This is a genomic window from Paraburkholderia sp. GAS82 (assembly GCF_050436285.1).
Taxonomy (GTDB): domain Bacteria; phylum Pseudomonadota; class Gammaproteobacteria; order Burkholderiales; family Burkholderiaceae; genus Paraburkholderia; species Paraburkholderia phenazinium_B.
This window is the reverse complement of the sequence record NZ_JBNDLX010000015.1, coordinates 55,223-109,935: the sequence shown is the minus strand read 5'-3', so window position 1 is coordinate 109,935 and position 54,713 is coordinate 55,223. Positions and strand designations below refer to the sequence as shown.

Here is a 54,713-nt window from a genome sequence, read left to right as displayed (position 1 = left end):
AGGTTGTAGCAAAAGCCCTGACCCGAGCCACGAATCTCATTCGGATACAGCTCGGACAGATACGCGCCCACGCCGGCAAAAATCCCTTGCACCACCACGCCGAGCGGAAAGCCGAGCAGCAGCATCGTGCTATTGGTGATGGGCAACATGGTGTAGACCATGCCGAGCACGAACGAGCCGATCGCAAACAGGATGAACGACGCGCGCCGGCCGATCCTGTCGCACAGGATCGCCCCGACGATATATCCGGTGAACGAGCCGACGATCAGCACGATCAGATAGCCGCTGGTATTGAACACGGACAGATGCCGCACGGTCTTCAGATAGGTCGGCAGCCAGGTGGTGATCGCGTAGTAGCCGCCCAGCATGCCGCTGCATAGCGCGCTGCCGAGCAGCGTGGTCTTCAGATGCGGAAAGTAAAAGATCTGCAGGAAGTGAGACGTGTCGACACCGGTGTCGCGGGCACGGCGGGTAGCGAGAAAGATCTCCGGGTCGCTCACGTTACGGCGCACGTAGACGATCCACAGCGCCGGCAGGATGCCAACCCAGAAGCAGGCGCGCCAGGCCGTTTGCTCGGGCAACACGGCGAACGATACCCAGTAGACGATTGCCGCTGCGGCCCAGCCGAACGACCAGCTGCTCTGCACGGTGCCGACCGCCTTCGCACGATGCTGCGGCGAGCGGATCGTCTCGGCCATCATGACGGTCACCACCGACCATTCCCCGCCGAAGCCGATGCCCTGCAGCGTGCGCGTGGTCAGCAGTTGCCAGAACGAATGGGTGAAACCCGACAGGCAGGTGAAGAGCGCGAATGTGGCGATGGTCCATTGCAGCACACGTACGCGTCCGTAGCGATCGGAGAGAATGCCGGCGAGCCAGCCGCCGATCGCCGAGGAGATGAGCGAGCTGGTCGCGATCATCCCCGCTTCGCTCTTGGTCATACCCCAGGTAACGATCAGCGTCGGGATCAGGAACGAGTAGATCATGAAGTCAAACGCATCGACGGCATAACCGCCGAAGCCCGCGTAGAGCGTGCGGCGCTCGCGCGTCGTCAACTCCGTGAACCACTGAAATGACGCCATCCCGTCTCCTGAGCCCCTGATTCTGTTGCCTGCGGTTCGCGGTTGCACGCTGGTGCGCCCGTATTTTACGGTGCACAAAGGCGTGCGGACCAGTCCGGACAAAAAACCCGCACGGCGGGCGCAGGCATCTGGGCTGACTTTGTTTCGACTGGTCAGGAGTGAATTTCAGATCCTTACTGGTTCCTACTTTGTAACCCACCGGGTATTTCCCCCCGGTACACTGCGCCCCGGCGCTGTTGGTTTTACGCCGCCCATCCGTCCAACGGCGAAAGCGCCCCTTACCAATACACTCAATGGATTTCACTGCGAAAGTTCGCTTACGTGCGACCGGCCCGAGCAAGCCTCGTCCGCCCCAATGTGTACCGAATGGTGAGTTCTCGACGCGCCGTGGCTTCCTGAAAGGCTCGGCGAGCGTGCTGCTAATGTCAGGATTCGGGAGCGCATTGCTGTCGGCGTGCGGTGGCGGCGGTCTGTCGTCGGATGCGGCGGATGCGCCGCGTCTGGCGTCGGCGGACAACTTTCGCGATGTCGGCGGTGCAGCCGGCGGCTATCAAACGGTGGACGGTCGCCAGGTGCGCCTTGGGGTGTTTTACCGCTCGAACACGTTGACCCTGAGCACGGCGGACAAGGCCGTGATCGACACGCTCAGGATTGCGAACGTCTACGATCTGCGCACGCCCGGCGAGGTTGCCCGGGCTCAGGACGTGATGCCTGCCGGCGCGGCTTATCAGAACATCAATGTGACGGGCGAGGCCGATGCGGTCGTCCCACCGGCAGACCTGTCGGGCGGCGCCATCGCCGTGATGCAGAGCGCAGAGCGTGCGTATGTCACCGGCACGGCTCAGCGGGCCGCGTATGGCGCACTGCTCACGCAACTGGCGAATAATCCGGGCGCACAACTGTTCCATTCCACAGCGGGTAAGGACCGCGCCGGTTGGGTTGCAGCGCTTCTGCTGAGCATTGCGAATGTGCCGCTCGACGTGATCGTGCAGGATTATCTTCTGACGAATACTTACTCGGCCGTCTCGATCAACGCGCAAATCGCTGCGGTTCAGGCGCAAAGCGGCGCGGCGACGGCCGCGCTCGACGCGCCACTGTTCAGCGTGCAGGAGAGCTTTTTACAGGCGGGCTTCGATCAGGTGCAGGCGAGCTACGGCACGATGTCGAGCTATCTGACCGTCGGACTCGGACTGTCTCAGGCGACCATCGAGACGTTGCACGACCGGCTGGTCATCTGAACCGAAGGCACAAAAAAAGCGGCCCGCCCGGGCAACAGCTGGGCGGACCGAACAGGGGGCTATCGAGGAAGCCCGCGCTGACTATACGTGCGCGGCTTACCGTCGGGACCACCTGGTAAGTTCGTGTAAGTACGGCCGCCGCAGATGCGGCCGTTATCGCCCCGACCGTGCTAATGACAGCGGTGACATTGGCCTCAGACTTCGCCCTGGCTAATCGGCAACGCGATCCGCACGCACAAGCCGCCTTGCGGATGGTTATAGACATCGCAGCGTCCACCGCGATCGTGTGCGAGCCGCGCGACGATCGCCAGCCCCAGGCCACAGTGTCCTTCGCCTCCGCGCGCGGCATCGAGCCGCACAAACGGCTTCATTGCAGCGGCGATCCGGTCGTCGGGAATCCCCTCCCCGTGATCGCGCACACTCACCATCCAGTGCCCGTTATCGCGTGCCGTCGAAATATCGACAGGGGGCGCGCCGTGTTCGAGTGCGTTGTCGACGAGGTTCGTCACGAGCCGGTCGAGCAGGGTGCGCGGCAGCGTGAACTGCGGGCCGGCGCGCAAGTCGAGATTGAACAGCGGGGCTTCGGCGGGGTAGGCGTCGGCGTCTTCCGTTGGATCTCCGTGGCTTGCATGGTCCCCGTGGCCTGTGACGCCGCTCATCTCGGCGGCGCTGACGGTGTCCGCGATATCCACGCTCGAAAACTGCTCGCGCAGGAAGGCTTCGACTTCGACGGGCTGACCGGCATCCGCAGACTGGCCGGCGAATTCGAGAAACTGCTGGACGATATTGGTCAGCGAGTCGACATCGCGGATCAACCCAGCCCGTTCGCTTTCCGCGACGAGCACGCTCGCCCGCAGCTTGAGCCGCGTTAGCGGCGCCTTCAGGTCGTGCGCGACACCGGCCAGCATCACCGCCTGATCGTCGCCGGCCTCGTTGAGGCGCCGCATCATGTCGTTGAATGAACCGATCAGGTCGCGCAGTTCGCGTGGCCCCTGCACATTCACCGGCTCGGGGCGCCCGCCTGCACCGAACGCACGCGCGGCGAGCGCGACCCGCGATAGCGGCCGCTGCATCTGCCACACGGCGAGCAGCGACAGAATCAGCGCGGCAACCAGCATCGACACCGTTTCGACGATAAAGCGCGGACGCGCCGGAATGTCGACTGGCACGACCACCCACATCGACTTGCCAGGATAGCGAATCCACAGACGCTGTGGCGTCGCATCGTCGACCTCGATCTGCGTGCCGACCGGCAAGCGGGCTCGCAAATGCTGGCTGAGTTCGACGAACTGCCGCGCGGTCGGCGGCTGCAAATGGATCGTGGAAGGCATGTTCCACGTCGGCACCAGATGCACGCGCATCGCCGGTGCGAGATCGGCGCCCTGCACGGGCTCGCCGTTGGCCGCCTGCAGCATCAAGAGAATGCCGCGTGCGAATCCGTCCACCTCGTGGTGAGGCGGCTGCATTACGATCAGTACGAACCAGCTGGCCTGAATTGCCAACAATACCGCCGTCGAGAGCAACGCCATTCTGCCGAATAGCGTGTTCAACGGGTTTTTCATGAAGCCGCCGCACCCTCGATCGAGAAGGGGGTTCCGTCCGCATCCGGCACGAACACATAACCCTTGCCGCGCACCGTCTGGACATAGCACGGGCTCGACGGGTCGTCTTCGATCACGCGGCGCAAGCGCCAGATCGGCACGTCGAGGCTGCGATCGCGAAACGCGAGGTTGTCGCGGTGGACCAGATCGTGGATCAGCACCCGCGAGAGCACCTTGTACGGATTGTTGACGAAGATCTTCAGCAGCGCGAACTCACTGTCGCGCAGCGCGAGCCGTGTGCCCTCGCGCGACAGGGTACGGGTCGCGAAGTCGAGTTCGAACGGCCCGAAGTGATACGGCTTGCGGGCTTCGGGCGCGCTGGTGGTCGAAGGTCCGCGCCGGCGCAACACCGTCTGGATGCGGGCCAGCAGTTCACGCGGATCGAACGGCTTCGTCAGATAGTCGTCCGCACCGAGCGACAGACCCACGATGCGGTCCGCCACGGTGCCGCGCGCTGTGACGAAGATCACCGGAATGTCGTCGCCGGCTGCGCGCAACGCAGTGAGCGCGCGCAGACCGTCGGTGTTCGGCATCATGATGTCGAGCACAACGACCGATGGCCGCTCTCTTTCGAGGCGGCGTTGCAAATGCGTGCCGTCGTGGAGCACGGAAGCGTCGAACCCGTTCGATTGCAGAAAGCGGCAAAGCAGATCGCGTACGACCGGGTCGTCGTCGACGATAAGGACCTGTGGATTCATTTCGAAATTTTAGACCGACGCGTGTGGCAAACGGATCACTGTTTTCTTACCAACACTTACCTGCCGGCGCGCGGCGCTAGAGAAGTCCTTCCGGCCCCCTTGGAAAGCCTTGTCCTGCAAGGCAAGACGGTCGAAATACAGCGCTGGCACCGGCAATATTAATGGCGGATCGAGGGACGCATCAAGCCGGTTTTGCTTACCGTATTTCCTGAGTGGAAAGAATTGGCGTGCATTCGGAACCCCTCGTAAGAACCGTGGAAAAGCGCGCGTTCCTTCGTGCATCGTGAGTTCCTTCGCAGCGTGATGATTCGCTCTGTAGTCCATCGCCGCCGTGCTTCGTTGGCCTGAAGGTCAGTTCTCCCCTCAGTGTCCCCGATGTGCGGTAACCGAATCCGCACCCAAGTGATACGCGAGGTACATCATGACCGTCCAGAACAATCTCCGCCCCACCACCTTTCCGCCCGTGCAGCGCGAGCGGCCGACGCCGACCTCGGAGGGCGCAGCCAAACCCGAAGGGCTGCCGGCCGAACCCACGTCGCCGGCTCTGCCGGGCGGCCTGATCGGCAACAACGTCAACACGACAGCCTGACCTGACGAGGCTCACCGTGCCGACTCTCACTGTTTTCAAGCGGTGTGTGCGTGCCGCAAGCTGGCTGGCGCTGGGTGCGATGCTGCTGCCGCTCGACGGTTGTGGTGTCGCTGCGCTGCCGTGCCGCCTGACGGCCGCAACGCTGGATATCCTGCCGGCGGTGGGGCATGCCGCGGCCGAGCCGTTCAACGCATGCGCAGCGGCGATTGACTGAGCCATGAGCGCCCGACTGTCTACCCGTCAATGGCTCGGTACGCTGGCGCCGTTGGCGGTTTCGATGCTGCTGGGCCAGGCGGCACCTGCTGCGCATGCGGATCCCGCGGCGCGCGGTGTGGCTTCGTCGACGGCAGCGGTAGCGACAGCGTCAACTTCAGCCTCCGCGTCGAGGCACAGCGGCGGGGACGAGCACAAGCGTTCCATGGATGCGCCGTTCGCGTTTCGCGGCATTCCGCTTGGCATCACGCTCGACGAATTCCGCGCGGGTTCGACCGTGCGCGCGACACCCGTCGGCAGCGTGCCCGTTTGCGAGACAGACATGCTGGCCGAAGCGCTCGGCATGAGTCTGAAGACGAGCGAGAGCCTCACGGTGGCGTGTCGCTGGGCGCACCGGACGGCCGACCACTGGCAGGTCTCGCAGGCCGTGGTGGATGGCGCGCTGGCACAGGATCATGTGCTGCGGTTCGCGCGTGTCAACGGCCAGACAGCGCTGCGTCTGTACGAGATTTCGTTCGTCGTCGACGAGGTCACGGCCAGCGATCTGCGTGAGGCGCTGGCGAGCCGCTACGGAGCGCCGCAGCTCGTCACGAAGAACACGTCGGCAGCTGGCGGTGCGGTTCCTGTGTACCTATGGGAAAACGCCGTGAGCTCGATCACCTTGTGCTTTTTGCCGTCCACGCACAACGGCACGCTCACCTATCTGCTGAAAGATCCCGATGCGTGGGTGAAGTCGCTCGTACGCCAATGGCAGGCGAGCAGTCCCGAAGCGGGTTGAGGCGCGGCATGCGTGTCGAGACCGAGTTGATTCATTTTTCTCCGGTGGAGGAACCTCTATGACCACCCTACGCCTCATCGCCGCGCTGACCGCAGCGCTGGGTATGGCCGCCTGTGCGAGCCACCAGGATTCGATCGTCGACACGCCGATGTTGCCGCCGCTCGTCAGCGCGCCGCTCAACATCAACACGCAAGGCGCGATTTATCAGGCTGGCTCGTCGCTCTTGCTCTACGAAACGCCGCGTGCGCAGCATGTGGGCGATGTGCTGACGATTCGTCTGTCCGAGTCTTATAACGGCAACAGCAGCGCCAATACAACGGCGAGCCGAACCAGCGACATTACTGCGACTGCCGCCGATCAATCGACCAGCGCGGCTGCACGGCTCGCGCGCCTGTTCAATATTGGCTCGGCGTCGACGGACTTCAAGGGAGCAGGCGCCATGACCGACACCAATGGGATGACCGGTACGCTGGCTGTGACGGTGATCGCAACGATGCCGACCGGCAATCTGATGGTGTCCGGTGAGAAACTGATTGCGATGAACGGCAATCACGACCGCCTGAGGCTTTCCGGTATCGTCAATCCGAAGGACATTGAAGCTGGCAATTATGTGTCGTCAGGCAAGGTGGCGAATGCGAAGATCGAACAGGCAGGCCAGGGCATTGTGAGCGATTCGACGACCGTGGGCTGGCTGCAGCGGATGTTCCTGAGCGTGCTGACGTTCTGAGTCATTTCGTGAGACCGTTTGGCGATTTGCGCCAAACGGTCCAGGCGCGCCGCAGGCGTGAGCCCATGCAGCGCTTCTTTGGGACTTGCCTGACGCTGTGTTACGCGTCGACGAACGGCTGCGCGGCCCGCTCCGCCGCGCCGATTTCTCCATCCGGCACGAACACGTAGCCGCGACCCCACACCGTCTGCACATAGCGCGGCTCGGACGGATCGACTTCGATCAGACGTCGCAGCCGCCAGATCGAGACATCGAGGCTGCGGTTACGATGCGCCTCGGTGTTGCCATGCAGCTTTTCCAGCAACTGCGCACGGGTGAGCACCGTCATCGCATGGGTGACGAACACCTTGAGCATCGCGAATTCGCTCGAGCGCAGCGGAATGCGTTCGCCGTCGCGGCGTAACTCGCGCGCCGGAAAATTCACCTCGAAACGGCCAAAGCGATACGGCGCGCGGTTTTCCGGTGCGCCGGGCGCGATCGTGCCGCGGCGGCGTAAGACCGTGCGGATACGCGCGACCAGCTCGCTCGGCTCGAACGGCTTGCCGAGATAATCGTCCGCGCCGAGCTCGAGTCCGATCACCCGGTCGATCACGTCGGCGCGCGCGGTCAGCAGGATCACAGGAATATCGTCGCCGGCCAGGCGCAAGGCGCGTAGCGCGCTAATACCGTCCATCTCCGGCATCATGATGTCGAGCACGACCAGCGCGGGCCGCTCGTTCTCGAGCGCGCGTTGCAAGGCGATGCCATGCTCGAGCACGGTTACCGAGAAGCCGCGCCCTTGCAGATATTCGCGCACGATGTCGCGCACGACGGGGTCGTCGTCAACGACCAGAATGGATTGGTTCATTCGGCAATCTTAAGAGATACGCCGGAGGGCTGATAGCGCGCAATGCTTTCAAAACCTTTCCCGGGTAATTGGAAGCAATCGTCTGCGTGATTTTGCGGGCGCGGCGTGCGTCTTGCGGGTTTTGCAGATGCAGCGTGCGTTCTGCAGGGCGCGCGGGAACTCAGTTGACTTGCGACGTCTGAATGGTCCGCGGACGCAACTCGGTGCGATCGACCACCATCTTTTCGATCATGCCGTTGAGCTTGACGGATGCGTTCGAGAAGCGGTCCATGCCGAGTTCGCCGGTCTGGTAGCGCGCGGTGACCAGAATCTGGCCTTGCTGCAGCAGCGTCAGATCGATCACGGAAAGATACTGCACCGGATTGTCGTTAAACGAGCGCTTGCCGTAATCGACCGAGGCGTTATAGACGAGCCGCGCCTCGCAGCTAGCCGGTGCGGTGCCCGGGTTGTAGACGGCCGAGCGGATGCCGCGCCGGTTCAGCGCGAGTTGTAAGGCCGGGACGAAATCGCCAACGGACACCAGCTGGTTCACTTCGATGCACACCGTGCTGATGGACGCGGGGTGACCGTTGACGAAGGTCGGCGACGAGTAGTTCGAAGCGATGGCATAGCCTGCCTGAATCACGGAACCGGTGGCGTCGGCCGCTGTGATCAGCGTCCAGGCGCAGCCGTTCAGCCCGACGCATAACACGGCGGCGGTCGCCGCCCATACGCATGACCGCCGCCCAGCGGACCATGGCAGTCTGGCGGTCCGGCGAGGAAGCGGAAATTGCGGTGGGCGCGAGCCGTTCACGATGCGATACCTTGACGTGTCGGGTTGAAACGCGGGGGCGGCACGCTTAGCGTGCGACGCGCAGGCGCAACTCGTTGGACCCCTGCACGCTAGCCGTCACGTCGATGCGGCGCATGCCGGTTGTCACGACGAAATGCTGGCGAGTCGGCGTGTTGAGGTCGTGCACGACGTTGGGAAAGCACGCGGCGATATCCGCGCCGAGTTCTTCGAGCGGGTCCGTGACCACGCCGTCGGCTTGCCAGTGCGCGCGCCAGTGGCAATCGTAGCTGTGACCGCTGGCGTGGCAGTCGCCGGCGCTGTCCACACCCGGCAGTTGTGCGGCGGGTTGGTCGTGGAGTTGCCGGAAGTCGGTGGCGGCGACGATGTGCGTCAGTGCCGGACAGACGTTGGCCGGCTCGGCGACCTGGGTCAACTGCGCGGCCTGAGCGCCGAGCGACAGCAACAGGGCTGCCGCACCGGCCGGGATGGCGGGACGGGCGAGCGGCGAACGGCTCATCCGCGTGAATCGTTGGGTCAGGTGACGAAGACGGCGATCGAATGACATGAGCGGGAAGTCCGATAACGGTGAGTGGCGTGCGGCACCGGAGGGGGACCGGCCCGCACGACTATCCTCGCCGCAGCACGGCACTTTCAAAGCACGGAACAACCTGAGCGCTTCGCAAATGCTTTCGAACTGTTCTCGCGTATTTCAGAATGTTGCAGGGGGGCCGATGCCGGAGTCGGCATCGGTGATGGGCGTTAAGTGTTCAATCGCGACCCGGTCAAGTGACGCGTTGCCTAAGCGGCGACGGGTTCGCCCGCTCGCTCGACATCGAGCGTTTCTTCGTGGAACGCCGCGAGCGATTCGCGGTGCGCGACGCTGACGATGGCGGCCTTCGGCAGACGCTCCGTGAAGAGATGGTAGAGCCGCGCTTCGTTGGCCGCGTCGAGCGCGCTGGTTGCCTCGTCGAGGAACAGGTAGTCGGGCTTGTGCAGCAGCACGCGCGCTGCTGCGAGACGCTGCTGTTCGCCCGGCGACATGATGCGGGCCCAGTGTCCCGATTCGTCGAGGCGGCCCACATAGTCGTCGAGGTGGCAGGTACGCAGCGCTTCGCGGCATTCGTCATCCGTGTAAGTTTCAGCGGAGGACGGATAGGTGAGCGCCGCTTTCAACGTGCCGATCGGCATGTAGCTCTGCTGCGGGATGAACATCATGCGCGCATTGACCGGTGCATCGATCGAGCCATCGCCGAATGGCCACAGTCCGGCAAGCGCACGCATCAAGGTGCTCTTGCCGGAACCCGACGGACCTCGCACGAGCCAGCGCGAACCGGGGTTGATCGTGATATTGCGGATCTGCGAAAGCGGGGTGCCGTTCGGCAAGGCCAGCGAGAGGCCATCCGTGCTGAGCTTTTCTTCGTCGACGTAGTGCAGGTTGATGCCGCCATGTGCGGTAGCCGGCGAGATGGACTCTTTCAGATGCGACGCACGCACAACACGTTTGAATTCGCGCAGACGATTTACCGTAGCACGCCAATCGACGAGGCTGCCGTAACTATTGATGAACCAGGAAAATGAATCGCTGACGGTGCCGAACGAGTTCTGGATCTGCATCAGCACGCCCATTGTGAACGCGCCGGTGAAGTACTTGGGCGAGGCGACAATGAGTGGAAAAATGTACGCGATGTTGCTGTAGAAACTGAGCACGAAACTCAGGCGCTTCGTGTACTTCATCACGCGCCACCAGTTGTCGCGAATGCGTTGAAAGAAGTTTTGCGCGGTGGCCTCTTCGGTTTGCTCGCCATCGTAAAACGCGATCTGCTCCGAGTTCTCGCGCACCCGGATCAGCCCAAAGCGGAAATCTGCCTCAACCTTTTGCTGCTGGTAGGTGATCGAAACGAGCGGGTGGCCGAGCTTGTAGATCATGTACGAGCCGCCCAGCGCGTAGAGCGCGGCCACCCACACCATGTAGCCTGGAATGACGATCGGCATGCCACCCAGTGACACGGTCAATGCTCCAGCGAGGGACCAGAGGATGGTAACGAACGTAATGAGCGTGACGACCGTGGACAGCAGGTCGAGCGTCAGCGTGAGCGTGCTGGTCGCAAATGACTGCAGGTCGTCGCTGATCCGCTGGTCGGGGTTGTCAGCGAGGCGGTCGCGCTCAATCCGGTAGAAGGCGCCGTCGCCGAGCCACTCCTGGAGGTAGCGGGTCGTGAGCCATTGGCGCCACCGGAAGCCGAGCATCTGCCGCAAATAACGGCCGTAGACAAAGAGGACGATCAGCGCTGCCACAAGGCCGGCCCACACCAACATCAGGTGGGGAAAGTCCTTCACGCTCTTGTTTTGCAGCATATTGAAGAACTCGCCGCTCCAGGTGTTGAACCTGACGCTGATCCACACGTTGACGAGGTTGATCACAATGATCGCAATCAGCAGCCCCCACGCGATCTTCCATTCCTCAGAGACCCAATAGGGCTTGATCAGACTCCACGCGGAGACCTTGTCGTCCGGCTCGAGCGGGCTGGCAGGGGAAGTATTGGGTGTCATGACCATCCTGAAGAAATACTGGCTCATCTTGGACCGACCCGCTGCAAGCAAGCCTAGACCGGCTTGCCTATAGTGGATCGGTGCCACAGCGGAATTGCAAATAGCGGCCCGGGCCTCGAACCCGTCGTACGACCGCCCGATTCTGCCGCCGGCGGCTTAAGCGAAAATTAATCACCTGAGGCACTGGACCGCGGCCTCGCGCGACCGGCGTATGGTTGTCGCGTTTGACGCGAGAGCCCACGACAACGGCGCAGACTCCATCGCCGCATTGTGCCAGAGGCTCCGGGCGAGGCTACATGAATCGCCCAGGCCCGGCGGTCTCCCCGCCCGTGATCGCAGCCGCTCCATCGCCCCCGGTTTGCGGCCGCCGCGCCTTTTATGGTCTAATGACTCTCGACGAAACAGGGGTGCTTTGCGCGCGGGCCACACGCCGCAGCAAGGCTGAGAGAGACCCTTTGCACCCGATCCGGGTAATACCGGCGCGGGAAGTTTCCGGAAGTTAGCTTTTCTTCCATTCCCCGCCGGGCAGCGTCCGTCAATGGATGCGCTTTTTGCCCGGCCGGCCTCGCCCGCCGGTTTCGTCCTTGGGTACGTGCGCCTGTTGCCGTACGGAAAGGATACGATGACCGCTTATTCTTCAGTCTATTGCTTCGTTTGCCCCGTGACGCTCAAGGCCGCTCTGCGCGCGCCGGCAGGACGGCAATGAACGCGCTCGATCGCTCGCAACCGGACTTCGCCGTCATCGGCGGGGGACTGTGCGGCCGGCTGGTCGCGTGGCGCCTCGCCGGTGCGGGGCATCGCGTGGCGCTTTACGAGCGCGGCGATGCCGCCGGTTCGCAAGCCGCCGCGTGGGTGGCGGCCGCGATGCTCGCGCCGCTCGCCGAAGCCGCCAGCGCCGAATTGCTGATCACGCGTCTCGGCGCCGCCTCGCTCGATACCTGGCCGCAAGTACTGGCCGAACTGCCCATACCGGTGTTTTTCCAACGCAATGGGACGCTGGTGGTCTGGCATCACGCCGATCGCACCGAAGCGCCGCTGTTCGAACGCCGGGTGCGCTCGAATGCGCCCGCGGATCTGCTGGATGGTGGCTTCGTCACGCTCTCGGGTGCCCAGCTCGGCGCAACCGAGCCCGCACTGGCCGGACGGTTCACGCAAGGCTGGCTGCTGCCACATGAGGGACAACTCGATAATCGCCAGGTGTTGAGTGCGCTCGCCGCAGGGCTCGCCGAGCGGCGCGTCGAAACGCACTGGAACACACCCGTGGATGATCGCGCGTTACCGTCCGCCCGCGTGACGATCGATTGTCGCGGCCTCGGTGCCAAGACTGTTTTGCCGACTTTGCGCGGCATTCGTGGCGAAGTCGCTCGTGTTCACGCGCCCGGAATCAAGCTCACGCGCCCGGTGCGTCTGCTGCATCCGCGCTATCCGCTGTATATCGCACCGAAGCAGGACGATCTTTACGTGATCGGCGCAACCGAAGTGGAAGGCGAGGACATGTCGCCCGTCAGCGTGCGTTCCGCGCTGGAATTGCTGAGTGCCGCGTTCTCGGTCCACCCCGGCTTCGGCGAGGCGCGCATCCTCGAATTGAACTCGCAGTGCCGCCCGACCTTGCCGGACCACCGTCCGGCGCTGGTCTGGGATGGCGCGCAGACCTTGCGCGTGAACGGCCTGTACCGGCACGGCTATATGATCGTGCCCGAAGTCGCGGACGAAGCCGTCCGTTTCGCCGCTGCGCTGCTCGACGGACGCATCGGCGATGCCGACGCTTTCGACGACTGGCGGCGCGACGCGCGCTGGAGCGAGCTGTTCCAGCTTGCCCGACTCGATCCGCAGAACCGCTCGCAGGTGCCGGCATGAGCGTTGCGACCATTGCCACATGGGCTGCCGCGCCGGCTGCCTACGCTATCGATTGAAACGTATCTGAACACCATGGACATTCATATCAATCAGAAGCCGTTGTCGCTGCCCGAAGGGGCGACCGTCGCCGACGCGCTCGCCGCTTTCGGCGCGCGTCCGCCGTTCGCGGTTGCGCTGAACGGCGACTTTGTGGCCCGTACCCAGCACGCCGCGCGCGCGCTGCAAGCGGGTGACAAGCTCGACGTCGTGCAACCGGTCGCCGGCGGCTAAAAGCGGTGATTACCCGCGACCACGTAGCCGAACAGCCAGGTCACCGGGTATCGCCAGAGACAAGGATTTCCAGATGACTTCTCCCATCCCCGCCGACGCGCTCACGCTGTACGGCGAAACCTTCGCCAGCCGGGTGTTGCTCGGCACGTCACGCTATCCGTCGCTGCAGTCGCTGTCCGACTCGATCGATGCGGCGAAGCCTGGCATGATCACCGTCGCGCTGCGCCGGCAGATGAACGAAGGCGGTGCCGAAGCCGGCTTCTTCGATCTGCTCAAGCGCCACGGCGTGCCGCTATTGCCCAACACGGCCGGCTGCCAGAGCGTCGGCGAGGCGGTCACGACCGCCCACATGGCGCGTGAAGTCTTCGAAACCGACTGGATCAAGCTCGAACTGATCGGCGACGACTACACGTTGCAGCCCGATCCGGTCGGTCTGATCGAAGCGGCTGCGCGGCTCGTCAAAGACGGTTTCAAGGTGCTGCCGTACTGCACGGAAGATCTGGTGATCGGACGGCGTCTGCTCGACGCCGGCTGCGAGGCGTTGATGCCGTGGGGCGCGCCGATCGGCACCGGCAAGGGCGTGATCAATCCATACGGTCTGCGGGTGCTGCGTGAACGGTTGCCGGACGTGCCGCTGATCGTCGATGCGGGGCTCGGCGTACCGTCGCACGCCGCGCAGGTGATGGAGTGGGGCTTCGACGGCGTACTGCTGAATACGGCGGTGTCGCAGGCGACCCATCCCGAAGCGATGGCCCGCGCGTTCGCGCTCGGCGTCGAGGCGGGTCGCCAGGCCTACCTCGCCGGGCCGATGGCTGAACGCGAAACGGCCCATGCGAGCACGCCGGTGGTCGGTATGCCGTTCTGGCATCAGGATGGGAGTTCGACATGAGTCAGACCACGCCGCAAACGAACTCGCAGACGAACATGCAAACGAATCCGCTCGCCGGCCGCGACGTCTTCTGGCCGCCCGCCGACGAACTGAGCGAAGCCGCCGAACGCATCCGCGCGACGCTCGGCGATTGGCCGCCGACTCACGCGCCATGGCGGATTTGCCTTACCGCGCCTGACGACGCGAACGGCGGCGATCTGATCGTCATCGCCGACGCCCAGCAGCATGGCGAACAGGTGGCGCGCTGGCAGGTGCAGGGCGCGGGTGTGATCGAAGCCGCCGCGGGCCGGGCGACGCTGCATCTGGGCGGCGAGCGTTATCCGCTGGAAGGCCATCTCGCCGAAGACTGGATTCCCGCGCTGGCGGCGTTTCTGGATTGCGGCTTTGATCCGCACGACGCACTGGTGCTGGCGCTCGCCTGGCGCGACGGCGACGAAACCACCGCCGCCGACGCATGGCCGTGCGACCTGTCGCGCTTCCCGCGCGTCCTCGGATTGCCCGCAGCACCCGAGCAGCCGTTCGCACGCTGCCCGGATCGCCTCGGCCTCTATCCCGTGCTGCCAACCGCCGAGTGGGTCGAGCGGGTGGTCGGCTACGGTGTGAAGACGGTCCAGCTGCGCCGCAAAACTGCCGAGCCGGCCGAACTGGCGCAGGAAATCGCGCGCTGCGTCGCGGCGGGCCGCAAGCATGACGCTCAGGTGTTCATCAACGATCACTGGCAGGCCGCGCTCGAAGCCGGCGCGTACGGCGTCCATCTCGGTCAGGAAGACCTGCATCTTGCCGACCTCGGCAGTCTCGCCGCCGCGGGCGTGCGCCTTGGCCTGTCGACGCACGGCTACTACGAGATGCTGATCGCGCTGCACTTCCGGCCGAGTTACATCGCGCTCGGCGCGGTGTTCCCGACCACCACCAAAGTGATGCCGACCGCGCCGCAAGGCCTGAGGCGTCTCGCCCGCTACGTACGCCTGCTCGATGGCGTGGTGCCGCTCGTCGCGATTGGCGGAATCGACCAGCAGGTGCTGCCGCAAGTACTGGCGACCGGCGTCGGCTGCGCCGCCGTGGTGCGGGCTGTCACGGAGGCTGCGGACCCTGCTGTTGCGGTTTCTGCAATGCTCCAAGGGTTTACGCCATAATCGCGTGGTCCCCTGTTTATCGGGGACCGGGCGCGTCACGGCAACTTTTGCACGATGGCCCTATAATTCGCCGTTCCGTGCAAAAGGATTGTCAGCCTCGTGCCTTCCACCTCCGAGACCCTTCTCGAGCTTCGTGACGTCGACTTCGGTTACGGCGACCGGCTCGTCCTGTCGAACCTGAACCTGCGCTTCCAGCGCGGTCAGGTCGTGGCGGTCATGGGCGGCTCGGGATGCGGCAAGACCACCGTGCTGCGGCTGATCGGCGGCCTCGTGCGTGCATTGCGCGGACAGATCCTGTTCCACGGCCAGGACGTCGGCGCGCAAACGCGCGACGGCCTGTACGCATTGCGCCGCAAGATGGGCATGCTGTTTCAGTTCGGCGCGTTGTTCACCGACATGTCCGTGTTCGAAAACGTCGCCTTCACGCTGCGTGAGCACACGGACCTGCCGGAAGAACTGATCCGCGACCTGGTGCTGATGAAGCTCAACGCCGTCGGCTTGCGCGGCGCGCGCGATCTGTCGCCGTCCGAGATCTCCGGCGGCATGGCGCGGCGCGTGGCGCTGGCCCGGGCTATCGCGCTCGACCCCGAACTGATGATGTACGACGAGCCGTTCGCCGGTCTGGACCCCATTTCGCTTGGCATCACGGCAAACCTGATTCGCACGCTGAATCAGGCGCTCGGCGCGACCTCGATCCTGGTGACGCACGATGTGCCGGAATCGTTCGCGATTGCCGACTACGTGTATTTCCTCGCCAACGGCGGCGTTCACGCCGAGGGCACGCCTGACCAGTTGCGGGCCTCGACCGATCCCACCGTGCGCCAGTTCATCGACGGCGCGCCGGACGGTCCGTTCAAATTCCACTATCCCAGCAACACGCCGCTCGCGGCAGATTTCGGCATCGGCGGGGGACAGGCATGATCAGTGCGATCGGACGTTCGGTGCTCGGCGGCCTCGAGACCGCCGGCTACGCCACGCGGCTCTTCTTCCGTCTGGTGCTCGAATTTTTCCCGTTGTTGCGCCGTCCGCGTCTTGTCACGAAGCAGATCCACTTCGTGGGCAATTATTCGCTCGTGATCATCGCGGTGTCGGGCCTGTTCGTCGGCTTCGTGCTCGGCTTGCAGGGCTATAACACGCTGAACCGCTATGGTTCCGAGCAGGCGCTCGGGCTGCTGGTCGCGCTGTCGCTCGTGCGCGAGCTGGGGCCGGTGGTCACGGCGCTGCTGTTCGCGGGGCGCGCCGGTACGTCGCTCACGGCCGAAATCGGTCTGATGAAAGCCGGCGAGCAATTGACGGCCATGGAAATGATGGCGGTCGATCCGATCAAGGTCGTGGTCGCACCGCGCCTGTGGGCGGGCATTATCTCGATGCCGATTCTTGCGGCCATCTTCAGCGCGGTCGGGATCGGCGGCGGCTATGTGGTGGGCGTGCTGATGATCGGGGTCGATGCCGGCTCGTTCTGGTCGCAGATGCAGGGCGGCGTCGACGTGTGGGCTGACGTCGGTAACGGGGTGATCAAGAGTATTGTGTTCGGCTTTGCGGTGACGTTCATCGCGCTTTTCCAGGGTTACGAAGCCAAACCGACCCCGGAAGGCGTGTCACGTGCGACGACCAAGACGGTCGTGTACGGTTCGCTTGCTGTGCTGGGCCTCGATTTCCTGCTGACTGCATTGATGTTCAGCTAAAACCGCGCGACGCGCTTTCTGCCGCGGGCATCAGCTTGCCCGCGCCGCGGGGTCGGCGTGGCCGGCGCGATGGATTCTCTTTGGGATGACGATGAAAAAGACTGCTCTCGACTTCTGGGTCGGCCTGTTTGTGGTGCTGGGTTTCGTAGCGCTGCTGTTCCTGGCGTTGAAGGCCGGCAACATGAGCTCGTTGTCGTTTCAGGCAACCTACCCGGTCAAACTCAAGTTCGACAATATCGGCGGCCTGAAGGCGCGCGCGCCGGTGAAGAGTGCGGGCGTGACGGTCGGCCGCGTCGACTCGATCAACTTCGACACGAATTCGTATCAAGCTTTGGTCACAATCGATCTCGACAAGCAATACCAGTTTCCGAAGGACACCTCCGCCAAGATCCTGACTTCTGGCCTGCTCGGTGAGCAGTACATCGGTCTCGAACCGGGTGGCGATAGCGAGATGTTGAAGGCAGGCGACACGATCTCGATGACGCAGTCGGCCATCGTGCTCGAAAACCTGATTGGACAATTCCTCTATAGCAAGGCGGCAGACTCAGGCGCTGCCAAGCCGGGCGCACCCGCTGCAGCCCCCGCACCGGCGGCACCGGCGCCGGCTGTGCCCGCTTCGGGCGCGTCGGGTCAATAAGGAGAACAAGAATGCAGACCATGCGCGTCCGTATCACCACGCTGGCGTTCGGCGCGGCGCTGCTCGCCGGCTGTGCGACGGTCCAGACTCCGACCAAGGGCGATCCGCTCGAGGGCGTGAACCGTACGATCTTCAAGTTCAACGACAAGATCGACCAGTACGCGCTGAAGCCGGTTGCGAAGGGCTATGTGTACATCACGCCGCAGCCGGTGCGCGACAGCGTGACGAACTTCTTCTCGAACATCGGCGACGTCTACATTGCGGCCAACAATCTGCTGCAGTTGAAGATTACCGACGGTGTCGAGGACATCATGCGGATCGTCATCAACACCACCTTCGGTGTCGGCGGCCTGTTCGACGTGGCAACACTCGCGAAGCTGCCCAAGCACGAGAACGACTTCGGCCTCACGCTCGGTCACTATGGCGTGCCGTCGGGACCGTACCTGGTGCTGCCGCTATTCGGGCCGAGCACGGTGCGCGATGGGTTCGGCTCAATAGCCGAATACTTCGTCAACCCGTTGACTTATATTCACCCGGACGGCCTGAGCTGGGCGCTGTACGGGATCAACATTGTCAACACGCGGGCGAACCTGCTGAACGCGAGCGATGTGCTGGAAGGCGCGGCGCTCGACAAGTATTCGTTCGTGCGTAATGCATACCTGCAGCGCCGTAATTATCTGTTGACCCAGGGTAAGGGCGGCGGCAACGCGGCGCTGCCGGATTACGGCGACAATGCACCGCTGCCGAAATACGACGACGTCGATGGCGGCGCGGCCGCCGCTGCCGGGGCCGCTTCGGCGCCGGGCGCGGCTTCCGCGACAGCGGCCACGCCTGCGCAGGCAGGTGCCGGAGCGCCGCAGGGCGCCTCGGGCGCCACCGCCGCGACTGCGACGCCGGCCTCTGACACGGCCGCGTCACCGCCGATCGATATGAATGGTGGCCCGGAGAACGATCAGGTCCCTGCCGACCAGGTCGTGCCGCCGCGGCTTACCTTCCCGTCGTTCAGATTGCGTTGAGGATGCGGCAGTAACACCTGGAAACGACTCTGTCAGGTTGCGCGTGGATCGTGGATGAACTCGCGTGCTATTGTCGGCTCCAAGGTTTGCCGCACTATTCTTCTTGCTAGGCTTAATATGAAAAAATTCTTCCTCGTTCCGTTTTTTGCTGCGTTGTTTTCGTTTGGTAGCGCAGCTTATGCGCAAGCGGTCGATAGCAGCGCACCCGATGCGCTGATCAAGACCGTCACCCAGCAGGTGGTCGACGCTGTCCGCAGCGACAAGTCGATCCAGCAGGGCGACATTTCGCACATCACCCAGCTCGTCAACGAGAAGATCCTGCCGTACACGGACTTCCGCCGCACGACGCAACTGGCCATGGGTCGCAACTGGCGTACCGCCACGCCGGAGCAGCAAAACGCCGTGGTCGAGCAGTTCAAGATGCTGCTGATCCGTACGTATTCGGGCGCGCTCGCGCAGGTCAAAGACCAGCAGATCCAGTACAAGCCGTTTCGCATGAATCCGGACGACACCGATACGGTGGTGCGCTCGGTGGTGATGAACAACGGCTCGCCGGTGGAACTCGACTATCGTCTGTACAAAACGCAGGACGGCTGGCGCGTGTATGACATCAACGTGCTTGGCGCATGGCTGATCCAGGCGTATCAGCAGCAGTTCAATGAGCAGATCCAGCAACACGGCGTTGACGGGCTGATCCAGTTCCTCACGCAGCGTAACCAGCAACTCGCCGCAGGCAAGCAGTCGTGAGCACAGCGGTGAACGCCGAGGTCCGCTCAGTGGCGGCCCGTTTCGAAACCGGCACCACGTTGACCCACGCGAGCGCAAAGGCCGCGCTCGCGGCGGGGCTGCAACGTATCGCAGCGGGTGCTAACGGTGTCGATTGCGCGCCGCTTGCTCAATTCGACTCGTCGGCGCTCGCCGTGCTGATCGCGTGGCAGCGGGCCGCCCAGGCACACGGCGCCGCGCTCGAAATCGTCAACCTGCCCGCTGGTCTCGCCAGCCTGGCCCACGTCTACGGCGTCGACACCATTATCTCGGCGCGACATTGACGCTCAACTGACGCTTCCCGCGTCACCTCCCAATTCCCCAGGCGAGGTCGGGGCTCCCGACTTTGCCCTATAATCAACCGTTTTTTGCGGCTCGGCCCCGGTTTCAAGCCGGCCCCAATTCCGGTCATTCCAGCATTTGCGCACCTTTCAGGCGCCGCCATATAAAGCGGCCCACAGTCATGCCAGCCATAGAAATTCGTAACGTCAAGAAGCGCTACAAAGATCTTCAGGCGCTCAAGGGCGTCAGCCTCACGGTGGAAGAAGGCGAGTTTTTCGGACTGCTCGGTCCGAACGGCGCGGGTAAGACGACGCTCATCAGCATCCTCGCGGGCCTCGCGCGTGCCGACGAAGGCAGCATCGCCGTGCGCGGCCACGACGTGGTCGACGATTTTCGCGAAGCTCGCCGGGCACTCGGCGTCGTGCCGCAGGAACTTGTGTTCGACCCGTTCTTCACGGTGCGCGAGACCTTGCGCATCCAGTCCGGCTATTACGGCCTGCGCAAAAACGACGCGTGGATCGACGAAGTGATGGCCAACCTCGATCTCACCGAAAAGGCCGACGCCAACATGCGCGCGCTGTCGGGGGGGATGAAGCGACGCGTGCTGGTCGCGCAGGCGCTGGTGCATCGGCCGCCGGTCATCGTGCTCGACGAGCCGACCGCGGGCGTCGACGTTGAGCTGCGTCAAACCCTGTGGAAATTCATCTCGCGACTGAATCGCGAGGGTCACACGATCGTCCTGACCACGCACTATCTGGAAGAGGCGGAGTCGCTGTGCGACCGCATCGCCATGCTGCGGCGCGGCGAAGTGGTGGCGCTCGAACGCACCAGCGCGCTGCTGCAGCGCTTTGCCGGCATGCAACTGTTCCTGCGTTTCGCCCAAGGCGTGCTGCCGGTGGAGTTGCGGCCACTCGAAGTCGACTCCGACCCGGGCAACGGCAATGGCCGCCAGCATCTGCTGCGTCTGTCGAGCTACGACGAGGTCGAGCCGATTCTCGCGCAATGCCGCAACGCGGGTTGTACATTCGAAGAAATCGAGGTCCGCAAAGCCGACCTCGAAGATGTGTTCGTTCAGGTGATGAACGGTCCGGAAGTGATCGAGGGGCTTGCATGAGCAGCTACAGCAGTGGATTCGGTACGCTGTTTTATAAGGAAATCCTGCGTTTCTGGAAGGTCGCGTTTCAGACGGTTCTCGCTCCGGTCATCACCGCGCTCCTGTATCTGACGATTTTCGGCCACGCGTTGCGCGGCCACGTGCAGGTTTATCCAGGCGTCGAGTACACCAGTTTCCTGATTCCTGGCCTCGTGATGATGAGCGTGTTGCAGAACGCGTTCGCCAACAGTTCGTCGTCGCTAATCCAGTCGAAAATCACCGGCAACCTGGTGTTCGTGCTACTGCCGCCGCTGTCCCACTATGAGATGTACTTCGCGTATGTGCTGGCTTCGGTGGTGCGCGGACTCGCGGTCGGGTTCGGGGTGTTTATCGTGACGATCTGGTTTGTGCCGGTGAGCTTTAGCGCGCCGCTCATGATCGTGGCGTTCGCCGTGCTCGGTGCGGGGATTCTCGGCACGCTGGGTCTGATTGCCGGCATCTGGGCCGAGAAGTTCGACCAGCTCGCCGCATTCCAGAATTTCCTGATCATGCCGCTCACGTTCCTGTCGGGCGTGTTCTACTCGACGCACACGTTGCCGCCAGTGTGGCGCGAGGTGTCGCGGCTTAATCCCTTTTTCTACATGATCGACGGCTTTCGCTACGGTTTCTTCGGGGTTTCGGATATCGATCCGCTCGTGAGCCTGGGCATTGTCGCCGGTTTCTTTGTGGTGCTGGCCGTGGTGGCAATGCGCATGCTCGCCTCAGGCTTCAAGCTGCGCCACTGACGAGGAGCATTCCCCATGTTGCCGACTCCCGAACAGGTCAAGCAATACATCGCGGTTGGACTCGCCTGCGAGCATCTCGAAGTGGAAGGCGACGGCCAGCATTTCTTTGCGACCATCGTATCTCCGAGCTTCGAAGGCAAGCGGCTGATCCAACGCCATCAACTCGTGTATGCGGCGCTCGGCGACCGCATGCGCGAAGAAATCCACGCGCTCAGCATGAAGACGCTGACGCCCGCCGAATGGCAAAACGCGTAATCTGGAACGTTAGTGCGAATTACACAAGACAGGCGCGAGGCCGGCAGCGGCGCCGCCGCAGCAAGCAAAGCAGCCCCGGTAGCAAGCCGGGAAGATCAGGAAACGACAGGTATGGACAAACTCGTCATTGAAGGCGGCCAGCGGCTGGCCGGTGAGATCGTCGTGTCGGGGGCGAAGAACGCCGCCTTGCCGATCCTGTGCGCCGGCCTGCTGAGCGCGGAGCCGGTTCATCTCGAGAACGTGCCTGACCTGCAGGACGTGCGCACCACGCTCAAGCTGCTCAACCAGATGGGTGTGCGTAGCGAAGCGAACGCGGGGCGCGTGTCGCTCGACGCCTCGAAGGTGGACAACCTCGTTGCGCCCTACGAGCTGGTGAAGACCATGCGCGCTTCGATCCTCGTGCTCGGACCGTTGCTTGCGCGCTTCGGCGAGGCGAAGGTGTCGCTGCCGGGCGGCTGCGCCATCGGCGCGCGGCCGGTCGATCAGCATATCAAGGGTCTGCAGGCGATGGGCGCGGAGATCACGATCGAGCATGGCTTTATCGAAGCTCGCGCGAAGCGTCTGAAGGGCACGCGTATCGTGACCGACATGATCACCGTCACCGGCACCGAGAATCTGCTGATGGCAGCGGTGCTGGCTGAAGGTGAGACCGTGATTGAGAACGCCGCGCGTGAGCCGGAAGTGGGCGACCTCGCGCACCTGCTGGTTGAGATGGGCGCGAAGATCGACGGCATCGGCACGGACCGTCTGGTGATCCAGGGCGTCGACAAGCTGCACGGCGCGAAGCACACGGTGATTCCGGACCGTATTGAGGCCGGCACATTCCTGTGCGCGGTGGCCGCGGCCGGTGGCGACGTGATCCTGCGCCATGTGCGTCCGCTGATCCTCGAAGCCGTGACGGAAAAGCTGCGCGAAGCCGGCGTGACTATTGAAGAAGGCGACGACTGGATGCGCGTGCGCATGGACCAGCGCCCGCTCGCAGTGGGCGTGCGTACCTCCGAGTACCCGGCGTTCCCGACCGACATGCAGGCGCAGTTCATGGCGCTCAATACGGTCGCGAGCGGCACCGCTCAAGTGGTCGAAACGATCTTCGAAAACCGCTTCATGCACGTGCAGGAGTTGAACCGCCTCGGCGCTAGCATCACGATCGATGGCAACACTGCGCTCGTGAACGGCGTCGACAAACTGTCGGGCGCCAAGGTCATGGCCACAGACCTGCGCGCTTCGGCAAGCCTCGTGATCGCCGGCCTGTGCGCCGACGGTGAGACGCTGATCGACCGCATCTATCACCTCGACCGTGGCTACGACCGCATGGAGTCGAAGCTGACGGCAGTTGGCGCGAAGGTGCGCCGCATTGCAGGGAGCCAGGCATGAGTTCGGCGCCGCAGACCTCGTCGTCCCCGGCGGTGAGCGCGCCGCTGACGCTTGCGCTGTCGAAAGGGCGTATCTTCGAAGAGACGTTGCCGCTGCTGGCAGCGGCCGGCGTGCAGGTGGCCGAAGATCCGGAAACCTCGCGCAAACTGATCCTGCCGACCACGGACGCCAATCTGCGCGTGATCATTGTGCGTGCGACGGACGTCCCCACTTACGTGGAATACGGCGCGGCCGACTTCGGTGTAGCGGGTAAAGACGTGCTGCTTGAACATGGTGGCAGCGGCCTGTATCAGCCGATCGACCTCGACATCGCGCGTTGCCGGATGTCGGTGGCCGTGGCGGCGGGCTTCGATTACGAGAACGCTGTGCGCCAGGGTGCGCGCCTGCGGGTGGCGACCAAATATGTGGAAACCGCGCGCCAGCATTTTGCTGCGAAGGGTGTGCACGTCGACCTGATCAAGCTGTACGGCTCGATGGAACTCGCGCCGCTGGTGGGCCTCGCCGACGCGATCGTCGACCTGGTCAGCTCGGGCGGCACCTTGCGCGCAAACAATCTTGTCGAGGTGGAAGAGATCATGCAGATCTCGTCGCGCCTCGTCGTGAACCAGGCGGCGCTCAAGCTCAAGCGCGCCGCGCTGCGGCCGTTCCTCGACGCGTTCGAACGCGCGTCGCGGCGCGCCGATGCGCCGGCCTGACGACGCCTGCCGATGCCTGATTCTGCCTGACGCGCCTCGAAGGGCCTAAGGCGCGCCTTACCGAAACGGATACCAGCATGTCTATCAAGATTCGCAAACTCGACTCCAGCGCTCCTGAATTCCAGAAGGCGCTGCACGCGGTGCTCGCGTTCGAGGCGAGCGAGGATGAAGCGATCGAACAATCGGTCGTGCAGATTCTGGCCGACGTGAAGGCGCGCGGCGACGCCGCAGTGCTCGAGTACACCAACCGCTTCGACCGTCTTAAGGCGTCGAGCGTGGCGGAGTTCGAATTGCCGATGTCGGAACTCGAAGCCGCGCTGGAAGGACTCGACCCGCGCCGCCGTGCCGCACTCGAGGCCGCCGCCGGGCGCGTGCGCGGGTATCACGAGAAGCAGAAGATCGAATGCGGCAGCCATAGCTGGCAATACACGGAGTCGGACGGCACCGTGCTGGGCCAGAAGGTCACGCCGCTGGATCGCGCCGGCATCTACGTGCCGGGTGGCAAGGCGGCGTATCCGTCGTCGGTGTTGATGAACTCGATTCCGGCGCGGGTGGCCGGTGTGCGCGAAATCGTCATGGTGGTGCCGACTCCGGACGGCGTGAAGAATCCGCTGGTACTGGCAGCGGCGCTGCTGGGCGGGGTTGACCGCGTGTTCACCATCGGTGGTGCGCAGGCTGTCGGCGCGCTCGCTTATGGCACGGCCACCGTGCCCGCGGTCGACAAGATCTGCGGTCCGGGCAACGCGTATGTGGCCTCGGCCAAGCGTCGCGTGTTCGGCACGGTCGGCATCGACATGATCGCTGGCCCGTCCGAAATCCTGGTGCTGTGCGACGGCACCACCGATCCGCGCTGGGTCGCCATGGACCTGTTCTCGCAGGCCGAGCACGACGAGCTCGCGCAATCGATTCTGCTGTGTCCGGACGACGCCTTTATCGCCCGCGTGCACGACGCGATCAATGAATTGCTGCCCACCATGCCGCGCCGCGACGTGATCCAGGCTTCGCTGGAAGGACGCGGCGCGCTGATCAAGGTGCGCGACATGGCCGAAGCCTGCGCGATCGCCAACGACATCGCACCGGAACACCTCGAAATCTCCGCGCTCGACCCGCATCAATGGGGCAAGCTGATCCGCCATGCCGGCGCGATCTTCCTTGGCCGCTACACGAGCGAAAGCCTCGGCGATTACTGCGCGGGCCCGAATCACGTGCTGCCTACGTCGCGCACCGCACGGTTCTCGTCGCCGCTCGGCGTCTATGATTTCTTCAAGCGCTCTAGCGTGATCGAAGTCAGTGCGGAAGGTGCGCAGACCCTGGGTGAGATCGCGGCTGAACTGGCGTATGGTGAAGGACTGCCAGCGCATGCCCGCAGCGCCGAGTACCGGATGAAGCAGAACGGCTGAGCGCGTCGGGTATCACAGTCAGGCCTCATCCAGCCGGCTGCTTAACAGAACATTGACCAACCGGGGCGGCGCTTGCGCCGCCCTTGTATGACCTGCCCCGAGTCGGCCGGTCCGCCCATCCATGACGACACCTCAAGACATCATTCGCCGCGACGTGCTCGCAATGACGAGCTATCCGGTTCCGGACGCCACGGGCTTCGTGAAGCTCGACGCCATGGAGAACCCGTTCTCCTTGCCGGCGCCGCTCGCGGCCCAGCTCGGCGAGCGTCTGTCCGGCGTCGCGCTGAACCGCTATCCGGCGCCGCGCCCGGAAGCGCTGCTCGCCAAGATCAAGCGGGTGATGGACGTGCCGGCAAACTGCGAAGTTCTGCTTGGCAACGGCTCGGATGAACTGATCAGCATGATCTCGATGGCCTGCGCGCAGCCGGGCGCGAAAGTGCTCGCACCGGTGCCGGGCTTCGTGATGTATCAGCTGTCAGCCAGGCTGGCGAATCTGGACTTCGTCGGTGTGCCGCTAAAGGCGGATTTCACGCTCGACACTGAAGCGATGCTTGCGGCAATCGCCGAGCATCAACCGGCCATCGTCTATCTGGCCTATCCGAACAACCCGACCGGCACGCTGTACGACGACGCGGACATGGAGCGCATCATCGCCGCCGCGGACAAGAGCCTCGTGGTGATCGACGAGGCCTATCAGCCGTTCGCGCAGCAAAGCTGGCTGCCGCGCGCCGATACGTTCGACAACGTGGTCGTGATGCGCACGGTTTCGAAGCTCGGCCTCGCTGGCATTCGCCTCGGCTATCTGGTCGGACGCGCGGCCTGGCTCACCGAGTTCGATAAAGTGCGGCCTCCTTACAACGTTAATGTGCTGACCCAGGCGACCGCCGATTTCCTGCTCGACCATCTCGACGTGCTCGATGCGCAGGCCGCGCAACTGCGCGAGGAGCGCACGAAACTGGCGCACGCCGTGGCCGAACTGCCGGGCGCGGAGGTCTTCCCGAGCGCGGGCAACTTCCTGCTGGTGAGGGTCCCCGATGCATCCGTTATGTTCGACACGCTGCTGACTGCACGGGTTTTGATCAAAAACGTGAGTAAAATGCATCCATTGCTGGCGAATTGCGTACGCCTGACGGTCGGTTCCCCTGAGGAAAATGCGCAACTGCTGGCCGCACTGAAACTCGTGCTGCATTAAACGGCGTGCTGTTACGCCGCGCACCGCCAGGCGGGCGCGGCATTCGGCGTTCCCCCCAACTCCCTTTCTTTCATAGTCAGATTCGAGGAATTACCATGCGCCAGGCGGAAGTCGTTCGCGACACTAGCGAAACGCAGATCCGTATCAAGATCAATCTGGATGGCACCGGCAAGCAGAAGCTCGCCACCGGTGTGCCGTTCCTTGACCACATGCTCGACCAGATCGCGCGGCATGGATTGATCGATCTCGACATCGAGGCGCATGGCGATACGCATATCGACGACCACCATACGGTCGAAGACGTCGGCATCACGCTGGGGCAGGCAGTCGCGAAGGCGGTCGGCGACAAGAAGGGCATTCGTCGCTACGGTCATTCTTACGTGCCGCTCGATGAAGCGCTGTCGCGTGTCGTGATCGATTTTTCCGGCCGGCCGGGTCTCGAATTCCATGTGCCGTTTACGCGTGCGCGCATCGGTACGTTCGACGTCGATCTGTCCATCGAATTCTTCCGCGGCTTTGTGAACCATGCTGGCGTAACGCTCCATATCGACAACCTGCGCGGTCTGAACGCCCATCACCAGATGGAGACGGTGTTCAAGGCGTTCGGACGAGCCCTGCGCATGGCGGTGGAACTGGACGATCGCGCGGCGGGGCAGATTCCGTCGACCAAGGGCAGCCTGTAAGCATCCATGTCTGTTGCCGCTGCGCGCGGAACTCCTTTCAGAGCGTAAAACCTGAGGCGGCCGGGCGTTTCCTGGCGCAGACTAAGCGGACCGGGCTTGCGCTTTGCGACGGGTATCCTCAAGTCGTTCACCTCGTCCGTTAGGCGAGGCGTTACTGTCTAACTTGAAATGAAAACTTCGATTGCGATTGTGGATTACGGAATGGGCAACCTGCGTTCGGTCGCCCAGGCGTTGAGGAAGGCTGCGCCGGACGCGGACGTGGCGATCGTCGACCAGCCGGAAGCGATTCGCGCGGCTGACCGCGTCGTGTTGCCCGGTCAGGGCGCAATGCCTGATTGCATGCGCTGTCTCGGCGAATCGGGTCTGCAGGAAGCGGTGATTGAAGCGTCGCGCAGCAAGCCGCTGATGGGCGTATGCGTGGGCGAGCAGATGCTGTTCGACTGGAGCGCCGAGGGCGATACCCGTGGCCTCGGCCTGCTGCCCGGCAAGGTGCTGCGCTTCGATCTGGAAGGCCAGTTGCAGGACGACGGCTCACGCTTCAAGGTGCCGCAGATGGGCTGGAACCGGGTCAGGCAGGCCGTGCCGCATCCGCTGTGGGACGGGGTCGCGGACAACAGCTTCTTCTACTTCGTGCACAGCTACTACGTAGCGCCGGACAACGCGGCCCATACCTCAGGCGAGACCGTGTATGGCGTGCCCTTCACCTCGGCGGTGGCGCGGGACAATATCTTCGCGACGCAATTTCACCCGGAGAAGAGTGCCGAAGCGGGACTGCGTGTGTATCGAAACTTCGTGCACTGGAACCCGTGAGCGCCTACCGTCTAATAGCCGGTTCTGCCGGGCGCGGTTTGTCCCATGCCGGCCCGGCGTTCGAAACCGCGTTCCCGAGCCCGATACACATGCGCCGGGGTACTGAAAGAGTTGTACTAAACTAGCGAAACGGTACCGGAGCGGGGCTTATCCCGCCTGCCCGGCGCCGGCCGACTTTAAACCTTCTTCCCTGACAACACCCGATTGCTATGCTGCTGATTCCCGCCATCGACCTGAAAGATGGTCAGTGTGTACGCCTTAAACAGGGCGACATGGACCAGGCGACGATTTTTTCCGAGGAACCGGCGGCTATGGCCCGACATTGGGTCGACCGCGGCGCCCGGCGCCTGCATCTCGTCGACCTCAACGGAGCGTTCGCCGGTAAGCCGAAGAACGAAGACGCGATCCGCGCGATCATCGAAGAAGTCGGTGGTGAGATTCCCGTCCAGCTGGGCGGCGGGATCCGCGACCTGAACACGATCGAGCGCTATCTGGACGACGGTCTGTCTTATGTGATCATCGGCACGGCGGCGGTGAAGAATCCCGGCTTCCTGCAGGATGCCTGCACGGCGTTCGGCGGCCATATCATCGTGGGTCTTGATGCGAAGGACGGCAAGGTCGCTACCGACGGCTGGAGCAAGCTGACCGGTCACGAAGTCGCCGATCTCGCGCGCAAGTTCGAGGACTACGGCTGCGAGTCGATCATCTATACCGATATCGGCCGGGACGGCATGCTCCAGGGCATCAACATCGACGCGACGGTGCGTCTGGCGCGCGCGGTGAAGATTCCGGTGATCGCGAGCGGCGGCCTGTCGAATCTCGCCGACATTGAAGCGCTGTGCGAAGTCGAAGTCGAAGGCATCGAAGGCGTGATCTGCGGACGCGCCATCTATTCGGGCGACCTCGATTTCACGGCGGCACAGACCCTCGCCGACAAGCTGCGCGAGTCGGACGACGCCTAAGCGGCGGCCCGCGCGTCTGCTAGCGCTGGGCTAGTGGGCTCTGCGCGGCAACACGCGCCGGCATTGCGCCGCTCGCCTCGGAGCGGCCTCATCAGCGGTATTGGCAAGAATTTGCACGATCATGGCTCTAGCTAAACGCATCATCCCCTGTCTGGACGTCACGGCTGGCCGCGTGGTCAAGGGCGTCAACTTCGTCGAACTACGCGATGCGGGCGACCCGGTCGAAATTGCCCGCCGCTACGACGAGCAGGGCGCCGACGAACTCACCTTCCTCGACATCACCGCCACTTCGGACCAGCGCGACCTGATCCTGCCGATCATCGAAGCCGTTGCCTCGCAGGTGTTCATTCCGCTGACGGTCGGCGGCGGCGTGCGTGCGGTCGAAGACGTGCGGCGCCTGCTCAACGCGGGCGCGGACAAGATCAGCATGAACTCGTCGGCGGTGTCGAATCCGCAGCTGGTGCGCGATGCGACCGACAAATACGGCTCGCAATGCATCGTGGTGGCGATCGACGCCAAGCGCGTCTCCGCCGAAGGCGAACCTCCACGCTGGGAAGTCTTCACGCACGGCGGGCGCAAGGCGACCGGACTGGAAGCGGTTGAATGGGCGCGCAAGATGGCCGAACTCGGCGCCGGCGAAATCCTGCTCACCAGCATGGACCGTGACGGCACCAAGAGCGGCTTCGATCTGGCGCTCACGCGTGCCGTGTCGGACGCCGTGCCGATTCCGGTGATTGCCTCAGGCGGCGTCGGCTCGCTGCAGCATCTGGCCGACGGCATCAAGGACGGTCACGCGGACGCCGTGCTGGCCGCCAGCATCTTCCACTACGGCGAACACACGGTCGGCGAAGCCAAGCGCTTCATGGCCGGTCAGGGCATTTCGGTGAGGTTGTGACGTGGTGAATCCTACGGCTGTGGATTGGCTCGACAAGGTGAAGTGGGACGCGAACGGCCTCGTGCCGGTGATCGCCCAGGAAGCCTCGAGCAACGACGTGCTGATGTTTGCGTGGATGAACCGTGAGGCGCTCGCCAAGACGGTCGAGACCGGTCGCGCGGTGTACTTCTCGCGCTCGCGCCAGCGCCTGTGGTTCAAGGGCGAAGAGTCCGGTCACGTGCAGCACGTGCACGAAGTGCGGCTCGATTGCGATGAAGACGTCGTGCTGCTGAAGGTCGAACAGGTGTCCGGCATTGCCTGCCACACCGGCCGTCACTCGTGCTTTTTCCAGAAATTCGAAGGGACGGTCGACGACGGCGATTGGGTCTCGGTCGAACCCGTCCTGAAAGACCCCGAACACATCTACAAATGACGCAAAACTCGCAATCGACGAACGATACACTGCTGCGCCTCGCGGCGGTCATCGACAGCCGCAAGGGCGGCGATCCAGACGTCTCGTATGTGTCGCGCCTGTTTCACAAGGGCGACGACGCGGTTTTGAAGAAGATCGGCGAAGAAGCGACCGAGGTCGTGCTTGCCGCCAAGGACGTGCGCCAGGGTGGCGCGCCCACCGCGCTGGTCGGCGAAGTGGCCGACCTGTGGTTCCATTGTCTGGTGATGCTGTCGCATTTCGATCTGAGCCCGGCCGATGTGCTCGCCGAACTCGAGCGCCGCGAAGGCATGTCGGGCATCGAAGAGAAAGCGTTGCGCAAGAGCCGCGACCGCGAGCAGAACGGCGACTGAAAGGCGCCCGAAGACTCGCTGGACGCCAACCGCACGTTAACCGAACGTCAACCCGGTAACAGGAAGGAGGACGCAAGCATGGAACAGTCGCAAGGCGGATATCCGCCGCCCACGTACCGCAATGCCCTCGAATCCGAACGCGACCGCAGCGCCCGTACGCTGACGCACGTGCTCTATGCGCTGTATGCGGTCTACTGGCTGACCGGCGGCATCTCGGTGCTGATCGCCATCATCATCAATTACGTCAAGCGGCCCGACGTAATCGGCACGCCCTACGAAGCGCACTTTCAGTGGCAAATGCGTACCTTCTGGTGGTGCATGCTCGGCTATCTGATCGGTGGCCTGCTGTTTTTCGTCGTGATCGGAATTCCTATCCTGTGGGCTGTCGGGATCTGGATGTTGTACCGTATCATCAAGGGCTGGCTGTATCTGTACGATAACAAGCCGCTAGTGAATCCGCGGGCGTGGTTCTGACCTTCGGTCCGGCCGCCCCGTCTGTTTGCGCCTCAGGACATCCATGAGCCACGATTCAAACTGCCTTTTCTGCAAGATCGCCGCGGGCGAGATTCCGTCCACCAAAGTCCACGAGGACGAAGAATTCGTCGCTTTTCGCGACATTCGCCCCGCCGCCGAGACCCACGTGCTGGTGATTCCGCGCAAGCACATCGAAACGCTCTCGAACTGCACCGAAAGCGATGCACCGCTGCTTGGTAGAATGCTTATATTGGTGGCGCGTCTGGCGCAGCAGCTCGGCGTGGCCTATACGGGCGGCGAAACCGGCTTTCGCACGGTAATCAATACCGGGCCGGGCGGCGGGCAGGAGGTGTACCACCTGCACGCGCATATCCTCGCGGGGCCGCGTCCCTGGCAACCCATGGGGTGAGGTAAGCGCCGCGGCCATTGCTCCATGAACTTGGCCATCCGGCCGGGTTCCGCTGGCGCCCTGGCTGGTGCATCATGTCGCACGATTGGGCGAACGTTTTCTGCTGCAATGTAATGAGGGCGTCGTGATTCGCCGTAGACAATCATGCCCAGTGCCGCTGGGGGAATCTGAAGCAGCGGCGGCAACGTATAGATGAGGCGTACGCGTCTCGATTCGGGCCGTAAGGCGCACAGGGCCGCCGCGCGCAAACGCGATGCCGGCGAAGTCGGGGTTAAGGAGAGAAGTCATGGGTTCGTTTAGTATTTGGCACTGGCTGATTGTTCTGCTGATCGTTGCACTGGTGTTCGGCACGAAGAAGCTGCGCAATATCGGCACCGATCTGGGTGGCGCTGTGAAGGGCTTCAAGGAAGGCATGAAAGAAGCGGAGACACCGGGCGACCCGGCGCAGCGCGAACTGCCGCGCGAAACGGTCGACGTCGACGCAAAAGAAAAGACGCCGCGTTCGAGCGATTACCGCTAAGCCGCGGCCCAACCGCGCACTGACGGGAACCACCCTCCATGCTGGACCTCGGTCTAACCAAGATGGCGCTGATCGGCGTCGTCGCACTGGTCGTACTCGGGCCGGAGCGGCTGCCGCGCGTCGCCCGCACCGCGGGGGCGCTGTTCGGCCGCGCACAACGTTATATCAATGACGTGAAGGCCGAAGTCACGCGTGAAATCGAACTCGACGAATTGCGGCGCATGAAGACCGAGTTCGAGACCGCGGCGAGCAATGTGGAAACCAAGGTTCACGACACGATGCGCAAGCACGAATCCGAACTGAACGACGCGTGGGGTTCAGGCTCATCGGTGAGCCCCAGCATTGCCGGCGGCTCGCTCGAAAGCGCGGCGGGTAATTCGTCCGTATCCACCTCCTGGCATAGCACGCCGGCCGCAGCGCCGAAGCGCAAGAACTGGCGCGTCAAGCAGACGGCAATGCCCACCTGGTACAAGCGCGCCACCACCCGCCGCACGCGCGTGCAGTCGGGCGCGGCGCGCGTGGCGCGTCATACACCGGTGAGCCTGCGCCGCCCGACGCGTTTCTTCTGATGACTCTGGCGATAATCTCCTACCGAGGGCCGGCGTGAGCGACCCCCAGCTAAATCAAACCGAAGGCACTGAAGAGACCTTCATTTCTCACCTCGTTGAACTGCGCGACCGCATCATCCGCGCCGGCATTGCCGTCATCGTGGTATTTATTGGGCTCGTCTACTGGGCGCCGGACATCTTCAGGCTGCTCGCACGGCCTTTGATGGTGAATTTGCCGAAGGACGGCAAACTGATCGTCACCGACGTCACGGGCTCCTTCTTCGTGCCGATGAAGGTGACCATGATGGTTGCACTCGTCATTGCGCTGCCGGTCGTGCTGTATCAGATCTGGGCGTTCGTGGCGCCGGGGCTCTATCAGCATGAAAAGAAACTGGTCGTGCCGCTGGTGGGCAGCAGCTACATCCTGTTTCTGTGCGGCATGGCGTTCGCGTACTTCGTGGTGTTTCCGACCATCTTCCGCGTGATGGCGCACTATAACGCGCCGCTCGGTGCGGCGATGAACACGGACATCGACAACTATCTGAGTTTCGTGTTGACCATGTTCATTGCGTTCGGGGTGACCTTCGAGGTCCCGATCGTCGTGGTGCTGCTGGTCCGAATGGGCCTTCTGACGGTCAAGAAGCTGCGTCAGATCCGTCCGTATGTGATCGTCGGGGCGTTCATCGTCTCCGCCGTCGTCACCCCGCCTGACGTGTTCTCGCAGCTCATTCTCGCGTTGCCTTTGATCATCCTGTACGAGGTGGGCATCATCGCGGCGCGGCTGATTGTCGGCAAGCAGGTCGAGGTGCCCGACGAAGAGGGGCAGGCGTCGGGCTGAACGTGTGAGAGTGAGCGTTCTGGACGGCTTCCAATGCGGTGCTAGCATGTCGCGCAGCCGCAGCAGATGAAGACCGTTTGCAGATGCAAAGAGGGCAGTCCCTAATCGGACTGCCCTCTTTGTTTTGCGAGCGGCCAACGATGGCCCGGCGCTTTCCTTTCGCTCAACCGCCGTCGTCGTTCTGATCGTCGCCGTCGTCGACGGGCTGCTTGGGCGGCGGAGGCCGCTTGCCGATCATCACATCGAGATCCATTTCGTGGTTCTTGCGCACCAGATGGATCTTCGCGTTCGACCCCGGCTTGATCTGCGCGATCAGGTTCAGCAGACGGGTCGTGTCGGTGATGTCCTGGCCGTCCACGCTCACCAGAATGTCGCCCGGCTTGATGCCGGCGCGGTCTGCCGGCCCGTTCTTCAACACGCCGGCCACGATCGCCCCGGACTTCTGCTCGAGCCCGAACGATTCAGCAATCTCAGGCGTCACGTCCTGCGGCTCCACGCCGATCCAGCCCCGCGTGACCGAGCCAGTCGTGATGATGCTCTCCAGCACGCTGCGCGCGGTCGACACCGGAATCGCAAAGCCGATCCCGAGCGAGCCGCCCGAGCGCGAGTAGATCGCCGTATTGATGCCCAGCAGATTGCCGTTCACGTCCACCAGTGCGCCGCCAGAGTTGCCGGGGTTGATCGCCGCATCGGTCTGGATGAAGTTTTCGAAGGTATTGATGCCGAGGTGATTGCGGCCAAGGGCGCTGACAATCCCCATGGTCACCGTCTGACCCACGCCAAACGGATTGCCGATGGCCAGCACCACATCGCCCACGCGCGTCTGGTCCATGCGGCCGAGCGTGATGGTGGGCAGGTTGGTCAGGCTCACCTTGAGCACCGCCAGGTCCGTCTCCGGATCGACGCCGATCACCTTGGCGGTGGTCGTGCGGCCGTCGGCGAGCGCGATTTCGATCTGATCCGCACCGTCGACGACGTGCTGGTTCGTTAGAATGTAACCTTCCGAACTCACTATGACACCCGAGCCGAGATTGGCTGCGGGCTGTTCCTGCTGCTTGCCGTTGTTCTTGTTGCCGAAGAAATAGCGAAACAGCGGATCTTTCGCCCGGGGATCGGGCGGCAAAGACCCGTCCTTGCTGGAGAACACGTTGACGACCGCAGGGGATGCCTTCTGCGCGGCGTCGGCATAAGAAGCTTGTGCGGGACCGCTGCTACCGATGCCAGGCGCCACTTCCCGCAGTGCGACGATCGGCTCGGAAAGTTGCTTGCCGAATTGCCCTTGTCGCTGCAGCCATTGCGGTTTGAGGGTGGCGATGATGAACATCAACGCCAACAGCACGGTCACCGCTTGGGCAAAGAACAGCCAAAAGCGTCTAAGCATCTGAAGATTAGAGGATTATATGGATCGGATCGAACTTGAATTGTATCTGAACAAAGTCCTTGAAACCGCGCGCTTCAAGGACTACTGCCCGAATGGTCTGCAGGTGGAAGGGCGTCGCCGGGTCAACAGGATCGCGACCGGCGTGACCGCTTCGCTGGCCTTTCTGGAAGCGGCGCTCGACTGGGGCGCGGACGCTGTGCTCGTCCACCACGGCTACTTCTGGCGCAACGAGCCGCCGCAGATCACCGGCCGCAAATATGGACGCCTGAAGCTGCTGCTGGCCAATGACCTGAACCTGTTCGCTTACCATCTGCCGCTCGACGATCACCCCGAGTTCGGCAACAACGCGCAGCTCGGTGCGAAGATGGGCTGGATCGGCGAGTCGCGCTTCGGCGAGAACGACCTCGGCTGGATGACCACGCTGCCTATGCCGGTCACGCTCGCGCACTTTACCGCGGAGGTCGAGGAGACGCTCGGCCGCACGCCGCTCGTGTTCGGCGACCCGGACGTCGAATTGCGGCGCGTCGCCTGGTGTACCGGAGCGGCCCAAGGCTACTTCGACGCCGCGATCGAGGCCGGCGCCGACGTCTACCTGACCGGTGAAGTCTCCGAACCCTGTATGCATACCGCAGCGGAAAGCGGTGTGGCTTTTCTGGCGGCAGGCCATCATGCCACCGAACGTTTCGGCGTTCAGGCACTCGGTTCGCATCTGGCGGAATCCTTCGATATCGAACACCTGTTTATCGATATCCCTAATCCGGTCTGATTACTGAACTAAAAAGCACGAAATACACAGGGTCCACTTAAAACGGGCAACAAAAAAGTTTGTTATTAGTCCGGGGAAACCCTTGGATATCAAAGACTTCGCACGGTTTTTGGCATTCGGGCCTTGTAAATGGCGACTCCATTCGAGCAAACTAGCGTCGGTAGAAGAGACGTGAAGGAAAAATCCAACTCAGAAGTGGGGCGTGTGATGCGAGACAAAGAAGATGAGCTCGTCGATGGCGGCCGGCGTACCTGGCTGATCGCGACGACCGTAGCAGGTGGCATAGGAGGTGTTGCCACTGTTGTACCCTTTGTTGGTTCGTTTGCACCATCTGAAAAAGCCAAGGCCGCCGGCGCGCCGGTCGAGGCCGACATTAGCAATCTGAAGCCCGGCGAGATGATGACCGTCGCCTGGCGTGGCAAGCCCGTCTGGATCCTGAACCGCACCGACCGGATGCTCGCCGACGTCCAGAAAGCCGATAACGAAGTCGCCGATCCCCATACCGAACATCCCTTCTCGATGCCGTTGCCGGAGTACTGCAACAACGAATTCCGTTCGCGGCCCGATCACAAGAACCTGTTAGTGACGGTCGCCGTGTGCACCCATCTGGGCTGCACGCCGACTCCGCGTTTCCAGGAAGGCGCACAGCCGAATCTTCCTGACGACTGGCCGGGCGGCTTCCTGTGCCCTTGCCACGGCTCGACCTATGACCTGGCCGGCCGCGTCTTCAAGAACAAACCTGCACCGCAGAACCTGGACATCCCGCCCTACATGTTCACGTCGGCTACCCAGCTCGTGATCGGCAAGGACGAGAAAGGAGAAGCGTAAATGGCGATCGATCACGAAGTGGAGACGACCGGGCTGGTCGGCTGGATCGACCGCCGCTTTCCGATGACGGCGACGTGGAAGAAACACGTCTCCGAGTACTACGCGCCGAAGAATTTCAACTTCTGGTACTTCTTCGGCTCGCTGGCGCTGCTGGTGCTGGTCAATCAGATCGTCACCGGCATTTTCCTCACCATGAACTACAAGCCCGACTCGACGCTCGCGTTCGCGTCGGTTGAGTACATCATGCGCGAGGTGCCGTGGGGCTGGCTGATCCGCTACATGCATTCGACGGGCGCCTCGATGTTCTTCGTCGTGGTGTATCTGCACATGTTCCGCGGGCTGATGTACGGCTCGTACCGCAAGCCGCGCGAACTGGTGTGGATCTTCGGCTGCGCGATCTTCCTGTGCCTGATGGCCGAGGCATTCTTCGGCTACCTGCTGCCGTGGGGCCAGATGTCGTTCTGGGGCGCACAGGTGATCGTGAACCTGTTCTCGGCGATTCCGTTTATCGGGCCGGATCTGTCGTTGTGGATTCGCGGCGACTACGTCGTCTCGGACGTCACGCTGAACCGCTTCTTCGCGTTTCACGTGATCGCGATTCCGCTGGTGCTGATCGGCCTGGTGGTCGCCCACCTGGTGGCGCTGCACGAAGTGGGCTCGAACAACCCGGACGGCGTGGAGATCAAGGCGAAGAAGGACGCGAATGGTATTCCGCTCGACGGCATCCCGTTCCATCCGTACTACTCCGTGCACGACTTCATGGGCGTTACCGTGTTCCTGCTGATCTTCGCGGCGATCATTTTCTTCGCGCCGGAGATGGGCGGCTACTTCCTCGAGTCGAACAACTTCGTCCCGGCCAACCCGCTGCAGACGCCGCCTGAGATCGCGCCGGTGTGGTACTTCACGGCGTTCTATGCGATGCTGCGCGCCACCACGGATCCGTTCAAGATCGTTCTGATGATCGTGATCGCGCTGCTCGGGCTGTTCGCGCTCGTGCGGGCCCGCGGCAAATGGAAGGTGGGGCTGCCGGTGCTGGCCGTGCTGGTGATTCTGGCCATGTACTTCACCCAGTCGAAGTTCTGGGGCGTGGTGGTGATGGGCGGTGCGGTGATTTCGCTGTTCTTCCTGCCGTGGCTCGACCGCTCGCCGGTGAAGTCGATCCGCTACCGGCCGTTCTTCCATAAGGTGTTTTACGGGATCTTCGTGCTGGTGTTTCTGACGTTGGCGTTCCTCGGAACCAAACCACCGTCGCCCGCCGCGACCCTGATCGCGCAGATCTGCGCGCTGGTCTATTTCGCGTTTTTCCTTGGCATGCCGTTCTGGACGCGGCTTGGAACCTTCAAGCAGCCACCTGAACGGGTGCGGTTCAAGCCTCACTAATCGCAGGCCAAGGAGACACGAAGATGAGAAAAATGCTTTCGAGGTTTGCGGCGATCGGGGCCGCATCGCTGACACTTGCGCTCGCGCTGCTGGCGGCGCCGGCTTACGCGGACGAATTCCCGCTCGACCGCGCGCCCGATAACGCGGAGAATTTTGCTTCTTTGCAGCATGGCGCCAAATTGTTTGTAAACTACTGCCTGAATTGCCACAGCGCGAATCTGGTGCGCTACAGTGCATTGACCAGTTTGGGCATTTCACCGCAGGAAATTCAGACAAACCTGCTTTTCACCACCGATAAGATCGGTAACACGATGTCCGTCGCAATGAAGCCTGACGACGCGAAATCGTGGTTCGGCACGGCACCGCCGGATTTGTCGGTGGAGGCGCGGGCGCGGGGCCGGGACTGGCTATATACGTATCTGCGCAGTTTTTATCGCGACGATACGCGGCCAACCGGCTGGAACAATCTGGTGTATGAAAACGTGAGCATGCCCAACGTGTTGTGGCAGCTTCAAGGGCAACGCACGGCGAAGTTCGACGATGTCGTCGACGAAAGGAGCGGGGAAACAGTCCATAAATTCGTCGGCTACCAGCAGGTCACGCCGGGTACGTTATCGGCGGTAGATTATGATTCGGATGTGGCCGACCTCGTGTCGTACCTGTCCTGGATGTCCGAACCGACGCAGCAAACCCGCCACCGGCTTGGTGTGTGGGTGCTGCTGTTCCTCGGCGTCCTGAGCTTTTTCGCATGGCGATTGAACGCTGCGTACTGGAAAGATATCAAATAATCACGCCATAACTGGCGTGGGGCCAGTGCAAGGAAAAACCTGTTGGACGGTTTTTCCGCGTGCTGGCCCTTCAGCTTTTTGAGGAAACGTAAACATGATGGTTCTGTATTCCGGCACAACTTGCCCATTCTCCCAGCGCTGCCGGCTGGTGTTGTTTGAGAAAGGCATGGACTTCGAGATCCGCGACGTCGACCTGTTTAACAAACCGGAAGACATCGCTGTGATGAATCCGTATGGTCAAGTGCCGATCCTCGTCGAACGGGACCTGATTCTGTACGAATCGAACATCATCAACGAGTACATCGACGAACGCTTCCCGCATCCGCAACTGATGCCGGCCGACCCGGTGCAACGCGCCCGCGCGCGCCTGTTCCTGCTCAATTTCGAGAAGGAACTGTTCGTGCACGTCGGCACGCTCGAAAACGAGAAGGGCAAGGCTGCCGAGAAGAATCACGAGAAAGCACGTCTTGCGATCCGCGATCGCCTGACGCAGCTCGCGCCGATTTTCCTGAAGAACAAGTACATGCTGGGCGAAGAATTCTCGATGCTTGACGTGGCGATCGCCCCGCTCCTGTGGCGTCTGGATCACTACGGCATCGAACTGTCGAAGAACGCCGCGCCGCTGATGAAGTACGCGGAACGGATCTTCAGCCGTCCGGCCTATATCGAAGCGCTGACGCCGTCGGAAAAGGTGATGCGTCGTTGAGTTTGGCTTGAGGGTGAGGGCGCCGCGTGCGGATCGTCATGGTGATTTAGCGCCAATGCGATCCGGGCGCGGCGCCTTGCCCAGTAAGAGGACTGTTGATGCAAGAGATTTCCACGAAGCCTTACCTGCTGCGTGCGCTATACGAGTGGTGCACGGATAACGGCTATACGCCCCACATCGCGGTACGGGTCGACAATCAGACGCGGGTGCCTCGCCAGTTCGTGCGGGACAACGAAATCGTGTTGAACATCAGTTTCGAGGCCACCAGCCAGTTACAGATGGGCAACGAGTGGGTCGAGTTCAGCGCGCGCTTTTCAGGCAAGTCGCACAAGATCGAAGTGCCGGTTGCCAATGTGCTGGCGATCTACGCGCGTGAGAATGGCCAGGGAATGGCGTTCCCGGTCGATTCGGCGGGTGGCGAGGCGACGGATTCCGGCGCCGATGCTGATGAAACGGAAGAGCTGGAGTCGCCGGGGAAAGCGGCAGATAGCAGCGCACGAGGCCCTCGGGCGGTCGAGTCCGAACCGGCACCGCAAGCGAAGGCCGAAGAGACCGACGATGACGACACGCCGCGTCCCGATGACGATGGATCGAAGGGCGGCGGCCGCGGTCACCTGAAGGTCGTCAAGTGAAGTGAAATGAATTCCGCTGTGGGCGTATCCAGCAAGCCGGTCATGCTGGATACACCGCAGCTTCCTCAGGCCAGTTCGCGGCCCCCCGTTTCTTCTAGCATCGAAACGGCGACAAGCGAAACGATCACGCAAGCAATCATGTACCAGGCTGGGGCAAGCGTATTGCCCGTTGCCTTGATCAGCCACGCCACCACCAGCTGGGCCGTCCCGCCGAACACCGACACGGCGACCGCATAGGCGCTGGCCAGATATCCGGCGCGCACATGCTTCGGGAAGTTCTCGGGCATCAGCGCATATGCCGGCGCCGATCCCATCGTGTAGAAAATCATCAGGAGCACGATCAGGCCGAACACAACGGGCAGCGACGGAAAGTGGTTCATCAGCCAGAAGGCCGGGTACAGCAACGCGATCAACATGATCCGGCCAATGATGGTGAGCGGCTTGCGGCGCTGCATCTTGTCGGAGAGCAAGCCCCACAACGGGCACAAGGTTAGTGACGAGCACGCCGCGCCGATCGACACCAGCATGGAAAGCTTCGGCGGCAGTCCGAGATACTGGATCGAGTAGGTGGGGACGTAGTACATCAAAACGTAGGTCGCGACAGTCATGCCCATGATCGCGAATACGGTCAGAAACCATTTGCGCACGAGTCCCGGCTCGATGCTCGCGCCTTTTGCCTTGGCGGCCGAAGGTGGCTCTTCGACGATATGCCGGCGCAGATAAACGCCCACCGGCATGATCAGGACGCCGAGCAAAAACGGCACGCGCCATCCCCAGTCGAGCAGTTGGGTGCTGGTGAGCTGGTAGTTGAGCAACGCGGCCATGCCGGAGCCGAGCAGCGCGGCCGCGCCCTGGCTAGCCAGTTGCCAGCTTGCCCGGAAGCCGCGGCCCTTGGCTGAACCGGTCTCCAGCAAGGTCGCCGTCGCGGCGCCGAACTCACCGCCCTGCGCGAAGCCCTGCAGCAGCCGGGCGAACACGATCAACGCGGGGGCGGCGAGACCGATCGTTGCGTAGCCGGGTGCGAGGCCGATCATCGCGGACCCCACCGCCATCAGGAAGATGGTCAACGTGAGCGCAGCGCGGCGTCCGTGTTTGTCTGCGTAGTGCCCGAGCACGAAGCCGCCCACCGGCCGCGCGACAAAGCCGATCGCGAAGGCCGACAGCGCAAGCAACGTCGAGACGACCGGATCGTGTGCGGGGAAGAAGAGCTTGGCGATCGTTAGCGCAAAGAAGCTGTAGACGGTGAAGTCGAAAAATTCGAGCAGATTGCCGATGACCGCAGCCACGACGATCTTGCCTTGCGACACAGGTGTCGAAATGGGGGGCACGGCGGACGTCCCGACGGGTTTGGCTGACATGGTGATTTACCTGCGCTCAGGGTTTGTGCACGGCCGCGGTTCCGGCCAGGAATCGCTCGACGAGCCGCGTCCAGTAAGCCGCGCCCACCGTGAGGTTGTCGTCGTTGAAGTCGTATGAGGCGTTGTGCAGCATCGGCGCGCCTTCCCCGTTGCCCAGGCGCAGGAAACAGCCCGGCTTTTCCTGCAGGTAGTAGGCGAAGTCCTCGCTGCCCGCGATAGGGCCGAAACCGTCGACCACGCGTGCCTCGCCCACCAGTTCGCGCGCGACCTGCAGGGCAAGCTCGGTCTCCGGTGCGCTATTGACGACGACCGGGTAGCCCGGCACGTAGTCAACTTCGATGCGGGCGCCATAAGCGTCTGCATGCGCTTGCGCGAGCGCGCGGATGCGCGTCTCGAGCAGCTTGCGTACCTCGGCGTCGAACGAGCGCACGCTGATCTGCAGACGCGCTGTTTCGGGGATCACGTTCGCCGCGTGCCCTGCATTGAAGGCACCGACCGTGACCACGGCGGCCTGCATCGGATCGACGCTGCGTGACACGACAGTCTGCAGCGCGAACACGAGTGCAGCGCCAATCACGACTGGGTCGACCGCCAACTGAGGCCGCGCTGCATGGCCGCCGCGCCCGTGAATCACCATCTCGACCGTGTCGCACGCCGCCATGAACGGACCGCTGCGGAACATGAAGGTCCCGGTCGGATAACCAGGATGATTGTGCAAGCCGAAGATCGCGTCGCACGGAAAGCGCTCGAACAGGCCGTCTTCGATCATGCGTTTGGCGCCGCTGTCCGCGCCGATTTCTTCGGCGGGTTGAAACACCAGATGCACCGTGCCGTCGAAGTGGCGCGTGCGGGCCAGATGACGGGCTGCGCCGAGCAGCATCGTCGTATGGCCATCGTGGCCGCATGCGTGCATCCGGCCTGGCTCGCTGCTGGCGTAGGGCAGGCCGGTCTCCTCGTTGATCGGCAGAGCGTCCATGTCGGCGCGTACGGCGACCGCGCGCGAACCCGTACCGGCCTTGAGCGTCGCCACCATGCCCGTGCCGCCCAGGCCGCGCGTGACGGCATAGCCCCAGCTTTCCAGGCTCTGTGCAACGAAGTCCGAAGTCTTGAACTCCTGATAGGCTAGTTCCGGGTGGCGATGAAGATGGTGGCGGATACCGCTCAGTTCTTCGCGCAGATCGCGGGTGTCGTCGAGGGAACAGAAAGTCGCAATGTCTGCCATGGTTTTTAGCTTGCCCGTAAGTGAGGGATGAAGGCAGTATTTCGCCGCAAAAAGGCCCGATCAATGACGTTTTACGGTCGATAATGTTGACTTCAATGTCAACGGATGAGGCTATGTCGAGCGACACCGAAGCGCTGCCGGATACCGTGCTCAGCACGCGCAGTCTGCGCTATCTCCACGAAATCGAGGTGCACGGCGGCGTGCGGGCGGCCGCGGACGCTTTGTCCATCAACGGTTCGGTTATCAGCCGTCAGGTGGCGCAGCTTGAGCGTGTGCATGGGGTGGCGTTGCTCGAACGGCGCGGCCGGCGCGTGACGCTCACGGAGATTGGCCTCAGCCTGGTCGAGCATTTCCGCGAAAGCGCGCGGCGCGATGCCGAGATGCTGGCGCAACTGGAGGACTACCGGGGTTTGCGGCGGGGACGGCTCGAGATCGGCATTGGCGAGGGTTTCGTGGAGAAGCTGCTTGCCACAGTGCTCGAGGCATTCAGCCTGCAGTTCCCGGACATCGTGGTGGACCTGCGTGCCGGGTCCACCTCGGAGATCATCGCGATGGTTCGTAATGACGAGGTGGATCTTGGTCTATGCGCGGGCGGCGGCAGCGATCCGGCCATTGGGGCGCGAACTTTCCGCGCCGCGCCGTTGTGCGCGCTCGTCAGTCCGCAGCACGCGCTGGCGGGCGAGCGGCGAATCCGCATCGAACGACTGGCCGGTCAGCGGCTGATCTTCATGCAGGCGCGCTTTGGCGTTCAGCAGTATCTCGACTCCCTGATCCGCGCGGAGCGGCTGAATCTGACGCCGGCTTATCGCTGCGACCTGTTTTCGGCGGCGCAGGCAATCGCTGCGGCGGGGCTGGGTGTGGCGTTTATGTCGACGGATGCGGCGCGGCAGTATCTGGACGCCGGGAAACTCGTCGCGCTCGAGATCGATCATCCGATCGCGCGGGAGTTTGGCAGTCAGGTGATACGGCGGGTCGGGCGGCGGCTGTCTCCCGCTGCCGAGTTTCTCTGGACGCAGCTTGTCAAGGCGATGCAGCGGCACGGGGCGGCCGCGGGAGCGAAGGCTGGCTGACGCAGCCGGTTTTGAGACGAACTGCCTACGCGCCATTTCGGCCGCAAAAGCCAAAACAAAACGGGCTACGCAAACATCGCGTAGCCCGTCGTCTTATCTGGTGCCCCCTGTCTGATTCGAACAGACCACCTCATGATTACAAGTCAAGTGCTCTACCAAATGAGCTAAGGGGGCGAAAGCAGCGCGCTATTATAAGCCAAGAAGAAGCATACTGCTACCAGGCGCGCCGCATCCCGCCGGTCCATCAGTTACCATGTACGTCTATCCGATGTCCCTGTCATATCGGATTCCCACCTTTCTCAATGACCCAACACCCTACGCCGCACCCCACCGAACCCCCGACCATCACCTGGCCCGAGGCCGACGGCCCGCGCTCCGCGCGCTGGCGCTCCGAAGCAGCGGTGCCACCGCCCAGACGCGTCGTCGTCGCAGATGACCGCACCACCGCTGACACCGCCTATCGCCTCGCATGCGAAGGTACAGCGCTTCTGTGGCAAGGCGATTTCCAGAACGCCCGCCAGCTTTTGCAGGCGGTGACGCGCCGCGTCGAACGCAAGCCGCGCAAGCAGGCTGAGACGCTGATCGACGCCTTTAATTTTCACCGCCAGGCACAGTCGCAACGTGCGCGTACGCTCGGCATGCTACTGATTCCGCTCGACGCCAGCTACGCCATTCCCCTGCGCCGTGCGCCGGAAGTGGCGCTGGCCTGTGCGGAGACGTATGGTCCGTCGACTGATGAGCCGTCGGTGGTTTCGCTGCGCGAACTGCTGGGTCTGATCGGCGCTCACGAATGGCGCAAGAAGGGCGTGGAGATTGCGCTGCTTGGCGAGCGCATTCATCCGCACTACGGCGTGTTTTCGCCGGTGCGTGGTGAGTACATCGATCTGGTTGCGCGTACGCCGTTGCCTTCACTGAACAAGGCATTCGATATCGGCACGGGCACGGGTGTGCTCGCTGCGCTGCTGGCCAAACGCGGTGTGAAGAAGATCGTCGCCACGGATCAGGACCCGCGGGCGCTGGCGTGTGCACGCGAGAATCTCACACGTCTCGGTTATACCCAGCAGGTTGAAGTGGTTGAGGCCGATCTGTTCCCCGAAGGCCGTGCGCCGCTCGTGGTCTGTAACCCGCCGTGGGTGCCGGCGCGGCCGGCGTCGCCGATCGAATACGCAATCTACGACAACGACAGCCGTATGCTGCTCGGCTTCCTGAACGGGCTGGCGGACCATCTGTCGCCCGGTGGGGAGGGCTGGTTGATCCTGTCGGATTTCGCTGAGCATCTTGGTCTGCGCACGCGCGAGTTTTTGCTCGAAGCGATCGACAAGGCTGGGCTTACGGTGATCGGTCGGGAAGATATTCGGCCTCGGCATCCGAAGTCGTCGGATGAGACCGATCCGCTGCACGCCGCACGCGTGGCAGAAGTGACGTCGCTGTGGCGGTTGAAGGCGCGCTAGGGGCCGACAATCCGCGAGCGAACAGGGGGCGGCGAAGGGTGCCTTGGTTCAGCGTCTGGTGCCAGCCAGATAAGCCAGCGCCCCGCGTCCCGCGGCCAAACCGCTTGCGAAGCACGCGGTCAGCAGGTACCCGCCGGTCGGCGCTTCCCAGTCGAGCATTTCACCGGCACAGAACGCCCCCGGCACATGTCCGATCATCAGACGCGCATCCAGTGCCTCAAACGGCACACCTCCGGCGCTGCTGATGGCTTCCTCAATCGGCCGTGGGCGTACGAGTGTCAGCGGCAGTGCCTTGATCGTCTGAGCGAGCAGCGCCGTGTCGGCGAACGCCTCCTTCGACAGCGCTTCATGCAGCAGGCCGAGTTTGACTCCGCCCAGGCCGATGCGGCTCTGGAGATGGGTCGACATCGAGCGTGAGCCGCGCGGGCGGGTGACTTCGTCGAGCACGCGTTGCGCGGTGAGCGCGGGAGCGAGATCGAGCATGATCGTCACCTCGCCATCCGTCAGGATCCGCTCGCGGATCGCTGCCGACAGCGCGTACACCAAACTTCCCTCAATACCCGTTTCGGTGACGACGAACTCGCCTTGCCGATGCTGGGCGTTGCCGTCTTTGTCGATCAACGTGATTGACACGGGTTTCACTGGCTGTCCCGCGAAACGCTCGCGGAAGTAGTCGCTCCAGTTTGCATCGAAGCCGCAGTTGGCGGGGAGGAGTGGTGCAACGGGCACGTCGCGCGCCGTCATCAACGGCACCCATGCGGCATCTGAGCCGAGGCGCGGCCAGCTTCCGCCACCCAGCGCGAATATCACGGCGTCCGCGCGCACCTGCTGCTCGCCCGTGGGCGTCATGAAGAGAAGCGTTTGCTGCGGGGAGTTTCCGCGTTCAGTGTTCCGTGTGCCCTCGTCACCTGCGCCGTCCGACGCATCCCATCCCACCCACTTATGCCGCATGTGAAACCGCACGCCCGATTCCCTCAGGCGATGCAGCCAGGCGCGAAGCATCGGCGCCGCTTTCATATCGGTAGGAAACACGCGGCCTGAACTGCCGACGAACGTTTCGACGCCCAACTTATGAAGCCACGCGCGTAATGCGTCCGGCCCGAACATGTCCAGTAGCGCTGCGATCTGTTCACGCCGTGCGCCGTAGCGTCCGAGGAACGCGTCAAGCGGCTCGGAATGCGTGATGTTCATCCCACCTTTGCCTGCCATCAGGAACTTGCGTCCCACCGACGGCATCGCGTCGTACACGTCGATCTGCACGCCTCCCGAAGCTAACGCCTCGGCGGCCATCAGCCCGGCGGGGCCGCCGCCAATCACGGCGACACGAGCGGAATCGGGCAGGTTGGACATGGGGTGCATTCGGGTGAGAGCGTGAGGGAGAAAGCGGTGCGCGCGGCCAGCTTGCCACGTCTGGCCGCGCAAAGCCCTCTATTTTCACACCGCGAGCCGCTTGCGGGCAAACCCGCGGCGACTTCGTATCCAGAGCCCTGTCGTGCTCGACCTAGACCGGCGAGCGCGCGGTCTCGGCATCGTGATGCCCATCGTGCCTGGTGGGCAGCGGCTCGACCCGGTCCACGATCACCAGATAGCTAAACGCGCCCAAAAAGCAGAATCCACCTGCGACGATCAGCGGAATCGTGAATGAGCCTTTGGTCAACGCGACCATCACGCCGGTAAACGTGGTGATGACGATCCCGGCCAGGTTCGAGGCGAAATTCTGAATGCCGCTGAGCGACGCAACATGGTTCGGCGTGGGGGCCACATCCGCGGGCAGCGACCAGATACTCGCGGCGGCAAACGCGAGACTGCCGTACGCGACGCCGAAGCACGCCAGCATCAGATAGATATTCGATGTGAAGGCCGACAGCGTGATCACCGACGACATCAGCATGCCGCCCACCATGCACGTCTTGCGCGATGCGGTGAGGCTCCAGCCGCGCCGGTAGAGCGCGTCGGAAACATAACCGCCCAGCCAGCCGCTGGGAATCGACATCAATGCCGGAATCGTCCCGAGCGTGCCCAGCGATTTGAGCGAGAAGCCGCGCGTCTGCACGAGATAGCTCGGAAACCACGTGATGAAGAAATAGATCACGAAGTTCAGGCAGAAGAAGCCGAGCATCATGCCCCACACCGTGCGATGGCGGAACAGCGACGCCCAGCTCGCGTGCGGTTCGCCGGCGCGTGGCTGACGCTGTAGCGGGACGTCAGTGGGGCCGGTCATGTCGCCGTGGGCGGGGCTGCGGTAGATCACCAGCCAGCCGACGATCCACACCGCGCCAAGCAGGCCCGTGATGACGAACGAGGCCTTCCAGCCCGCGGTGCTGATGATCAACGCAACGAGCGGAATCGACAGTGCGGAACCGACTCGCGAGCCGCTATCGAAGATGCTGGTGGCGATTGCCCGCTGCGCTGGCTTGAACCACTGCGCGACCAGCTTGGCGCAGGACGGATACGCACCCGCCTCGCCGATGCCGAGCATCAGCCGGCAGCCGAACATCGCACTGACGCTGCCCGCTACCGACGTGGCGGCCGTGAACACCGACCACCAGCCTACTGCCAGCGGCAGCGCGATACGGGCGCCGACCCGGTCGACAAACCAGCCGAACGGCATCTGCATGAACGCATACGTCCAGAAGAAACCACTGAGGATGAGACCCATCTGGGCCGGCCCGATGCCGAGCGCCTTTTCGATCTGCGGCGCGGCGACCGCGAGATTCGCCCGATCGACGTAGTTCACCGCAATGGCCAGAAAGCACAGAAAGATCACAACCCAACGCATTTTTCTCATAACAACGTCTCCTCCGTGAGGGGCGGCATCCGTCGTGTAGATCCTGCAGCTCCGCTGCGATGCCGTGCCTGCGGCGCTTCTGTCGTGTGCGTCCCACTCTGCAGGCGGAACTGCGTGTGCAGTTGCCGATAATGGAGGCGCTTGCAAGACTGGTCAAGCAACCTCTCGGGCGTGCGTCAGGCTGGGACGCATGCGCGGGCACTGCGAAAGCAATGCCGGTGGAGGGCTACGCTTGATGTTTGAGCGAATGATGAGGAAGAGAACCGGCGACCCATAGAAGGTGGCGTTCAAGGAGCATGACGCGATTCTCGAAGCGCGCGAAGCTCGCATTTCGTTGCGGACATTGCTGCTGCGTCGCAGCATTTCTGAAGCAGGTGTGGGTGCGCTTTCGGACCGGCTAAAGCGTCAAGCAAAGGGCCGCCGCGCCTTATCGCTGCGCAATGCGGCCCTTGAAAGCGTGTCGACGCCTTTGCTCTTCGGTTTATCTGTACCGCGCCGGGCGTCTCACCCCGGATACTCCTCGTCGACCTTCAGCCCGGCGAGCTTGAAAATCACCCGCAGCGTCTGCGGCTTGATATCGCGCCGGGACGCGAGCGTGGTCATCACGAAGTCGAGTACCTTCGCGTACTTGAGCATCGTCAGACAGGTTTCCATGTCGACGGTGCCATCACGCATCAACTCGGCGAGGCGCAGCATCTCAACCGAAATGTCACGCGCCATTTCGAGTTCGATCTGCTGTTTCTCGGACCAGGTTGGCGTTGCCAATAGTTTGGTCAACATTTCCTGGAATTTCTGTTCGGCGTTGCCGTTGGGTATCGTATCCATTGCCGCCTCAATATCGTCTGAGCGCGCTTCCGGTTAACATCGCGGCGCACTGCAGGTTACGTAACGTCCGGACCAGTGTTCCGGTCCGACCTCCCCACACGTGTACGGTTCGCCTGATCGATCTGGCAGCCGGTAGTGTGTCGTTGTTCTAAATGCGGCCTGCCACGGGGCTTGGGCTGCATGCTTCGCTTTCTACGCGTTTCGCGTCCTGTCTAGTGCGCTTCCTGCCCCCTTTTCAGAGCAGGAAGTGTTCCAGGAATACGCGTTTCGCGCACGCTTGGCGGCCTTGAATCGGTAGATCTGCCGCGGTTTGGGTAAACTGGCAGCAACTTCTCTCTTTTTCCGTCGCCTGTCGCACGTTCGCCGTGTAATCGACGATGGTCCGTACGATGTCCAGCAAAACTCACGAAATTCGTCCCAACCAATCTGTCGAACTGCTAAAGGAACTGCACATCCTCACGCGCGACGGCAAAATGAATCAGGACAGCCGTCGCAAGCTGAAACAGGTCTATCACCTGTTCCAGTTCATCGAGCCGTTGCTGAAAGATCTGAAAGAAACCCAGGGTGACCTGACCCTCGTCGATCATGGTGCGGGGAAGTCCTACCTTGGTTTTATCCTGTATGACCTGTTTTTCAAGGAGCATCGGGATAATTCGCACATTTACGGCATTGAAACGCGTGAAGAACTCGTGACGAGTTCCGAGGCGCTGGCTACGCGGCTCGGCTTCAAAGGCATGTCGTTCCTGAATCTGTCGGTGGCCGAATCAATTTCGTCGGCCCGGTTGCCGCCGCAGATCGATATCGTTACGGCGCTGCACGCGTGCAACACGGCGACCGACGATGCGATTCGCTTCGCGCTGGAAAAGCATGCGAAGTACATCGTGGTGGTGCCCTGCTGTCAGGCCGAAGTGGCGGGAGTGCTGCGTCAGAACAAGAGCAGGTCGCTCGGCAACGCCTTGACGGAAATCTGGCGCCATCCGCTGCATACGCGGGAGTTCGGCAGCCAGATCACCAACGTGCTGCGCTGTCTGCAGCTCGAGGCGCACGGCTATCAGGTGAGCGTGACCGAACTCGTGGGCTGGGAGCATTCGATGAAGAACGAACTGATCATCGCCCAGTACAAGGACTTGCCGCGCCGCCGTCCAACGGAGCGGCTCAATGAGGTGATGGAAACGCTCGGGCTGGCGGAGTTGCGCGAGCGGTTTTTTGTGGAGGCGTGAGCGGGACTTGAGGGGCGGAAGGGGTGCGAAACCGCGTCGCGTGTTCGCTGCCTGTTTGCCGCTCATTGGCCATTCACTGCGGAATTAGGGCTTATTTGCTGCTGGTTTGCCGTTCACTCACCTGCCGGCTCGCTCATCCATTTTTCCCAGCCGGCCAGCCCAAGCCGGCGCAGGGTTTCCTGATTGCGCTCGTAGATCGCTTCGGCGTCGGGAAACGCCTCCACCGCCCGTTCGATGCTCGCCTCGCGCAGCAGGTGCAGGACCGGATAGGGTGCGCGGTTCGTATAGTTCTCGATGTCGTCCGCTTCGCTTCCTTCGAACTGGTACTGCGGGTGAAAACTCGCAATCTGCAGTTCGCCTGCGAGGCGCAACTGCTTGAGCATCCGGTCCGCGAAAAACAGACAGTCGTTGTATTCGAGGAAATCGGCAAGTGCTTGCGGAAGGATCAGCAGCGTCGTGTCGATTTCGGCGGGATCGGCCTCAACAAGCGTCTTCAATTCCATCTCAAGATCGATCAGGACCCCTTCGAGATCCGTCGCTTCGCTGATCGCGTAGCGAATCTGGTTCTTGACGTGCACGGCCTTGGCGAACGGACAGAGGTTCAGGCCAATAACGGCTCGGGTCAGCCAGTGACGGGTGGCGGCGAGGATGGCGTCGTGGGAATCGAAGGAGGAAGACGGCGACATGGCAGAGCGGCGGGCTGAAAGCCTCATTTTACCGGCCGCGGTGATTGTGGCCCGCGCCTTCTGACGCCTGCTTACAGCTTCGCGGCGGGTGTCGCACAAGCTGCGGCAATCAACTGCGACGCCACTCGCGGCGCGGCCTGAATCGGCCCGCAGCCCGGGCCGTAGGTCTGGCTTGCCGCATACACTCCTTCGATCAGCAGTCCTAGCCCATTGGCAAGTGCTTCTGGGTCGTCGGCGCCGGCCTCGACGGCAAGCTCAGTAATGCGCGCCATCAGACGCGCCTTGTTGCCAGCGACAAATTGCCGGGCAGCATGCGATGCATCCGGAAACTCCACCGCGACATTCACAAACGGACACCCGCGATAATCTTCGACCGATGCGCGCACGACCAGATCTTCGAAGTACTGCAAAAGCTGCCTGGCCGGTTCGCCGGGATGCTGCGCGAAGCTCTTCTCGACGTAGCTGAAAAACCGCGTATCCTGGCGCTCCAGGTAGCCCAGCACCAGGTCGTCCTTCGACGAAAACTGGCGGTATAGACTCATCTTGTTGACGCCGGCCCGCTCGACGATGGCGTCGACCCCCACCGCCCGCACACCCTCCCGATAGAACAGTTCGCCGGCGGCTTTCAGCAGATGCTCCTGCGCCTGCGGCCCTGCAGTCTGCGTGCGGGTGCGACGGGCGGACTTGGCCGGTGCTGATGCAGTGCTCTGGGACATGGTGACCCTACGTTCGGTAATGGATAGCTTGACATGTTACCGACCGGTCACTAGTATCGCAACACCATTGTGACTGATCTGTCACAAGTCCTTTACAAAACGCGTAACAAAACACGAGCCGGCTGCGTTCGACGAACGGCGAGCCGACTGGAGATCCGATGAACTGGGCAGCGAGAATGATTGGCGGCCGCTTCCATTACGGTTGGTTGACCGTGGCGGTGGTGTTTCTGGTGTTGCTGGCTGCGGCGGGAACGCGCGCCACGCCAAGCGTGATGATGGTGCCGCTCGAGCATCAGTTCGGCTGGAGCCGGGCAACCATTTCGCTGGCGATTTCGGTGAATATCGCGCTGTACGGCCTGATGGGGCCGTTCGCGGCGGCGGCGATGCAACGTTTCGGCGTGCGCCCAACCGTGCTGATCGCACTCGCCACGTTGGCGAGCGGTGTGGCGCTGTCGTCGCTGATGACGCATCCGTGGCAGATGATCCTGATCTGGGGCGTGATGGTGGGCGGCTCGACTGGCGTGGCGGCGCTGTCTTTGTCCGCCACGGTGGTGAACCGCTGGTTCACGACGCATCGCGGGCTCGTGATGGGCATCCTCACCGCCAGTTCGGCCACCGGCCAACTGGTGTTCCTGCCGCTACTCGCGGCGATTGCCGAGCATCATGGCTGGCGCCCGGTGGTCTGGGTGGTGGCGGGCGCGGCGGCGATCGTGCTGCCGCTGGTGGCTTTCCTGTTGCCCGAGCGTCCGGCCGATCTGACGCTGCGCCCGTTCGGCGAACCGGCCGACTCGCCCATCAACACCCAACTGTCGAAGCAGAATCCACTGGCAATCGCTTTCGGCACGCTCGCGATGGCAAGCAAGACGCGCGATTTCTGGCTGCTGTTTTTCAGCTTCTTTATTTGCGGGGCGAGTACCAACGGCTACGTCGGCACCCACCTGATCGCCATGTGCGGTGACTATGGCCTCTCCGAAGTGCAGGGCGCGTCGCTGCTCGCCGCCATGGGCATCTTCGATCTGTTCGGTACGACGCTGTCGGGCTGGCTGTCGGATCGCTTCAATAGCCGGGTGCTGCTGTTCTGGTATTACGGGCTGCGCGGATTGTCGTTGATGTATTTGCCGCATGCTTTCGGCATCGACTTTTTTGGTTTGCCGCTGTTCGCGGTTTTCTATGGACTCGACTGGATCGCGACCGTGCCGCCCACCGTACGTCTTGCGACCGATGTCTACGGCAAGGAAGCAGCGCCGGTCGTGTTCGGCTGGGTGGTGGCCGGCCACCAGCTCGGCGCGGCGTTCGCGGCGCTGGGCGCGGGCATGCTGCGCTCGAGCCTCGGCACTTACACGGTGGCGTCGATGATATCGGGTGGCTTGTGCCTCGTCGCCTCGGTGATCGTGCTGCGCATCAACCGCGGCGAGCGGAGAGCGTCGCCACAGCCGGTGTAGGCGTCGGGGCCACCGCGTTCTCGAATACGTTTTACCAGTCCGTTTTGAAGCGCTCACGGCGAAGCCCGGTTATTCTATGTGCCCCGGGCAGCCGCCCGTCGATCATGAATTTCGACTGAGAGAAGCGCATGACCAACAAACCCGCCCCAACCGCAGTTCCCATTCACGAACTGATCGCAGGTCGCTGGAGTCCGCGCGCCTATTCGAGCGAGCCGATCAGCCGTGAGCACCTGCATGCGGTTCTTGAAGCGGCCCGCTGGGCGCCTTCGTCGTACAACGGCCAACCGTGGCGTTTCATTGTGTTCGATCGCAGCAGCGATGAAGTCTCATTCAAGCGCGCCTTCGCCACGCTGGTGCCGTTCAATCAGGGCTGGAATGCGCCGGCGCCGGTGCTGATCGCCGTGACCGCGCATACGCTCACCAACAAGGGTGAAGTGAACCGTTGCGCTCCGTACGATGCGGGCGCGGCCGCGATGGCGCTGGTATTGCAGGCTCACGCGCTAGGTCTCGCTGCGCACCAGATGAGCGGTTTCGACGTCAACGCATTCCGCAAGGCGTTTGCGATTCCCGACGACGTCGAGGTGATCGCGATGATTTCGCTTGGCCATTTCGGCGAAGTCGAGAAGCTCGACCCGGTGCTGCGCGAGCGCGAGAAGTCGGTGCGCACGCGTTTTCCGCTGGGCGAGATCGCATATAGCGGTGCATGGAAGAAGGCGTTCTAAGACGCTGGAGAATTGCTCGGAAAGACAGGAAACGCGCGGTCCGCAAGACCGCGCGTTTTTTCATTCGGACACAGTTTCGCCCGACCCGCCGCTCACGCGGTATAGATCGCGCTCCTTGCCTTGCAGCCAACGCGGCGGCCGGCCGCGTCCCGACCAGAGTGCGCCGCTTACCGGGTCCTGATAGAGCGCGGGGCCTTGCTGCAGGCGCGCGCGCCGGCTTGCGCGCGCAGGCAATACATCGCGTGTGGTGAGCCGGTACTCGCACATCAACCGGCGAATTTGTGCGATGACGGCTCGCCTCTCCGCTGCACGCGCCGCGGCAATATCGGCTTCGAGCTGGAGGCGCTGCCTGAGCAGCTCCTGGTAAGACACCATCGGACGGTCCTTTAAGTGCGAAAGAATGATTGCGGTCGACCCGCGGCATTCAATGCTGCCGTTGAGGCCGCCGCGTGCCGTTGAAAGAAAAAGCACCAGCGCGCGTGGCGCGCTGGTGAAGCAGGACCGGCCTCTGCTGGTCGGGGAACCGCGAGGGAGACAAGCCGGTCCTGGAGCGACCGTTGAGCCAGCGCGGACTCAGCGAGCGCATGGTTGAACAGTATCTGTAATGGTGGATCGCGAATACTGGCGAGACCGACAATGCACTGTCCTTATGTGCGGGACAGTGGGGTAGATGTTTATGTTGCGCGAAACTGCGCTCGCCAGCTTCAACGTGATGTGCGGACAGACAAGGCAAAGTTGAATGTGCTAGAGACGCACCGCGCTCACTCGTTGTCTGTCACCGCCGACAACGGAGTGGCCACGTTTTCGAGCGACTTGCGCTCCGCATCGACGCCCCAGATTGCGGCCACCACCGCTGCGCCGATCATCAGTGCCGAGCCGACCAGATAGCCGGTAAACACCGCGCTGCGCTGATGCGTATCGATCAGTCGTCCGAAGAATGCCGGCCCAGCAACGCCGCCTAGCGCCGTGCCGAATGAGTAGAACACGGCAATGGCCAATGCGCGAATTTCCAGCGGAAACGATTCGCTCACCGTCAGATAAGCCGAGCTCGCTGCCGCGGAAGCGAAGAAGAAAATCACCATCCACGCAATCGTCTGCGTGGTGACAGTGAGCAGATTGTGTTCGAACAGATAGCCGCTGAGCGTCAGCAAAATGCCCGAGAGCGCATACGTCGTGAAAATCATCTTGCGGCGGCCGATCACATCGAACAGGCGCCCCAGTAGCAGCGGTCCGAGAAAATTTCCGAGCGCAAACGGCAGCAGATACCAGCCGATATGATCGCCCGGCACGTGGTAGAAATCCGTGAGCACGAGCGCATAGGTGAAGAAAATCGCGTTGTAGAAAAACGCCTGCGCGGTCATCAACGAAAGGCCCACCAGCGCGCGGC

62 protein-coding genes, 1 tRNA gene and 1 riboswitch (2 of these 64 running past the window's edge) are annotated in these 54,713 nt (G+C 62.8%); of the genes, 44 read left to right on the top strand and 19 right to left on the bottom strand.

Annotated features, from left to right (window positions below; genetic code table 11):
- On the bottom strand, positions 1-1,082 hold the 5' portion of the coding sequence (locus P3T17_RS34710) for an MFS transporter (protein ID WP_074262667.1). 190 nt of this gene lie to the left of the window's left edge; the window shows 1,082 of its 1,272 coding nt (coding positions 1-1,082); its start codon is at positions 1,080-1,082; the stop codon falls past the left edge of the window.
- A 293-nt stretch (positions 1,083-1,375) separates the two neighbouring features.
- Between P3T17_RS34710 and P3T17_RS34705 the strand changes: the two genes are divergently transcribed.
- Complete coding sequence (locus P3T17_RS34705; RefSeq protein WP_429411453.1) at positions 1,376-2,320, top strand: tyrosine-protein phosphatase; 945 nt, start codon at positions 1,376-1,378, stop codon at positions 2,318-2,320.
- 194 nt (positions 2,321-2,514) lie between these two features.
- Here P3T17_RS34705 and P3T17_RS34700 read toward each other — a convergent pair whose 3' ends face one another.
- Genes P3T17_RS34700 through P3T17_RS34690 form a run of 3 tightly spaced genes read right to left on the bottom strand, consistent with a single transcriptional unit; the run spans position 2,515 to position 4,901 of the window.
- Entirely contained in the window at positions 2,515-3,882 is a 1,368-nt protein-coding gene (locus tag P3T17_RS34700; protein ID WP_429411451.1) for an ATP-binding protein, read from the bottom strand.
- Positions 3,879-4,619 carry a response regulator gene (locus P3T17_RS34695; RefSeq protein WP_074262664.1) on the bottom strand — a complete coding sequence of 247 codons (741 nt, stop codon included), beginning with the start codon at positions 4,617-4,619 and terminating at the stop codon, positions 3,879-3,881. The genes P3T17_RS34700 and P3T17_RS34695 overlap by 4 nt, the downstream gene beginning before the upstream one ends.
- Before the next feature lie 9 nt (positions 4,620-4,628).
- A complete protein-coding gene (locus tag P3T17_RS34690) occupies positions 4,629-4,901 on the bottom strand; it encodes a hypothetical protein (protein WP_429411449.1) in 273 nt (90 codons plus the stop codon).
- A gap of 139 nt (positions 4,902-5,040) precedes the next feature.
- On the opposite strand from P3T17_RS34690, the gene P3T17_RS34685 reads away from it, so the two are divergent.
- The 4 genes from P3T17_RS34685 to P3T17_RS34670 are packed head-to-tail and all read left to right on the top strand — an operon-like array spanning position 5,041 to position 6,926.
- A complete protein-coding gene (locus P3T17_RS34685) occupies positions 5,041-5,208 on the top strand; it encodes a hypothetical protein (protein ID WP_167379359.1) in 168 nt (55 codons plus the stop codon).
- Between the two features lie 16 nt (positions 5,209-5,224).
- Positions 5,225-5,422 (top strand): DUF6726 family protein, encoded by a 198-nt coding sequence (locus P3T17_RS34680; protein ID WP_074262662.1) that lies wholly within the window; start codon positions 5,225-5,227, stop codon positions 5,420-5,422.
- A 3-nt stretch (positions 5,423-5,425) separates the two neighbouring features.
- The gene (locus P3T17_RS34675) at positions 5,426-6,199 is read left to right on the top strand and encodes a hypothetical protein (protein ID WP_429411447.1); all 774 of its coding nucleotides are present in this window, start codon (positions 5,426-5,428) and stop codon (positions 6,197-6,199) included.
- 58 nt (positions 6,200-6,257) lie between these two features.
- Positions 6,258-6,926: a flagellar basal body L-ring protein FlgH gene (locus tag P3T17_RS34670; protein WP_074262660.1), complete on the top strand. Its 669-nt coding sequence runs from the start codon at positions 6,258-6,260 to the stop codon at positions 6,924-6,926.
- Positions 6,927-7,026: 100 nt separating this feature from the next.
- Here the strand turns inward: P3T17_RS34670 and P3T17_RS34665 are convergent, their stop codons facing one another.
- The 4 genes from P3T17_RS34665 to P3T17_RS34650 form a co-directional block, all read right to left on the bottom strand.
- The gene (locus P3T17_RS34665) at positions 7,027-7,773 is read right to left on the bottom strand and encodes a response regulator (protein ID WP_074262659.1); all 747 of its coding nucleotides are present in this window, start codon (positions 7,771-7,773) and stop codon (positions 7,027-7,029) included.
- 160 nt (positions 7,774-7,933) lie between these two features.
- Positions 7,934-8,464, bottom strand: a complete 531-nt coding sequence (locus P3T17_RS34660) for a hypothetical protein (RefSeq protein ID WP_429289370.1) — start codon at positions 8,462-8,464, stop codon at positions 7,934-7,936.
- A 148-nt stretch (positions 8,465-8,612) separates the two neighbouring features.
- Positions 8,613-9,110, bottom strand: a complete 498-nt coding sequence (locus P3T17_RS34655) for a hypothetical protein (RefSeq protein ID WP_429411445.1) — start codon at positions 9,108-9,110, stop codon at positions 8,613-8,615.
- 233 nt (positions 9,111-9,343) lie between these two features.
- Positions 9,344-11,095, bottom strand: coding sequence for an ABC transporter ATP-binding protein/permease (locus P3T17_RS34650; protein WP_429411443.1), 1,752 nt, complete (start codon positions 11,093-11,095; stop codon positions 9,344-9,346).
- A gap of 393 nt (positions 11,096-11,488) precedes the next feature.
- A riboswitch (TPP riboswitch) is annotated at positions 11,489-11,600 on the top strand.
- Between the two features lie 197 nt (positions 11,601-11,797).
- On the opposite strand from P3T17_RS34650, the gene P3T17_RS34645 reads away from it, so the two are divergent.
- From P3T17_RS34645 to tatC, 28 genes are all read left to right on the top strand, one after another.
- A complete protein-coding gene (locus P3T17_RS34645) occupies positions 11,798-12,952 on the top strand; it encodes an FAD-dependent oxidoreductase (protein WP_429411441.1) in 1,155 nt (384 codons plus the stop codon).
- Between the two features lie 72 nt (positions 12,953-13,024).
- On the top strand, positions 13,025-13,222 hold the full coding sequence (gene thiS / locus P3T17_RS34640; RefSeq protein ID WP_074265857.1) for a sulfur carrier protein ThiS: 198 nt from the start codon (positions 13,025-13,027) through the stop codon (positions 13,220-13,222).
- A 73-nt stretch (positions 13,223-13,295) separates the two neighbouring features.
- Complete coding sequence (locus P3T17_RS34635; protein ID WP_429411439.1) at positions 13,296-14,111, top strand: thiazole synthase; 816 nt, start codon at positions 13,296-13,298, stop codon at positions 14,109-14,111.
- Positions 14,108-15,244 carry a thiamine phosphate synthase gene (gene thiE, locus P3T17_RS34630; protein WP_429411437.1) on the top strand — a complete coding sequence of 379 codons (1,137 nt, stop codon included), beginning with the start codon at positions 14,108-14,110 and terminating at the stop codon, positions 15,242-15,244. The genes P3T17_RS34635 and thiE overlap by 4 nt, the downstream gene beginning before the upstream one ends.
- Positions 15,245-15,343: 99 nt before the next feature.
- Positions 15,344-16,165 carry an ABC transporter ATP-binding protein gene (locus tag P3T17_RS34625; protein WP_074262654.1) on the top strand — a complete coding sequence of 274 codons (822 nt, stop codon included), beginning with the start codon at positions 15,344-15,346 and terminating at the stop codon, positions 16,163-16,165.
- A complete protein-coding gene (mlaE, locus tag P3T17_RS34620; protein WP_074262653.1) occupies positions 16,162-16,929 on the top strand; it encodes a lipid asymmetry maintenance ABC transporter permease subunit MlaE in 768 nt (255 codons plus the stop codon). Before P3T17_RS34625 ends, mlaE begins: the two co-directional genes overlap by 4 nt.
- A gap of 91 nt (positions 16,930-17,020) precedes the next feature.
- Entirely contained in the window at positions 17,021-17,566 is a 546-nt protein-coding gene (gene mlaD / locus P3T17_RS34615) for an outer membrane lipid asymmetry maintenance protein MlaD (protein ID WP_074265855.1), read from the top strand.
- An 11-nt stretch (positions 17,567-17,577) separates the two neighbouring features.
- On the top strand, positions 17,578-18,582 hold the full coding sequence (locus P3T17_RS34610) for an MlaA family lipoprotein (protein WP_074262652.1): 1,005 nt from the start codon (positions 17,578-17,580) through the stop codon (positions 18,580-18,582).
- Between the two features lie 117 nt (positions 18,583-18,699).
- Positions 18,700-19,329 carry an MlaC/ttg2D family ABC transporter substrate-binding protein gene (locus tag P3T17_RS34605; protein ID WP_074262651.1) on the top strand — a complete coding sequence of 210 codons (630 nt, stop codon included), beginning with the start codon at positions 18,700-18,702 and terminating at the stop codon, positions 19,327-19,329.
- Positions 19,326-19,631: an STAS domain-containing protein gene (locus P3T17_RS34600; protein ID WP_429411435.1), complete on the top strand. Its 306-nt coding sequence runs from the start codon at positions 19,326-19,328 to the stop codon at positions 19,629-19,631. Before P3T17_RS34605 ends, P3T17_RS34600 begins: the two co-directional genes overlap by 4 nt.
- Positions 19,632-19,810: 179 nt before the next feature.
- Entirely contained in the window at positions 19,811-20,743 is a 933-nt protein-coding gene (locus P3T17_RS34595; protein ID WP_429289363.1) for an ABC transporter ATP-binding protein, read from the top strand.
- Positions 20,740-21,507 (top strand): ABC transporter permease, encoded by a 768-nt coding sequence (locus P3T17_RS34590; RefSeq protein WP_074262649.1) that lies wholly within the window; start codon positions 20,740-20,742, stop codon positions 21,505-21,507. Before P3T17_RS34595 ends, P3T17_RS34590 begins: the two co-directional genes overlap by 4 nt.
- Positions 21,508-21,522: 15 nt before the next feature.
- A complete protein-coding gene (locus P3T17_RS34585) occupies positions 21,523-21,762 on the top strand; it encodes a BolA family protein (protein WP_074262648.1) in 240 nt (79 codons plus the stop codon).
- 111 nt (positions 21,763-21,873) lie between these two features.
- A complete protein-coding gene (murA, locus tag P3T17_RS34580) occupies positions 21,874-23,136 on the top strand; it encodes a UDP-N-acetylglucosamine 1-carboxyvinyltransferase (RefSeq protein WP_429411433.1) in 1,263 nt (420 codons plus the stop codon).
- On the top strand, positions 23,133-23,831 hold the full coding sequence (hisG, locus tag P3T17_RS34575) for an ATP phosphoribosyltransferase (RefSeq protein WP_074262646.1): 699 nt from the start codon (positions 23,133-23,135) through the stop codon (positions 23,829-23,831). Before murA ends, hisG begins: the two co-directional genes overlap by 4 nt.
- A gap of 77 nt (positions 23,832-23,908) precedes the next feature.
- Positions 23,909-25,231 (top strand): histidinol dehydrogenase, encoded by a 1,323-nt coding sequence (hisD, locus tag P3T17_RS34570; protein WP_429289360.1) that lies wholly within the window; start codon positions 23,909-23,911, stop codon positions 25,229-25,231.
- A 121-nt stretch (positions 25,232-25,352) separates the two neighbouring features.
- Entirely contained in the window at positions 25,353-26,423 is a 1,071-nt protein-coding gene (gene hisC / locus P3T17_RS34565) for a histidinol-phosphate transaminase (RefSeq protein ID WP_429289359.1), read from the top strand.
- A gap of 95 nt (positions 26,424-26,518) precedes the next feature.
- The gene (hisB, locus tag P3T17_RS34560; RefSeq protein ID WP_074262644.1) at positions 26,519-27,106 is read left to right on the top strand and encodes an imidazoleglycerol-phosphate dehydratase HisB; all 588 of its coding nucleotides are present in this window, start codon (positions 26,519-26,521) and stop codon (positions 27,104-27,106) included.
- A gap of 168 nt (positions 27,107-27,274) precedes the next feature.
- Positions 27,275-27,916, top strand: a complete 642-nt coding sequence (gene hisH / locus P3T17_RS34555) for an imidazole glycerol phosphate synthase subunit HisH (protein WP_429411430.1) — start codon at positions 27,275-27,277, stop codon at positions 27,914-27,916.
- A 209-nt stretch (positions 27,917-28,125) separates the two neighbouring features.
- On the top strand, positions 28,126-28,878 hold the full coding sequence (gene hisA / locus P3T17_RS34550) for a 1-(5-phosphoribosyl)-5-[(5-phosphoribosylamino)methylideneamino]imidazole-4-carboxamide isomerase (RefSeq protein WP_074262642.1): 753 nt from the start codon (positions 28,126-28,128) through the stop codon (positions 28,876-28,878).
- Positions 28,879-28,999: 121 nt separating this feature from the next.
- Positions 29,000-29,773: an imidazole glycerol phosphate synthase subunit HisF gene (hisF, locus tag P3T17_RS34545; protein WP_429411428.1), complete on the top strand. Its 774-nt coding sequence runs from the start codon at positions 29,000-29,002 to the stop codon at positions 29,771-29,773.
- 1 nt (position 29,774) lies between these two features.
- Entirely contained in the window at positions 29,775-30,185 is a 411-nt protein-coding gene (hisI, locus tag P3T17_RS34540) for a phosphoribosyl-AMP cyclohydrolase (protein ID WP_429411426.1), read from the top strand.
- Positions 30,182-30,556, top strand: coding sequence for a phosphoribosyl-ATP diphosphatase (locus P3T17_RS34535; RefSeq protein WP_074262640.1), 375 nt, complete (start codon positions 30,182-30,184; stop codon positions 30,554-30,556). Before hisI ends, P3T17_RS34535 begins: the two co-directional genes overlap by 4 nt.
- Positions 30,557-30,634: 78 nt before the next feature.
- Positions 30,635-31,030 (top strand): DUF4870 family protein, encoded by a 396-nt coding sequence (locus P3T17_RS34530; RefSeq protein ID WP_074262639.1) that lies wholly within the window; start codon positions 30,635-30,637, stop codon positions 31,028-31,030.
- Positions 31,031-31,073: 43 nt separating this feature from the next.
- Positions 31,074-31,439 (top strand): histidine triad nucleotide-binding protein, encoded by a 366-nt coding sequence (locus P3T17_RS34525; protein WP_429411424.1) that lies wholly within the window; start codon positions 31,074-31,076, stop codon positions 31,437-31,439.
- A 286-nt stretch (positions 31,440-31,725) separates the two neighbouring features.
- The gene (gene tatA, locus P3T17_RS34520; RefSeq protein ID WP_074262637.1) at positions 31,726-31,959 is read left to right on the top strand and encodes a Sec-independent protein translocase subunit TatA; all 234 of its coding nucleotides are present in this window, start codon (positions 31,726-31,728) and stop codon (positions 31,957-31,959) included.
- 38 nt (positions 31,960-31,997) lie between these two features.
- Positions 31,998-32,528 carry a Sec-independent protein translocase protein TatB gene (gene tatB / locus P3T17_RS34515; RefSeq protein WP_429411422.1) on the top strand — a complete coding sequence of 177 codons (531 nt, stop codon included), beginning with the start codon at positions 31,998-32,000 and terminating at the stop codon, positions 32,526-32,528.
- Between the two features lie 34 nt (positions 32,529-32,562).
- The gene (gene tatC, locus P3T17_RS34510) at positions 32,563-33,345 is read left to right on the top strand and encodes a twin-arginine translocase subunit TatC (protein ID WP_074262635.1); all 783 of its coding nucleotides are present in this window, start codon (positions 32,563-32,565) and stop codon (positions 33,343-33,345) included.
- A gap of 163 nt (positions 33,346-33,508) precedes the next feature.
- On the opposite strand, the gene P3T17_RS34505 is transcribed toward tatC, so the two are convergent.
- Positions 33,509-34,726 (bottom strand): Do family serine endopeptidase, encoded by a 1,218-nt coding sequence (locus P3T17_RS34505; protein ID WP_074262634.1) that lies wholly within the window; start codon positions 34,724-34,726, stop codon positions 33,509-33,511.
- Between the two features lie 19 nt (positions 34,727-34,745).
- Between P3T17_RS34505 and P3T17_RS34500 the strand changes: the two genes are divergently transcribed.
- The 6 genes from P3T17_RS34500 (at position 34,746) to P3T17_RS34475 (ending at position 39,826) form a co-directional block, all read left to right on the top strand.
- The gene (locus tag P3T17_RS34500) at positions 34,746-35,492 is read left to right on the top strand and encodes a Nif3-like dinuclear metal center hexameric protein (RefSeq protein WP_074262633.1); all 747 of its coding nucleotides are present in this window, start codon (positions 34,746-34,748) and stop codon (positions 35,490-35,492) included.
- A gap of 207 nt (positions 35,493-35,699) precedes the next feature.
- Entirely contained in the window at positions 35,700-36,320 is a 621-nt protein-coding gene (petA, locus tag P3T17_RS34495; RefSeq protein ID WP_074262632.1) for a ubiquinol-cytochrome c reductase iron-sulfur subunit, read from the top strand.
- Positions 36,321-37,700 carry a cytochrome b gene (locus tag P3T17_RS34490; RefSeq protein WP_074262631.1) on the top strand — a complete coding sequence of 460 codons (1,380 nt, stop codon included), beginning with the start codon at positions 36,321-36,323 and terminating at the stop codon, positions 37,698-37,700.
- Between the two features lie 23 nt (positions 37,701-37,723).
- Entirely contained in the window at positions 37,724-38,488 is a 765-nt protein-coding gene (locus P3T17_RS34485) for a cytochrome c1 (protein ID WP_074262630.1), read from the top strand.
- 94 nt (positions 38,489-38,582) lie between these two features.
- Complete coding sequence (locus tag P3T17_RS34480; protein ID WP_006052302.1) at positions 38,583-39,194, top strand: glutathione S-transferase N-terminal domain-containing protein; 612 nt, start codon at positions 38,583-38,585, stop codon at positions 39,192-39,194.
- A gap of 98 nt (positions 39,195-39,292) precedes the next feature.
- A complete protein-coding gene (locus tag P3T17_RS34475) occupies positions 39,293-39,826 on the top strand; it encodes a ClpXP protease specificity-enhancing factor (protein WP_429289354.1) in 534 nt (177 codons plus the stop codon).
- Positions 39,827-39,891: 65 nt separating this feature from the next.
- Here P3T17_RS34475 and P3T17_RS34470 read toward each other — a convergent pair whose 3' ends face one another.
- Together P3T17_RS34470 and P3T17_RS34465 are read right to left on the bottom strand one after the other, a co-directional pair.
- Positions 39,892-41,184 carry an MFS transporter gene (locus tag P3T17_RS34470; protein ID WP_429411419.1) on the bottom strand — a complete coding sequence of 431 codons (1,293 nt, stop codon included), beginning with the start codon at positions 41,182-41,184 and terminating at the stop codon, positions 39,892-39,894.
- 16 nt (positions 41,185-41,200) lie between these two features.
- Positions 41,201-42,406, bottom strand: coding sequence for a M20 aminoacylase family protein (locus P3T17_RS34465; RefSeq protein ID WP_429411417.1), 1,206 nt, complete (start codon positions 42,404-42,406; stop codon positions 41,201-41,203).
- 113 nt (positions 42,407-42,519) lie between these two features.
- On the opposite strand from P3T17_RS34465, the gene P3T17_RS34460 reads away from it, so the two are divergent.
- Complete coding sequence (locus P3T17_RS34460; RefSeq protein WP_429411415.1) at positions 42,520-43,476, top strand: LysR family transcriptional regulator; 957 nt, start codon at positions 42,520-42,522, stop codon at positions 43,474-43,476.
- 98 nt (positions 43,477-43,574) lie between these two features.
- Here P3T17_RS34460 and P3T17_RS34455 read toward each other — a convergent pair.
- A tRNA-Thr gene (locus P3T17_RS34455) sits at positions 43,575-43,650 on the bottom strand.
- A gap of 128 nt (positions 43,651-43,778) precedes the next feature.
- On the opposite strand from P3T17_RS34455, the gene P3T17_RS34450 reads away from it, so the two are divergent.
- Positions 43,779-44,927: a methyltransferase gene (locus tag P3T17_RS34450; RefSeq protein ID WP_074262625.1), complete on the top strand. Its 1,149-nt coding sequence runs from the start codon at positions 43,779-43,781 to the stop codon at positions 44,925-44,927.
- A 48-nt stretch (positions 44,928-44,975) separates the two neighbouring features.
- On the opposite strand, the gene P3T17_RS34445 is transcribed toward P3T17_RS34450, so the two are convergent.
- The 3 genes from P3T17_RS34445 to P3T17_RS34435 all read right to left on the bottom strand — a co-directional run bounded on the left by P3T17_RS34445 (position 44,976) and on the right by P3T17_RS34435 (position 48,540).
- Positions 44,976-46,277: a TIGR03862 family flavoprotein gene (locus tag P3T17_RS34445; protein WP_429411413.1), complete on the bottom strand. Its 1,302-nt coding sequence runs from the start codon at positions 46,275-46,277 to the stop codon at positions 44,976-44,978.
- Between the two features lie 151 nt (positions 46,278-46,428).
- Positions 46,429-47,715, bottom strand: a complete 1,287-nt coding sequence (locus P3T17_RS34440) for an MFS transporter (RefSeq protein ID WP_429411411.1) — start codon at positions 47,713-47,715, stop codon at positions 46,429-46,431.
- A 504-nt stretch (positions 47,716-48,219) separates the two neighbouring features.
- Complete coding sequence (locus tag P3T17_RS34435) at positions 48,220-48,540, bottom strand: DNA-binding protein (RefSeq protein WP_074262622.1); 321 nt, start codon at positions 48,538-48,540, stop codon at positions 48,220-48,222.
- 389 nt (positions 48,541-48,929) lie between these two features.
- On the opposite strand from P3T17_RS34435, the gene P3T17_RS34430 reads away from it, so the two are divergent.
- The gene (locus P3T17_RS34430) at positions 48,930-49,760 is read left to right on the top strand and encodes a class I SAM-dependent methyltransferase (protein ID WP_429411409.1); all 831 of its coding nucleotides are present in this window, start codon (positions 48,930-48,932) and stop codon (positions 49,758-49,760) included.
- 113 nt (positions 49,761-49,873) lie between these two features.
- Here P3T17_RS34430 and P3T17_RS34425 read toward each other — a convergent pair whose 3' ends face one another.
- Positions 49,874-50,446 (bottom strand): DUF1415 domain-containing protein, encoded by a 573-nt coding sequence (locus P3T17_RS34425; protein WP_429411407.1) that lies wholly within the window; start codon positions 50,444-50,446, stop codon positions 49,874-49,876.
- 71 nt (positions 50,447-50,517) lie between these two features.
- On the bottom strand, positions 50,518-51,162 hold the full coding sequence (locus P3T17_RS34420) for a TetR/AcrR family transcriptional regulator (protein WP_429411405.1): 645 nt from the start codon (positions 51,160-51,162) through the stop codon (positions 50,518-50,520).
- A gap of 158 nt (positions 51,163-51,320) precedes the next feature.
- Here P3T17_RS34420 and P3T17_RS34415 point away from each other — a divergent pair, with 158 nt between their 5' ends.
- Together P3T17_RS34415 and P3T17_RS34410 are read left to right on the top strand one after the other, a co-directional pair.
- Positions 51,321-52,604 carry an MFS transporter gene (locus P3T17_RS34415; protein ID WP_429411403.1) on the top strand — a complete coding sequence of 428 codons (1,284 nt, stop codon included), beginning with the start codon at positions 51,321-51,323 and terminating at the stop codon, positions 52,602-52,604.
- A gap of 128 nt (positions 52,605-52,732) precedes the next feature.
- Positions 52,733-53,326, top strand: a complete 594-nt coding sequence (locus tag P3T17_RS34410; protein WP_074262617.1) for a nitroreductase family protein — start codon at positions 52,733-52,735, stop codon at positions 53,324-53,326.
- A gap of 60 nt (positions 53,327-53,386) precedes the next feature.
- Here P3T17_RS34410 and P3T17_RS34405 read toward each other — a convergent pair whose 3' ends face one another.
- The gene (locus tag P3T17_RS34405) at positions 53,387-53,701 is read right to left on the bottom strand and encodes an H-NS histone family protein (RefSeq protein WP_429411401.1); all 315 of its coding nucleotides are present in this window, start codon (positions 53,699-53,701) and stop codon (positions 53,387-53,389) included.
- Positions 53,702-54,087: 386 nt separating this feature from the next.
- Positions 54,088-54,713 carry the end of an MFS transporter gene (locus P3T17_RS34400; protein WP_429411399.1) on the bottom strand. The gene runs 847 nt beyond the window's last position, so the window shows 626 of its 1,473 coding nt (coding positions 848-1,473); the start codon falls outside the window, past its right edge — the gene reads right to left on this strand; its stop codon occupies positions 54,088-54,090.

Coding starts and splice junctions, on each gene's coding strand:
- P3T17_RS34705 (WP_429411453.1), top strand. CDS start 1,376: ATGGATTTCACTGCGAAAGTTCGCTTACGTGCGACCGGCCCGAGCAAG.
- P3T17_RS34700 (WP_429411451.1), bottom strand. CDS start 3,882: ATGAAAAACCCGTTGAACACGCTATTCGGCAGAATGGCGTTGCTCTCG.
- P3T17_RS34695 (WP_074262664.1), bottom strand. CDS start 4,619: ATGAATCCACAGGTCCTTATCGTCGACGACGACCCGGTCGTACGCGAT.
- P3T17_RS34690 (WP_429411449.1), bottom strand. CDS start 4,901: ATGCACGAAGGAACGCGCGCTTTTCCACGGTTCTTACGAGGGGTTCCG.
- P3T17_RS34685 (WP_167379359.1), top strand. CDS start 5,041: ATGACCGTCCAGAACAATCTCCGCCCCACCACCTTTCCGCCCGTGCAG.
- P3T17_RS34675 (WP_429411447.1), top strand. CDS start 5,426: ATGAGCGCCCGACTGTCTACCCGTCAATGGCTCGGTACGCTGGCGCCG.
- P3T17_RS34670 (WP_074262660.1), top strand. CDS start 6,258: ATGACCACCCTACGCCTCATCGCCGCGCTGACCGCAGCGCTGGGTATG.
- P3T17_RS34665 (WP_074262659.1), bottom strand. CDS start 7,773: ATGAACCAATCCATTCTGGTCGTTGACGACGACCCCGTCGTGCGCGAC.
- P3T17_RS34655 (WP_429411445.1), bottom strand. CDS start 9,110: ATGTCATTCGATCGCCGTCTTCGTCACCTGACCCAACGATTCACGCGG.
- P3T17_RS34650 (WP_429411443.1), bottom strand. CDS start 11,095: ATGACACCCAATACTTCCCCTGCCAGCCCGCTCGAGCCGGACGACAAG.
- P3T17_RS34645 (WP_429411441.1), top strand. CDS start 11,798: ATGAACGCGCTCGATCGCTCGCAACCGGACTTCGCCGTCATCGGCGGG.
- thiS (WP_074265857.1), top strand. CDS start 13,025: ATGGACATTCATATCAATCAGAAGCCGTTGTCGCTGCCCGAAGGGGCG.
- P3T17_RS34635 (WP_429411439.1), top strand. CDS start 13,296: ATGACTTCTCCCATCCCCGCCGACGCGCTCACGCTGTACGGCGAAACC.
- thiE (WP_429411437.1), top strand. CDS start 14,108: ATGAGTCAGACCACGCCGCAAACGAACTCGCAGACGAACATGCAAACG.
- mlaE (WP_074262653.1), top strand. CDS start 16,162: ATGATCAGTGCGATCGGACGTTCGGTGCTCGGCGGCCTCGAGACCGCC.
- mlaD (WP_074265855.1), top strand. CDS start 17,021: ATGAAAAAGACTGCTCTCGACTTCTGGGTCGGCCTGTTTGTGGTGCTG.
- P3T17_RS34610 (WP_074262652.1), top strand. CDS start 17,578: ATGCAGACCATGCGCGTCCGTATCACCACGCTGGCGTTCGGCGCGGCG.
- P3T17_RS34605 (WP_074262651.1), top strand. CDS start 18,700: ATGAAAAAATTCTTCCTCGTTCCGTTTTTTGCTGCGTTGTTTTCGTTT.
- P3T17_RS34595 (WP_429289363.1), top strand. CDS start 19,811: ATGCCAGCCATAGAAATTCGTAACGTCAAGAAGCGCTACAAAGATCTT.
- P3T17_RS34590 (WP_074262649.1), top strand. CDS start 20,740: ATGAGCAGCTACAGCAGTGGATTCGGTACGCTGTTTTATAAGGAAATC.
- P3T17_RS34585 (WP_074262648.1), top strand. CDS start 21,523: ATGTTGCCGACTCCCGAACAGGTCAAGCAATACATCGCGGTTGGACTC.
- murA (WP_429411433.1), top strand. CDS start 21,874: ATGGACAAACTCGTCATTGAAGGCGGCCAGCGGCTGGCCGGTGAGATC.
- hisG (WP_074262646.1), top strand. CDS start 23,133: ATGAGTTCGGCGCCGCAGACCTCGTCGTCCCCGGCGGTGAGCGCGCCG.
- hisD (WP_429289360.1), top strand. CDS start 23,909: ATGTCTATCAAGATTCGCAAACTCGACTCCAGCGCTCCTGAATTCCAG.
- hisC (WP_429289359.1), top strand. CDS start 25,353: ATGACGACACCTCAAGACATCATTCGCCGCGACGTGCTCGCAATGACG.
- hisB (WP_074262644.1), top strand. CDS start 26,519: ATGCGCCAGGCGGAAGTCGTTCGCGACACTAGCGAAACGCAGATCCGT.
- hisH (WP_429411430.1), top strand. CDS start 27,275: ATGAAAACTTCGATTGCGATTGTGGATTACGGAATGGGCAACCTGCGT.
- hisA (WP_074262642.1), top strand. CDS start 28,126: ATGCTGCTGATTCCCGCCATCGACCTGAAAGATGGTCAGTGTGTACGC.
- hisF (WP_429411428.1), top strand. CDS start 29,000: ATGGCTCTAGCTAAACGCATCATCCCCTGTCTGGACGTCACGGCTGGC.
- P3T17_RS34535 (WP_074262640.1), top strand. CDS start 30,182: ATGACGCAAAACTCGCAATCGACGAACGATACACTGCTGCGCCTCGCG.
- P3T17_RS34530 (WP_074262639.1), top strand. CDS start 30,635: ATGGAACAGTCGCAAGGCGGATATCCGCCGCCCACGTACCGCAATGCC.
- P3T17_RS34525 (WP_429411424.1), top strand. CDS start 31,074: ATGAGCCACGATTCAAACTGCCTTTTCTGCAAGATCGCCGCGGGCGAG.
- tatA (WP_074262637.1), top strand. CDS start 31,726: ATGGGTTCGTTTAGTATTTGGCACTGGCTGATTGTTCTGCTGATCGTT.
- tatB (WP_429411422.1), top strand. CDS start 31,998: ATGCTGGACCTCGGTCTAACCAAGATGGCGCTGATCGGCGTCGTCGCA.
- P3T17_RS34505 (WP_074262634.1), bottom strand. CDS start 34,726: ATGCTTAGACGCTTTTGGCTGTTCTTTGCCCAAGCGGTGACCGTGCTG.
- P3T17_RS34500 (WP_074262633.1), top strand. CDS start 34,746: ATGGATCGGATCGAACTTGAATTGTATCTGAACAAAGTCCTTGAAACC.
- petA (WP_074262632.1), top strand. CDS start 35,700: ATGCGAGACAAAGAAGATGAGCTCGTCGATGGCGGCCGGCGTACCTGG.
- P3T17_RS34490 (WP_074262631.1), top strand. CDS start 36,321: ATGGCGATCGATCACGAAGTGGAGACGACCGGGCTGGTCGGCTGGATC.
- P3T17_RS34485 (WP_074262630.1), top strand. CDS start 37,724: ATGAGAAAAATGCTTTCGAGGTTTGCGGCGATCGGGGCCGCATCGCTG.
- P3T17_RS34480 (WP_006052302.1), top strand. CDS start 38,583: ATGATGGTTCTGTATTCCGGCACAACTTGCCCATTCTCCCAGCGCTGC.
- P3T17_RS34475 (WP_429289354.1), top strand. CDS start 39,293: ATGCAAGAGATTTCCACGAAGCCTTACCTGCTGCGTGCGCTATACGAG.
- P3T17_RS34470 (WP_429411419.1), bottom strand. CDS start 41,184: ATGTCAGCCAAACCCGTCGGGACGTCCGCCGTGCCCCCCATTTCGACA.
- P3T17_RS34465 (WP_429411417.1), bottom strand. CDS start 42,406: ATGGCAGACATTGCGACTTTCTGTTCCCTCGACGACACCCGCGATCTG.
- P3T17_RS34460 (WP_429411415.1), top strand. CDS start 42,520: ATGTCGAGCGACACCGAAGCGCTGCCGGATACCGTGCTCAGCACGCGC.
- P3T17_RS34450 (WP_074262625.1), top strand. CDS start 43,779: ATGACCCAACACCCTACGCCGCACCCCACCGAACCCCCGACCATCACC.
- P3T17_RS34445 (WP_429411413.1), bottom strand. CDS start 46,277: ATGTCCAACCTGCCCGATTCCGCTCGTGTCGCCGTGATTGGCGGCGGC.
- P3T17_RS34440 (WP_429411411.1), bottom strand. CDS start 47,715: ATGAGAAAAATGCGTTGGGTTGTGATCTTTCTGTGCTTTCTGGCCATT.
- P3T17_RS34435 (WP_074262622.1), bottom strand. CDS start 48,540: ATGGATACGATACCCAACGGCAACGCCGAACAGAAATTCCAGGAAATG.
- P3T17_RS34430 (WP_429411409.1), top strand. CDS start 48,930: ATGTCCAGCAAAACTCACGAAATTCGTCCCAACCAATCTGTCGAACTG.
- P3T17_RS34425 (WP_429411407.1), bottom strand. CDS start 50,446: ATGTCGCCGTCTTCCTCCTTCGATTCCCACGACGCCATCCTCGCCGCC.
- P3T17_RS34420 (WP_429411405.1), bottom strand. CDS start 51,162: ATGTCCCAGAGCACTGCATCAGCACCGGCCAAGTCCGCCCGTCGCACC.
- P3T17_RS34415 (WP_429411403.1), top strand. CDS start 51,321: ATGAACTGGGCAGCGAGAATGATTGGCGGCCGCTTCCATTACGGTTGG.
- P3T17_RS34410 (WP_074262617.1), top strand. CDS start 52,733: ATGACCAACAAACCCGCCCCAACCGCAGTTCCCATTCACGAACTGATC.
- P3T17_RS34405 (WP_429411401.1), bottom strand. CDS start 53,701: ATGGTGTCTTACCAGGAGCTGCTCAGGCAGCGCCTCCAGCTCGAAGCC.